The organism is Vogesella oryzagri, from assembly GCF_040148885.1.
Lineage (GTDB): Bacteria > Pseudomonadota > Gammaproteobacteria > Burkholderiales > Chromobacteriaceae > Vogesella > Vogesella oryzagri.
Map to the genome: position 1 here is coordinate 223,640 of NZ_JBEFLD010000005.1, position 54,977 is coordinate 278,616.

Annotated in this window: 53 protein-coding genes (1 of these 53 cut by a window edge); 27 read left to right on the forward strand and 26 right to left on the reverse strand. The window is 65.3% G+C overall.

Annotated features, from left to right (window positions below; all coding sequences use genetic code 11):
• The 3 genes from ABNW52_RS11230 to bioB form a co-directional block, all read right to left on the reverse strand.
• Window positions 1–2,669, reverse strand: partial view of a bifunctional diguanylate cyclase/phosphodiesterase gene (locus ABNW52_RS11230; RefSeq protein ID WP_349587663.1) — the 5' portion only. 184 nt of this gene lie to the left of the window's left edge; 2,669 of the gene's 2,853 nt are visible here — the first part of the coding sequence; it begins with the start codon at window positions 2,667–2,669; its stop codon lies off the left edge, out of view.
• 104 nt (window positions 2,670–2,773) lie between these two features.
• Window positions 2,774–3,925, reverse strand: coding sequence for an 8-amino-7-oxononanoate synthase (gene bioF, locus ABNW52_RS11235; RefSeq protein WP_349587666.1), 1,152 nt, complete (start codon window positions 3,923–3,925; stop codon window positions 2,774–2,776).
• Between the two features lie 101 nt (window positions 3,926–4,026).
• The gene (bioB, locus tag ABNW52_RS11240; RefSeq protein ID WP_349587669.1) at window positions 4,027–5,010 is read right to left on the reverse strand and encodes a biotin synthase BioB; all 984 of its coding nucleotides are present in this window, start codon (window positions 5,008–5,010) and stop codon (window positions 4,027–4,029) included.
• Window positions 5,011–5,230: 220 nt separating this feature from the next.
• On the opposite strand from bioB, the gene ABNW52_RS11245 reads away from it, so the two are divergent.
• Genes ABNW52_RS11245 through ABNW52_RS11255 form a run of 3 tightly spaced genes read left to right on the forward strand, consistent with a single transcriptional unit; the run spans window position 5,231 to window position 7,192 of the window.
• Window positions 5,231–5,788 (forward strand): ComF family protein, encoded by a 558-nt coding sequence (locus tag ABNW52_RS11245; protein ID WP_349587671.1) that lies wholly within the window; start codon window positions 5,231–5,233, stop codon window positions 5,786–5,788.
• A gap of 38 nt (window positions 5,789–5,826) precedes the next feature.
• Window positions 5,827–6,291 (forward strand): tRNA (uridine(34)/cytosine(34)/5-carboxymethylaminomethyluridine(34)-2'-O)-methyltransferase TrmL, encoded by a 465-nt coding sequence (gene trmL / locus ABNW52_RS11250; protein ID WP_349587672.1) that lies wholly within the window; start codon window positions 5,827–5,829, stop codon window positions 6,289–6,291.
• Window positions 6,292–6,334: 43 nt separating this feature from the next.
• Complete coding sequence (locus tag ABNW52_RS11255) at window positions 6,335–7,192, forward strand: septal ring lytic transglycosylase RlpA family protein (RefSeq protein ID WP_349587673.1); 858 nt, start codon at window positions 6,335–6,337, stop codon at window positions 7,190–7,192.
• 70 nt (window positions 7,193–7,262) lie between these two features.
• Here the strand turns inward: ABNW52_RS11255 and ABNW52_RS11260 are convergent, their stop codons facing one another.
• The gene (locus tag ABNW52_RS11260) at window positions 7,263–7,463 is read right to left on the reverse strand and encodes a YgaP family membrane protein (protein WP_349587675.1); all 201 of its coding nucleotides are present in this window, start codon (window positions 7,461–7,463) and stop codon (window positions 7,263–7,265) included.
• Window positions 7,464–7,691: 228 nt separating this feature from the next.
• On the opposite strand from ABNW52_RS11260, the gene ABNW52_RS11265 reads away from it, so the two are divergent.
• Window positions 7,692–7,997: a panthothenate synthetase gene (locus ABNW52_RS11265; RefSeq protein WP_349587678.1), complete on the forward strand. Its 306-nt coding sequence runs from the start codon at window positions 7,692–7,694 to the stop codon at window positions 7,995–7,997.
• Between the two features lie 88 nt (window positions 7,998–8,085).
• Here the strand turns inward: ABNW52_RS11265 and prfA are convergent, their stop codons facing one another.
• Complete coding sequence (gene prfA / locus ABNW52_RS11270) at window positions 8,086–9,162, reverse strand: peptide chain release factor 1 (RefSeq protein WP_349587681.1); 1,077 nt, start codon at window positions 9,160–9,162, stop codon at window positions 8,086–8,088.
• Window positions 9,162–10,415 (reverse strand): glutamyl-tRNA reductase, encoded by a 1,254-nt coding sequence (gene hemA, locus ABNW52_RS11275; RefSeq protein WP_349587684.1) that lies wholly within the window; start codon window positions 10,413–10,415, stop codon window positions 9,162–9,164. Before hemA ends, prfA begins: the two co-directional genes overlap by 1 nt.
• A 117-nt stretch (window positions 10,416–10,532) precedes the next feature.
• On the opposite strand from hemA, the gene pdxH reads away from it, so the two are divergent.
• The 8 genes from pdxH to ABNW52_RS11315 all read left to right on the forward strand — a co-directional run bounded on the left by pdxH (window position 10,533) and on the right by ABNW52_RS11315 (window position 16,821).
• On the forward strand, window positions 10,533–11,174 hold the full coding sequence (pdxH, locus tag ABNW52_RS11280) for a pyridoxamine 5'-phosphate oxidase (protein ID WP_349587686.1): 642 nt from the start codon (window positions 10,533–10,535) through the stop codon (window positions 11,172–11,174).
• A 402-nt stretch (window positions 11,175–11,576) separates the two neighbouring features.
• A complete protein-coding gene (locus ABNW52_RS11285) occupies window positions 11,577–12,056 on the forward strand; it encodes a YehS family protein (protein ID WP_349587689.1) in 480 nt (159 codons plus the stop codon).
• Window positions 12,056–12,382 carry a hypothetical protein gene (locus tag ABNW52_RS11290; RefSeq protein WP_349587691.1) on the forward strand — a complete coding sequence of 109 codons (327 nt, stop codon included), beginning with the start codon at window positions 12,056–12,058 and terminating at the stop codon, window positions 12,380–12,382. The genes ABNW52_RS11285 and ABNW52_RS11290 overlap by 1 nt, the downstream gene beginning before the upstream one ends.
• Window positions 12,383–12,481: 99 nt before the next feature.
• Window positions 12,482–13,294, forward strand: coding sequence for an AraC family transcriptional regulator (locus tag ABNW52_RS11295; protein ID WP_349587693.1), 813 nt, complete (start codon window positions 12,482–12,484; stop codon window positions 13,292–13,294).
• A gap of 91 nt (window positions 13,295–13,385) precedes the next feature.
• Entirely contained in the window at window positions 13,386–13,925 is a 540-nt protein-coding gene (locus ABNW52_RS11300; protein WP_349587695.1) for a YbhB/YbcL family Raf kinase inhibitor-like protein, read from the forward strand.
• A gap of 82 nt (window positions 13,926–14,007) precedes the next feature.
• Window positions 14,008–15,189 carry an aminotransferase class I/II-fold pyridoxal phosphate-dependent enzyme gene (locus ABNW52_RS11305; protein ID WP_349587697.1) on the forward strand — a complete coding sequence of 394 codons (1,182 nt, stop codon included), beginning with the start codon at window positions 14,008–14,010 and terminating at the stop codon, window positions 15,187–15,189.
• A 52-nt stretch (window positions 15,190–15,241) separates the two neighbouring features.
• Complete coding sequence (locus ABNW52_RS11310; protein ID WP_349587699.1) at window positions 15,242–15,505, forward strand: GIY-YIG nuclease family protein; 264 nt, start codon at window positions 15,242–15,244, stop codon at window positions 15,503–15,505.
• An 89-nt stretch (window positions 15,506–15,594) separates the two neighbouring features.
• Window positions 15,595–16,821: a D-serine ammonia-lyase gene (locus tag ABNW52_RS11315; RefSeq protein ID WP_349587702.1), complete on the forward strand. Its 1,227-nt coding sequence runs from the start codon at window positions 15,595–15,597 to the stop codon at window positions 16,819–16,821.
• A gap of 8 nt (window positions 16,822–16,829) precedes the next feature.
• Here the strand turns inward: ABNW52_RS11315 and ABNW52_RS11320 are convergent, their stop codons facing one another.
• The 3 genes from ABNW52_RS11320 to ABNW52_RS11330 all read right to left on the reverse strand — a co-directional run bounded on the left by ABNW52_RS11320 (window position 16,830) and on the right by ABNW52_RS11330 (window position 19,731).
• Window positions 16,830–17,882, reverse strand: a complete 1,053-nt coding sequence (locus ABNW52_RS11320; RefSeq protein WP_349587704.1) for a RelA/SpoT domain-containing protein — start codon at window positions 17,880–17,882, stop codon at window positions 16,830–16,832.
• A 121-nt stretch (window positions 17,883–18,003) separates the two neighbouring features.
• A complete protein-coding gene (locus ABNW52_RS11325; RefSeq protein ID WP_349587707.1) occupies window positions 18,004–18,888 on the reverse strand; it encodes a LysR family transcriptional regulator in 885 nt (294 codons plus the stop codon).
• Window positions 18,889–18,909: 21 nt separating this feature from the next.
• On the reverse strand, window positions 18,910–19,731 hold the full coding sequence (locus tag ABNW52_RS11330) for a class I SAM-dependent methyltransferase (protein ID WP_349587709.1): 822 nt from the start codon (window positions 19,729–19,731) through the stop codon (window positions 18,910–18,912).
• Window positions 19,732–19,830: 99 nt separating this feature from the next.
• Here ABNW52_RS11330 and ABNW52_RS11335 point away from each other — a divergent pair, with 99 nt between their 5' ends.
• The 4 genes from ABNW52_RS11335 to ABNW52_RS11350 all read left to right on the forward strand — a co-directional run bounded on the left by ABNW52_RS11335 (window position 19,831) and on the right by ABNW52_RS11350 (window position 22,744).
• Window positions 19,831–20,481 (forward strand): MBL fold metallo-hydrolase, encoded by a 651-nt coding sequence (locus tag ABNW52_RS11335; protein ID WP_349587711.1) that lies wholly within the window; start codon window positions 19,831–19,833, stop codon window positions 20,479–20,481.
• Window positions 20,481–20,804 carry an MGMT family protein gene (locus ABNW52_RS11340; RefSeq protein ID WP_349587714.1) on the forward strand — a complete coding sequence of 108 codons (324 nt, stop codon included), beginning with the start codon at window positions 20,481–20,483 and terminating at the stop codon, window positions 20,802–20,804. The genes ABNW52_RS11335 and ABNW52_RS11340 overlap by 1 nt, the downstream gene beginning before the upstream one ends.
• A 201-nt stretch (window positions 20,805–21,005) precedes the next feature.
• Entirely contained in the window at window positions 21,006–21,788 is a 783-nt protein-coding gene (locus ABNW52_RS11345; RefSeq protein WP_349587716.1) for an outer membrane protein OmpK, read from the forward strand.
• Between the two features lie 185 nt (window positions 21,789–21,973).
• Window positions 21,974–22,744: a DeoR/GlpR family DNA-binding transcription regulator gene (locus ABNW52_RS11350; RefSeq protein WP_349587719.1), complete on the forward strand. Its 771-nt coding sequence runs from the start codon at window positions 21,974–21,976 to the stop codon at window positions 22,742–22,744.
• A gap of 61 nt (window positions 22,745–22,805) precedes the next feature.
• On the opposite strand, the gene ABNW52_RS11355 is transcribed toward ABNW52_RS11350, so the two are convergent.
• On the reverse strand, window positions 22,806–24,368 hold the full coding sequence (locus ABNW52_RS11355) for a GGDEF domain-containing protein (RefSeq protein WP_349587722.1): 1,563 nt from the start codon (window positions 24,366–24,368) through the stop codon (window positions 22,806–22,808).
• A 134-nt stretch (window positions 24,369–24,502) separates the two neighbouring features.
• Between ABNW52_RS11355 and ABNW52_RS11360 the strand changes: the two genes are divergently transcribed.
• Window positions 24,503–26,389, forward strand: a complete 1,887-nt coding sequence (locus ABNW52_RS11360; RefSeq protein ID WP_349587724.1) for a ribonuclease catalytic domain-containing protein — start codon at window positions 24,503–24,505, stop codon at window positions 26,387–26,389.
• A gap of 82 nt (window positions 26,390–26,471) precedes the next feature.
• Here ABNW52_RS11360 and ABNW52_RS11365 read toward each other — a convergent pair whose 3' ends face one another.
• The 10 genes from ABNW52_RS11365 to edd form a co-directional block, all read right to left on the reverse strand.
• Window positions 26,472–27,296 carry an HDOD domain-containing protein gene (locus ABNW52_RS11365; RefSeq protein WP_349587727.1) on the reverse strand — a complete coding sequence of 275 codons (825 nt, stop codon included), beginning with the start codon at window positions 27,294–27,296 and terminating at the stop codon, window positions 26,472–26,474.
• Window positions 27,297–27,485: 189 nt separating this feature from the next.
• Window positions 27,486–28,382 (reverse strand): aldo/keto reductase, encoded by an 897-nt coding sequence (locus ABNW52_RS11370; protein ID WP_349587729.1) that lies wholly within the window; start codon window positions 28,380–28,382, stop codon window positions 27,486–27,488.
• Window positions 28,382–29,491 carry an ABC transporter ATP-binding protein gene (locus ABNW52_RS11375; RefSeq protein WP_349587732.1) on the reverse strand — a complete coding sequence of 370 codons (1,110 nt, stop codon included), beginning with the start codon at window positions 29,489–29,491 and terminating at the stop codon, window positions 28,382–28,384. Before ABNW52_RS11375 ends, ABNW52_RS11370 begins: the two co-directional genes overlap by 1 nt.
• 4 nt (window positions 29,492–29,495) lie before the next feature.
• Window positions 29,496–30,353, reverse strand: a complete 858-nt coding sequence (locus tag ABNW52_RS11380; protein ID WP_349587734.1) for a carbohydrate ABC transporter permease — start codon at window positions 30,351–30,353, stop codon at window positions 29,496–29,498.
• Window positions 30,346–31,245, reverse strand: coding sequence for a carbohydrate ABC transporter permease (locus tag ABNW52_RS11385; protein WP_349587737.1), 900 nt, complete (start codon window positions 31,243–31,245; stop codon window positions 30,346–30,348). The genes ABNW52_RS11380 and ABNW52_RS11385 overlap by 8 nt, the downstream gene beginning before the upstream one ends.
• 126 nt (window positions 31,246–31,371) lie before the next feature.
• Entirely contained in the window at window positions 31,372–32,616 is a 1,245-nt protein-coding gene (locus tag ABNW52_RS11390) for an ABC transporter substrate-binding protein (RefSeq protein WP_349587740.1), read from the reverse strand.
• 312 nt (window positions 32,617–32,928) lie between these two features.
• Window positions 32,929–34,353 carry a sensor histidine kinase gene (locus ABNW52_RS11395; RefSeq protein ID WP_349587742.1) on the reverse strand — a complete coding sequence of 475 codons (1,425 nt, stop codon included), beginning with the start codon at window positions 34,351–34,353 and terminating at the stop codon, window positions 32,929–32,931.
• A gap of 38 nt (window positions 34,354–34,391) precedes the next feature.
• Complete coding sequence (locus ABNW52_RS11400; protein WP_349587743.1) at window positions 34,392–35,069, reverse strand: response regulator transcription factor; 678 nt, start codon at window positions 35,067–35,069, stop codon at window positions 34,392–34,394.
• Between the two features lie 338 nt (window positions 35,070–35,407).
• Window positions 35,408–36,034, reverse strand: coding sequence for a bifunctional 4-hydroxy-2-oxoglutarate aldolase/2-dehydro-3-deoxy-phosphogluconate aldolase (locus tag ABNW52_RS11405; RefSeq protein ID WP_349587745.1), 627 nt, complete (start codon window positions 36,032–36,034; stop codon window positions 35,408–35,410).
• Window positions 36,035–36,165: 131 nt separating this feature from the next.
• Window positions 36,166–38,007 carry a phosphogluconate dehydratase gene (gene edd, locus ABNW52_RS11410; RefSeq protein ID WP_349587748.1) on the reverse strand — a complete coding sequence of 614 codons (1,842 nt, stop codon included), beginning with the start codon at window positions 38,005–38,007 and terminating at the stop codon, window positions 36,166–36,168.
• A gap of 250 nt (window positions 38,008–38,257) precedes the next feature.
• On the opposite strand from edd, the gene zwf reads away from it, so the two are divergent.
• From zwf to pgi, 5 genes are all read left to right on the forward strand, one after another.
• Window positions 38,258–39,727, forward strand: coding sequence for a glucose-6-phosphate dehydrogenase (zwf, locus tag ABNW52_RS11415; protein ID WP_349587751.1), 1,470 nt, complete (start codon window positions 38,258–38,260; stop codon window positions 39,725–39,727).
• A 271-nt stretch (window positions 39,728–39,998) separates the two neighbouring features.
• Complete coding sequence (gene pgl, locus ABNW52_RS11420) at window positions 39,999–40,676, forward strand: 6-phosphogluconolactonase (RefSeq protein ID WP_349587754.1); 678 nt, start codon at window positions 39,999–40,001, stop codon at window positions 40,674–40,676.
• 14 nt (window positions 40,677–40,690) lie between these two features.
• Entirely contained in the window at window positions 40,691–41,671 is a 981-nt protein-coding gene (locus ABNW52_RS11425) for a glucokinase (RefSeq protein WP_349587757.1), read from the forward strand.
• The gene (hexR, locus tag ABNW52_RS11430) at window positions 41,664–42,518 is read left to right on the forward strand and encodes a transcriptional regulator HexR (RefSeq protein ID WP_349587760.1); all 855 of its coding nucleotides are present in this window, start codon (window positions 41,664–41,666) and stop codon (window positions 42,516–42,518) included. The genes ABNW52_RS11425 and hexR overlap by 8 nt, the downstream gene beginning before the upstream one ends.
• Before the next feature lie 91 nt (window positions 42,519–42,609).
• Window positions 42,610–44,259 (forward strand): glucose-6-phosphate isomerase, encoded by a 1,650-nt coding sequence (gene pgi / locus ABNW52_RS11435; protein WP_349587763.1) that lies wholly within the window; start codon window positions 42,610–42,612, stop codon window positions 44,257–44,259.
• A 128-nt stretch (window positions 44,260–44,387) separates the two neighbouring features.
• On the opposite strand, the gene ccsB is transcribed toward pgi, so the two are convergent.
• The 3 genes from ccsB to ABNW52_RS11450 all read right to left on the reverse strand — a co-directional run bounded on the left by ccsB (window position 44,388) and on the right by ABNW52_RS11450 (window position 48,235).
• The gene (gene ccsB / locus ABNW52_RS11440) at window positions 44,388–45,524 is read right to left on the reverse strand and encodes a c-type cytochrome biogenesis protein CcsB (protein WP_386107743.1); all 1,137 of its coding nucleotides are present in this window, start codon (window positions 45,522–45,524) and stop codon (window positions 44,388–44,390) included.
• Window positions 45,521–47,539, reverse strand: a complete 2,019-nt coding sequence (locus ABNW52_RS11445; RefSeq protein WP_349587766.1) for a cytochrome c biogenesis protein ResB — start codon at window positions 47,537–47,539, stop codon at window positions 45,521–45,523. Before ABNW52_RS11445 ends, ccsB begins: the two co-directional genes overlap by 4 nt.
• 75 nt (window positions 47,540–47,614) lie before the next feature.
• The gene (locus ABNW52_RS11450) at window positions 47,615–48,235 is read right to left on the reverse strand and encodes a c-type cytochrome (protein ID WP_349587768.1); all 621 of its coding nucleotides are present in this window, start codon (window positions 48,233–48,235) and stop codon (window positions 47,615–47,617) included.
• A 91-nt stretch (window positions 48,236–48,326) separates the two neighbouring features.
• Here ABNW52_RS11450 and yihA point away from each other — a divergent pair, with 91 nt between their 5' ends.
• Together yihA and ABNW52_RS11460 are read left to right on the forward strand one after the other, a co-directional pair.
• Window positions 48,327–48,983, forward strand: coding sequence for a ribosome biogenesis GTP-binding protein YihA/YsxC (gene yihA / locus ABNW52_RS11455; protein ID WP_349587771.1), 657 nt, complete (start codon window positions 48,327–48,329; stop codon window positions 48,981–48,983).
• Between the two features lie 195 nt (window positions 48,984–49,178).
• Window positions 49,179–50,048: a DMT family transporter gene (locus ABNW52_RS11460; RefSeq protein ID WP_349587774.1), complete on the forward strand. Its 870-nt coding sequence runs from the start codon at window positions 49,179–49,181 to the stop codon at window positions 50,046–50,048.
• Here the strand turns inward: ABNW52_RS11460 and ABNW52_RS11465 are convergent, their stop codons facing one another.
• Window positions 50,049–51,350: an ATP-binding protein gene (locus ABNW52_RS11465; RefSeq protein ID WP_349587777.1), complete on the reverse strand. Its 1,302-nt coding sequence runs from the start codon at window positions 51,348–51,350 to the stop codon at window positions 50,049–50,051.
• Entirely contained in the window at window positions 51,347–52,078 is a 732-nt protein-coding gene (locus ABNW52_RS11470; RefSeq protein ID WP_349587779.1) for a response regulator, read from the reverse strand. Before ABNW52_RS11470 ends, ABNW52_RS11465 begins: the two co-directional genes overlap by 4 nt.
• A 208-nt stretch (window positions 52,079–52,286) precedes the next feature.
• Here ABNW52_RS11470 and ABNW52_RS11475 point away from each other — a divergent pair, with 208 nt between their 5' ends.
• The 3 genes from ABNW52_RS11475 (at window position 52,287) to ABNW52_RS11485 (ending at window position 53,873) form a co-directional block, all read left to right on the forward strand.
• The gene (locus tag ABNW52_RS11475) at window positions 52,287–52,886 is read left to right on the forward strand and encodes a hypothetical protein (protein WP_349587782.1); all 600 of its coding nucleotides are present in this window, start codon (window positions 52,287–52,289) and stop codon (window positions 52,884–52,886) included.
• A gap of 67 nt (window positions 52,887–52,953) precedes the next feature.
• Window positions 52,954–53,313 carry a hypothetical protein gene (locus ABNW52_RS11480; RefSeq protein ID WP_349587784.1) on the forward strand — a complete coding sequence of 120 codons (360 nt, stop codon included), beginning with the start codon at window positions 52,954–52,956 and terminating at the stop codon, window positions 53,311–53,313.
• A gap of 101 nt (window positions 53,314–53,414) precedes the next feature.
• The gene (locus tag ABNW52_RS11485) at window positions 53,415–53,873 is read left to right on the forward strand and encodes a hypothetical protein (RefSeq protein WP_349587786.1); all 459 of its coding nucleotides are present in this window, start codon (window positions 53,415–53,417) and stop codon (window positions 53,871–53,873) included.
• An 87-nt stretch (window positions 53,874–53,960) separates the two neighbouring features.
• On the opposite strand, the gene ABNW52_RS11490 is transcribed toward ABNW52_RS11485, so the two are convergent.
• On the reverse strand, window positions 53,961–54,935 hold the full coding sequence (locus tag ABNW52_RS11490) for a quinone oxidoreductase family protein (RefSeq protein WP_349587789.1): 975 nt from the start codon (window positions 54,933–54,935) through the stop codon (window positions 53,961–53,963).
• Window positions 54,936–54,977 lie beyond the last annotated feature (42 nt).

Here is a 54,977-nt window from a genome sequence, read left to right on the forward strand (position 1 = left end):
GCCAGCGCCAGGATGGCACGCACGATAGCGGCGGATTCTTCCTGACAGTGCACTTCGCGCACGAAGGATTGGTCGATTTTCAGCACGTCGAACTGGAAGCGGTGCAGGTAGGATAGCGCCGAGTAGCCGGTGCCGAAGTCGTCCAGCGCCAGGCACACGCCTTCTTCCTTCAGCTGCTTCATCACGCTGATGGCCAGATCGGGTACGTCAATCAGCGCGCTCTCGGTCACCTCCAGGTGCAGGGTGCCGGCCGGCAGCCCGTACTGGCGCAGCAGCGGCAGCAGCCAGTCCAGCAGGGTGCGGTCGTGGAAATGGGTGGACGACAGGTTGATATGCAGGCACACCTCGTTACTCAGCTGTCCCTCGGCATACCAGGCGGCCAACTGGGCGCAGGCGCGCTCGATCATGTAGCGGTCCAGCTTGAGGATCAGCCCGCTCTCTTCCGCCATCGGCATGAACACGCTGGGCGGGATCATGCCGCGTTGCGGATGGTGCCAGCGCACCAGGGTCTCGAAACCGGCCAGCCGGCCGGTCTGGCTATCGACGATGGCCTGGTAGTACGGCACCAGTTCGTAGTCGTTGGTCAGCGCATGGCGCAGCTCGGCTTCCAGCGCCAACTGGTCGGCCTGGTCACGGCGCAGCTCCTGGTTGAACAGGGTGTAGCCGTGGCGGCCGCGCTGCTTGCTGCGGTACATGGCGTGGTCGGCGTCGCGCAGCATGTCTTCGGCGCGGCTGTAATGGCTCTTGTCGGCCAGCACTACCCCCAGGCTGACGGTGGTGAACAGCTCGCGCCCGGACAGCACGATGGGACGCTCGAACGACCCTACCAGCTGACGGGCGATGTCCTCGCACTCGTCCATGGTGTCGACGCAGGACAGCAGCACCGCGAATTCGTCGCCGCCGAGGCGGGCGAGGAAGTCGGCAAAGCGCAGCGTGCCCTGGATGCGCTGCGCCGCTTCGATCAGCAGCAGGTCGCCGGCCAGGTGGCCGAGCGAATCGTTCACCAGCTTGAAGCGGTCGAGGTCGATGAACAGCACCGCGAAGCGCTGCTCCGGATCCAGCTGGAAGGCGTCCCAGCTGCGCTTGAGCACGCGGCCGAAATAGTTGCGGTTGGGCAGCTTGGTCAGCGGATCGTGCAGGCTGTCGTGCTGCAGCTGGGCATTGACCGCGTCCAGCTGGGTGGTGCGCTCGCGCACGCGCTGTTCCAGGTCGGCATAGGCGCGCTGCAGATCGTCCAGCGCCTGCACCCGCGCCAGCGCGCTGCCGATGTGGTTGGCGACGAACTCCAGGATTTCCTGTTCGCGCCAGCTGTAGCGGGCGTCGGGGGTATAGCTTTGCACCGACAGCACGCCGCGCAGCAGGGTGCCGCTGTACAGCGGCACACCCAGCCAGCTGCAGGGCGGCGCGTCCAGCGCCTCATCACCTTCCTGCTGCCAGCGGGCATCGGCCAGCAGCAGCGGCCGGCCGCTGTGCAGCACCTGCTCCACCGGTCCGCGCCCCGGCGCGCGCGGCGCCAGTTCCGACTGGTACAAGTCGGCGCAGTAGGGAAAGCTCAGCTCGTCGCGTTCCTGGTCGTACAACGCCACCTGGCAATTGCCGGCGTCGATCAGCTCCGCCAGCAGGCGGTGCAGGCCGGCGAAGAACGCTTCCATCGACAGGCTGGTATTGGACAGTTCGGCCATGCGGAACAGCATGGTCTGCAGCTGCTCGGTGCGCTGGCGCTCGGCCACTTCGGCGCGCAGCCGCGCGTTGATGGTTTCCAGCTCGTTGGTACGGCGCCATACCTGTTGTTCCAGGTCGGCGCGGTACAGCAGGCGGTCCAGCGCGGCGGAAATATGGTGGCCGACATACAAAAAGGCGGCCTCGGCATGCTGGTCCGGCCGTGGCTGGCCGTGATAGCCCTGCACCACCATGGCGCCCATCACCTTGCCGCTGCCATTGCTCAGCGGCATGCCCATCCACCAGTCGCAGGCGGCGCCGTGCTGCGGGATGCCTTCGCGCCGGCACAGGGTGATCAGGTCGTCCCCGCCGAGCATCAGGCACTGGTTCTCGCGGATCAGCCAGGCAGTCAGCGAGGCATCCGGGCCGCGTGCCGGAAAGGTCTGTTCCGGCTGTGGTTTTAATGCATCACTTTGGTCAACGAAGTAGGGAAAACGCAACACACCGGCGTTTTCGTCGTGCAGCGCGATGTAGAAATTGTCGGCCGGCATCAGGAAACGTACCGCCTGATGCAGCTGCGGCAGCACGGTATCCAGGTCGTCGGCCTCACTGGCGAGGCGGCTGATTTCCAGCAGGATGTGATGGGTGAGGCGGGCAGTGGACAGCGCTTCGCTGAGACCGGCGCCAAGCAGATGACCGGATAGCAGGTAGGCCAGGCGCGAGGTGAGTTCGTCGGCCACTTTCTGTCCATGCCAAAGCAACCAGCCCAGCGGGGCGCTTTCGCTGCCCAGCCGGTGCAGGCGGACGTGGTCCGGCAGGCTGGCAGCGGCGTACAGCTTGTCCGGTTTCGGCAAACAAGCGGTATCGCCCCGCCTGGCCAGACAATGCCAGACGGTGCCTATCTTCCCCCAGACTGTTGCACCATCAGGAGCCTGCAAGCGCGCCAGGAAATCCAGCGCCGCCTCGGCAGCTTCTTCCGGTGTAAACAGGAAATCAGCCGTACTGTTCATACAGTTCGTGTAGACCCACTCGTGAGCGCTTGCATGAGGCATCTCCCCATGCACAGTGGCTGTTTTTATCTTGGCATCTTTTTACAACAAATGAAGCAGCAGTTTTAACTAATTACCGATAGTAATGCGGCTAACAACTCTGCCACGTCGTCGCGTGTATGCCCGGCTGACAGCGACACACGCAAGCGCGCGCTGCCTGCCGGCACAGTGGGCGGTCTGATCGCCGGCACCCAGATTCCGCGCGCGCGCAGTTGTTCCGCCAGCTTCAAGACTTGCTTATTGCTGCCAATAATAATCGGTTGAATTGGCGAACGGGAAGAGCATAACGACAAAGAAGTTGCACGCAGCCCGGCATGTAATGCCGAAATATGCTCATTAATTAAATGACGACGCCATTTATCGGCATCAATCAGCTGCAAACTACGCAAAATCGCCGCTGCCTGCGCCGGCGGATGGGCGGTGGTAAAGATATAGGTGCGCGCGCTGTTGACCAGCCAGTCGATCAGCTGGCGGCTGCCGGCCACGAACGCCCCGGCCACCCCGGCGGCCTTGCCCAGCGTCGCCATGTACACCACCCGCGGGTGGTGCAGCGCGTACTCCAGCAGCGCGCCATGACCGTCGCCCAGCAGACCGAAGCCGTGGGCGTCATCCAGATACAGCCAGGCATCGTAGCGCTCGGCCAGCTGCAGCAATTCGCGCAGCGGCGCCTCGTCACCATCCATGCTGTACACCGCGTCCACCGCGATCAGCCGCGTGCGCGCCGGCGTGTCGCGCAGCAGTTGCTCCAGCTGTGCCAGATCGTTGTGGCGAAAGCGCTTGAAGGTTGCACGCGACAGCAGGCAGCCATCATTCAGCGACGCATGGTTGAGGCGGTCGGCAAACACCGCATCGCCGCGCCCCACCAGGCTGGTGATCACCCCCAGGTTGGCCGCATAGCCGGAGCCGAACAGCAGCGCCGCCTCGCAGCCGACGAATTCGGCCAGCGCCTCCTCGGCCTGCTGCTGGATGCCGAAATGGCCGGCCACCAGCGCCGAGGAGCCGCCGCCGACACCCCAGTCCCCGATCGCCTGCTGCATCGCCTGCCGCAACGCCGGATGATTGGCCAGCCCCAGATAGTCGTTGCTGGCGAAAGCCAGGTAGTCGCGGCCGTCGATCGTCACCCGCGGCCCCTGCGGCGATTGCAACGTGGCGCGCCGGCGCAGGCGGTGCTCGCCAGCCAGGGCGCTCAGGGCGGAATCGATTTCGTCGGGACGCATGCGGCCAACCTTTCAGGGCAATAGTCAAAAAAAAGCACCCGCCAACGGCAAGGTGCTTGTTCGGTGGCGCAGTGTAGCGCCTGTGGCGGCATTGCCGCCCGTTACAGTGGCTGCAGGCCCAGCTTGTCCATCAGCGCGCGGTCGGCGTCGACATCCGGGTTGCCGGTGGTCAGCAGCTTGTCGCCGTAGAAGATGGAGTTGGCGCCGGCCAGGAAGCACAGCGCCTGCATCGCTTCCGGCATCTCGCGACGGCCGGCGGACAGGCGGATATAGCTCTTCGGCAGCGTCAGTCGCGCCACGGCGATGGTACGCACGAACTCGGTCCAGTCCAGCGACTCGGCGCCGTCCAGCGGCGTGCCGGTCACCTTCACCAGATTATTCACCGGCACCGACTCCGGCTGCGGGTCGAGGTTGGCCAGCTGCAGGATCAGCCCGGCGCGCTGCTCGCGGGTCTCGTTCAGGCCGACGATACCGCCACAGCACACCGACAGCCCGGCGCCGCGCACCTTGCCCAGCGTGGCGAGGCGGTCTTCGTAGTCACGGGTCTGGATGATGTCGGCGTACTTGTCCGGCGCGGTATCCAGATTGTGGTTGTAGTAGTCGAGGCCGGCATCCTTCAGCTTCTCGGCCTGGCCATCCTTCAGCAGACCAAAGGTGGCACAGGTCTGCAGCCCCAGCGCCTTCACCTGCTGCACCATGTCCAGCGTCTTTTCCAGATCGGCATCTTTCGGACCGCGCCAGGCGGCGCCCATGCAGAAGCGGCCGGCACCGTTGGCCTTGGCGTGGCGCGCGGCTTCCACCACTTCGTCCACCGTCATCATCGGTTGGTTTTCCACCGGCGTGTCGTGATGCGCCGACTGCGGGCAATAGCCGCAGTCTTCCGGACAGCCGCCGGTCTTGATCGACACCAGCGTCGACAGCTGTACCCGGCTGGGATCGAAATGCTGGCGATGCACTTCGGCGGCGCGGAACACCAGCTCCATGAACGGCAGGTCGTACAGCGCTTCTACTTCCTGCTGGCTCCACAGAGCTTGTTCCGGGTGCAGTTTGGGCGGGCGCTGGAAAGCGATGGAGGCCTGGGTCATCTGTGCTACCGTCATAAATTAGAGTAAAAACTAGGCTGATCTTGCCGGGGGCTGCCGCATGCTGTCAAACCCACTTCGCCAGCTTCTTGACAACTGCTCATTATTTGAACAGCACTGTCTGCTCTGCGGCCAACGTCCCGCCCGCAGCGGCCTGTGCCCGCGCTGCCAACCCAGCCTGCCCTATCAAGCCAGCGCCCGTTGTCCGCAATGCCACGCACTGGTGCACAGCGGCCACGCCCCCTGCGGCGACTGCCAGCGCCTGCAACCGGCGTTCGAACGCTTGCTGGCGGCCTACGATTACGACTACCCGCTGGATGGCCTGATCAGCCGCTGCAAATACGGCCCGCAAGCGGCGCTGCAGGGGGCGCTGGCCAGCCTGATGCCCACCCTGCGGCAACGCCATCCCGAACTGCCCAGCCCGGACCTGATCGTGCCGGTGCCGCTGGCGGCGTCCAGGTTGGCCGCACGCGGCTTTAACCTGCCGGATGCGCTGGCTGCCAGCCTGGCTGTTACAATGCGCACTCCCTTGGCTCGCGAGCTGTGTTGGCGCAAACGCAACACCGTGCCGCAGGCAGGTCTGAACCGTGCCGAACGGCTGGCCAACCTGCGCGATGCCTTCGGCGTAAAACACCGCTGTGACGGCCTTTTCCTTGTCATCGTCGATGACGTGGCAAGCACCGGCGCCACCTTGCACGCCCTGTCCAAAACCCTGAAAAAAGCAGGGGCAAAACGGGTGGAAGCATGGGTGCTGGCCAAGGCGCATTTTCGTCACGCTTGACCAACCTGTTGATTTACTAGAATATTCGCCCCGCAACGATGTTTACCGTTGTTCTCTACCAGCCGGAAATACCGCCCAATACGGGCAATATTATTCGACTCTGTGCCAACACCGGCTGTGAATTGCACCTGGTCAAGCCACTGGGTTTTCCACTCGAAGACGCCAAACTGAAACGCGCCGGACTCGACTATCACGAGTACGCCCACATGGTGATTCACGAGAACTGGGAAGCCTGTCTGGCTCACCTTGGTGACCGCCGCATCTTTGCGGCCACCACCAAGGGTGCCACCCGGCATGACCGCATCGCCTTCCAAGCTGGCGATGTACTTTTGTTCGGTCCCGAATCCCGCGGCCTGCCCGCCGAGATTCTCGACACGCTCCCGTCTACGCGGCGGGTGCGACTGCCGATGCGGCCCGAATCGCGTAGCCTGAATCTCTCCAACGCCGTCGCCGTGCTCGTGTTCGAAGCCTGGCGCCAGCATGATTTTGCCGGAGGAAACTAGCGCGCACGCAACTCACCGTTGGCACAACAGCATAGGAGAGGTGATGAAACCTTTTTACCGATGGCTGTGGCTAGTGTTCATCAGTGCTTTGCTGGTGGCTTGTACCACCGTCAGACCGGCGACTGCCACGCAGACCGCCAAGGTCAGTTACAAAAAATCCGCCGTCAACACGGGAGCCTACTTCCAGAAAGACGGCCCGGCCCTGCAAACCCCGGTCAACTTGGACTTGATACCGGATGCCATCCCGCAGAACGAGCCGCTGATCGCCTCGGCGAACAAACCGTACTCCGCACTGGGCATGAGCTTCCGCCCGGACGCCTCGGAAAAGCCCTACCGCCAGTCCGGCAAGGCTTCCTGGTACGGCAAGCAGTTCCATGGCCGCAAGACCAGCTCCGGCGAACGTTACGACATGTTTGCGATGACCGCCGCGCACCCGACGCTGCCGATTCCAAGCTACGCCCGGGTCACCAACCTGAAGAACGGTGAATCGGTAATCGTGCGCATCAACGACCGTGGCCCGTTCCACAAGAGCCGCCTGATGGACCTGAGCTATGCCGCCGCGCACAAGCTGGGCATCGTCAACAGCGGTTTTGGCAAGGTGGTGGTGGAGCGCGTGTTCCCGGTGGAAGGCAGCGAGCGCATCGCCACCAAGCCGCCGGCGCAGCAGAAAATGGCCAGCGCCGACAACTTCTACCTGCAACTGGCTTCTTTCAGCCGCCTGGCCGCCGCCGAGGCCGAGCTGAAAACGCTACTGGCCGATCCGGCCAACGTGCATGACGAAAAACTGGGCATCGTGAATCAGGATGGTCTGTATCGCGTACGCATGGGCCCGTTCGGCGATGACCACGAAGCCCTGCAAGCCGCAGTGGCGCTCAACGTCTCACCCGTCATCACCCGCTAGGCCGGCTAGCGACACGGTAAACAACAACGCGAGGCAGCTGCCTCGCGTTTTTTATTACCCGTCGTCTGCGCTACGGCTTGCGCGCCGCCTGGCAGGTATTGATGCCGAAGATGGCGTATGGCGGACACCAGCCCAGCAGTCCGGTGGCCAGCGGCACCAGCCCCAGCAACGCCCACGGGCTTTGCGGCCCGACGACAGCCAGTGCGGTGATGGCCAGCCCGGCCACAATGCGGATCACCCGCTCGGTATTGCCAATATTGCGCTGGAACATGGTGCTGCCTCCGGTTGCATGCGAACGGTATCAATATATGCACAAATAAAATGTAAGGCAAAGCCGCCACCGCGCACAGTTGTCCCAGCGCAAACATTGCCGCGCCCGGCACCATCCGCACGACATGCATGCCGGCCCGTAATTACCCCGCCGCCAAGTCGTACATGGCCTATCTCTCAAGCACGGCCAGACAATCCGCCTGCGCCGCCCAGCAAGGAGCATGGCGCCATGAAAATGCTACTCACCGTGGACTTCCCCCACGAACCGTTCAACACCCTGGTACGCACCGGCCAGGCTGCGGCCGTCATCGACCGCATCATGGACAGCATCCGCCCGGAGGCGGCCTATTTCACCGAGCAGGATGGACACCGCTGCGGCATCTTCGTGGTGGAAGTAGCCAGCCAGGCCGCGGTACCCGCCATCGCCGAGCCGTTCTTCCTCAACTTCAACGCCAACTGCAAGTTCCGCATCGTGATGAGCCCGATCGATCTGCAGGAGGCCGGGCTGGATGAGCTGGGCAAACGCTGGGGCTAGCGCTGCCTTACCGGCAGCAGAAAACAACAAGGGCACGCCAGCTGGCGTGCCCTTGCGCTGTGCGGCCAACGTTGGCCGCAGGCGGTGCTTACTCCGCCAGCTGCGCCAGCAGCTCGGCCTGGCGCTCGGCCAGCAGCGCGTCGGTCAGCTCCACCATGTCGCCGTCCATCACGTAATCCAGCTTGTACAGCGTCAGGTTGATGCGGTGGTCGGTGACGCGGCCCTGCGGGTAGTTATAGGTGCGGATACGCTCGGAACGGTCGCCGGAGCCGATCAGGCTCTTGCGCTCGGCCGCTTCCTTCTGCTGCTGTGCGCGCAGCTGGATGTCGTAGATGCGCGCCGCCAGCACGCGCATGGCGCTGGCCTTGTTGGCATGCTGCGAGCGGCCGTCCTGGCACTCGGCCACGATGCCGGTGGGCAGGTGGGTGATGCGTACCGCGGAGTCGGTCTTGTTGATGTGCTGGCCACCGGCGCCGCTGGCGCGGTAGGTATCAATGCGCAGATCGGCCGGGTTCAGCACCACCTCGGCAATTTCATCCGCTTCCGGCATCACCGCCACGGTGCAGGCGGAGGTGTGGATACGACCCTGGGTTTCGGTAGCCGGCACGCGCTGCACGCGGTGGCCGCCGGATTCGAACTTCAGCCGCGAGTAGGCGCCGTCGCCGGCGATACGCACGATCACTTCCTTGTAGCCGCCAAGGTCGGATTCGCTGGAAGACAGGATCTCGGCCTGCCAGCGGTTGCGCTCGGCGTAGCGGGTGTACATGCGCAGCAGGTCGCCGGCAAACAGCGCCGCTTCGTCGCCGCCGGTACCGGCGCGGATTTCCAGCAGGATGTTCTTGTCGTCGTTGGGGTCCTTGGGCAGCAGCAGTTTCTGCAGCTCCACTTCCAGCGCCGCCATGCGCTCGCGCGCCTCGTCGATCTCGGCCTGGGCGAACTCCTTCATCTCCGGGTCGGCCAGCAGCTCGCCGGCAGTTTCGATATCGGCCTCGCACTGGCGGAAGGCAGTGAACGCCTCCGCCACCGGGGTGAGTTCGGCGTGCTCGCGGGTGAGCTTGCGGAACGCGTCCATGTCCGCGGTGGCGTTTTCGGCAGCCAGCAGATGGGTGACTTCTTCCAGCCGCTCGCAAAGGGTGGCCAGTTTCGCCGCAATCGACGGTTTCATTACTGCTCCGGGTGTAAGCGATACAGACGCGCGATCAGTTCGACCTGCGCATCGTGCGCCGCGCCGCTGCCGGTGGACAGCGCCTGCGTCGGCGGGTGCATCAGTTTGTTGGTGAGCTGCAGCGACAACGCTTCCAGCACTTTTTCGGGGGCGTCGCCACGCGCCAGCTGCTTCAGCGCAGCGTCCAGGGTGTGGCGGCGGATGCGTTCGGATTCATCGCGCAGCGCGCGGATCAGCGGCACCGATTCGCGGCGCTTGAGCCAGTCGACGAACTCCACCACGCGGTGGTTGATGATGGCCTCGGCCTCTTCCGCCGCCTGGTTGCGCGCCTGCTGGCCCACTTCCACGATGCTGGCGATGTCGTCCACGGTGTACAGGTAGACATCGTCCATGCGGCCAACTTCGGCCTCGATGTCGCGCGGCACCGCCAGATCGAGCATGAACATCGGCCGGTGGCGGCGAGCCTTGATGGCGCGCTCCACCATGCCCTTGCCGATGATGGGCAGCTGGCTGGCGGTGGAGCTCACCACCACGTCGTAGTGCTGCAGCTGCTCCGGCAGCTCGGACAGGGTGATGGCATTGCCGCCGAACTCGGCGGCCAGACGTTGGCCGCGTTCCAGCGTGCGGTTGGCCACGGTGACTTTCTGCGGCTGGCGGGCGGCAAAGTGGGTGGCCACCAGCTCGATCATCTCGCCGGCGCCGATGAACAGCACGTTCAGCTCGTTCACCGAGGCAAAGATCTGCTCCGCCAGTTTCACCCCGGCGGCGGCCATCGATACCGAGCTGGCGCCCACCGCGGTCTGGCTGCGCACATCCTTGGCCACGGCGAAGGTTTTCTGGAACAGGCCGTTGAGCAGGCTGCCCATGGTGCCGGCGCGCTCGGCATTGCGCACCGCGTCCTTGATCTGGCCCAGGATCTGCGTCTCGCCCAGTACCATGGAATCCAGCCCGGACGCCACGCGGAAGGCGTGACGCGCGGTTTCGGCGGCATCCAGCTGGTACAGATACGGCACCACCTCGTCCAGTGCCATACCGTGATAGCCCACCAGCCAGCGCAGCACCTGCTCCGGCTGCGCGGTGGCGCAGTACAGCTCGGTGCGGTTACAGGTGGACACGATGGTGGCCTCGCGCGCGGCATGCGACTCGACCAGCTGCGCCAGCGCTGCCGACAGCGTCTCGGCCGGAAAGGCCAGACGCTCGCGGATGGCAAGCGGAGCGGTGTGGTGATTGAGACCGATGGCAACCAGCTGCATGGGCAGGGGCAATGAACGCGCAGGGGGAAAACGGGCATTCTATACCAGCTAGCGCGCCGGGGCGACGTGCCGGCAAGCGGCGAGCCGAGTATCATGTCCGCAGTCAAGGAGAACCCGATGCCGCTGAATCTCGCCGATATCCGCCTGGAATACAGCAAGAAAGAACTTTCCCCCGATGACTGCCTGCCGGACGCGGTGGCGCAGTTCGAGCTGTGGCTGCACGAAGCCATCGCCGCCGAGGTGAACGAACCCACCGCCATGCACATCGCCACCGTGGACGACAGCGGTCGCCCGTCGGCGCGCATCGTGCTGCTGAAGGGGGTGGAAAACGGGCAACTGGTGTTCTACACCAACTACCTCAGCCGCAAGGGCCGCCAGCTCGCCGCCAACCCCTACATCGCCGTCACCTTCTTCTGGCCGGAGCTGGAGCGCCAGGTGCGCATCGAGGGCAAGGTGCAGCAGGTGGCGCCGGCAGTCTCCGACGAATACTTCGCCAGCCGCCCCTACACCAGCCGCATCGGCGCCTGGGCCAGCGAGCAAAGCAGCATCATCGACAGCAAGAGCGTGCTGGTGACCCGCGCCGCCACCTTCGGCCTCAAGCACCCGCTCAGCGTGCCGCGCCCGCCGCACTGGGGCGGCTACGCCATCGTGGCGGACCGCATCGAATTCTGGCAGGGCCGCCCCAGCCGCCTGCACGACCGCGTGCTGTACACGCTGCAGGCCAATGCCGGCTGGGAGCGCTGCCGCCTGGCGCCGTAAGCAGCCGCCCGTCATGCCGCAACGTTGGCCGCAGCGATGCGGCCAACCGGCTGACGAAAGCAAAGCGGTTGCCGACGGCAGACTGCCGTGCCGCGCCCTATCCCGTTGGGCCGTGCCGGTCAGAAAGCCTTGTGCCAGGTCTTAAGCCGCCGCTTTGTCTGAGCCATTTGCCGTTAGCAAATGGCGAGTTCGGCGGCGCCTGGCACAAGGCTTTATGGCCGGGGTTTCACGGACCGCCGGGTCGCCTTTTCTTTCGTTCCTTTCTTTTGGCGAAGCAAAAGAAAGGAACCCGTCCGCCGCGCGGAAGCGGCAAGTAAATACAGCGTCCGCGCAGCGGACACCACAATGGGCTATTTAGCCAGCAGGTAACGGCAGCACCGTTACGCATTCACCGGACACCCCATGCTCAACAACGACATCCTGCGCAGCGTGCGCTTCATCCTCAACATCAGCGATGCGCGCATGCTGGCCATCCTGCAGCACGTGGAGCCGTATGCCGACGACGACTTTGCCGCGCTGCTGAAAAAAGACGACGAGGCCGGCTTCCAGCCCTGCAGCGACGAGCTGCTGTCCGCCTTTCTCGATGGCCTGATCATCGAAAAGCGCGGCCGCCGCGACGATGCGCCGCCGCCGGCGCCGCTCTTGCGCCTGAACAACAACGACATCCTGAAAAAGCTGCGCGTGGCGTTCGAGCTGAAGCAGGAAGACATCGAGGCGCTGATCGGCCTGACCGGCTTCCAGGTATCCAGCGCCGAAGTGGGCGCGTTGTTCCGCAAGCCCGGCCACAAGAACTACCGCCTGTGCGGCGACCAGTTCCTGCGCTACCTGCTCAAGGGGCTGAGCATCAAGTTGCGCCCGGGCGCGCAGCCGAAAGGCAACTGATGCCGGCGCTGGCCTGCCTGTACGGCTTTAGCGGCGCGGGCGGCACGCTGCTGGAGGTGAAGCGGCGGGACCTGCCGGCCGGCAGCGCGCCGGACGCGGTGTACCACTGGCTGTGGCAGCCGGCGGGCAGCAGCGGTTGGCACAAGCTCACCTTCGTCGCCATGGCCAGCGCACCGCAGCAGTATCGCCGCTTCGCCGAGGGCGAGCTGTGGTTCGATGCCAACAGCGCCCGACTGCAGCTGGGTGCCGTCAGCCATAGCCTGCGCAGCGGCGTGGCCGACGGCTGGCAGCCAGCGGTAGCGGCCTGGCTGCAACCGCACGGCTGACGCGCGCCGCCGCGCAGCCACCCGCCCGAAACGCTCACGCCACTGGCCGCCAACCCGCGCCGTTGGCAACATGGGCGCCTGCCCATGCCGGAGTGCGCCATGCAACGCGATCTGCCCCTGTTCATCTTCCGCAGCCTGCAACGCCAGCGCCTGGCACAGGTGCCGGTACTGTCCACGCTGCTGATCGCGGTGGAGCACGGCGAGAAGCAGCTGATCACCGCCAGCGGCCGCTGGCACTGCCCGGCTGGTAGCTGGCTGGTGATCCCCGCCGGCCAGACGGTGGAAATCGTCAACCAGCCGGCCGCGCCCGGCGGCTACCACGCCTGGACACTGGCACAGCCGCAGGCCTGGCTGCAGCGCTTGCTGGCGCAGTACGGCCCGCAACTGCCGGCGCTGCCATGGCCGCAGGATACCCCGGTGTTCCGTCCCGCCCCGGCGGCGGTCGCCGAGCTGGCACGGCTGCAGGCACTGCTGCCGCAGGCGCAGGCCGGCAGCCTGGGTGCGGCACGGGCCGAGCATGCCTGGCAGGGGCTGATGCTGGCACTGGCCGAGGCGCGGCAGGGCGCCGACCTGTTCCGCCAGCCACGGCAGGACGTCAGCGCCCAGGTGCAGAGCCTGCTGGCGTTCGACCCGGCACGCGACTGGCAAGCCGGCGACATCGCCGCCGGTCTGGCCATGAGCAGCGCCACCCTGCGCCGCAGGTTGGCCGCCGAGGCCACCTCGTTTTCCACCCTGCTCAACGAAGTACGCATGGAACGCGCGCTGGGACTGGTGAATGCCAGCCAGCAAGCGCTGACCCAGGTGGCCGCCGCCTGTGGCTACCAGTCGCCGTCGCGCTTCTCCGCCGCCTTCCGCCAGCGTTTTGGCGTCAGCCCCAGCCAGCTGCGCCAGCAACGCGACCAGCCGGCCTGAGCATTTGCGCATAGCCACTGCACCGTTGCGGCGCGCCAGCACCGCGGCGGCCAACCATACTGTCCTTGTCCACCACTACAAGGAGCACACCATGCAACGCACCCTGATCACCGCCGCCCTGCTGCTGGCCGCCGTACCGGCGCTGGCGTTCGAAGTCAGCAGCCCGCAGCTGCAGGCCGGCCAGCGCATGGCCAAGGCCCAGGAATACAACGGCTTCGGCTGCAACGGCGGCAATGTATCGCCGGCGCTGGCCTGGCAGCACGCCCCGGCCGGCACCAAGAGCTTTGCCGTCACCGTGTACGACCCGGACGCGCCCACCGGCAGCGGCTGGTGGCACTGGTTGCTCTTCAACCTGCCGGCCACGGCTCAAGGCCTGGCCGCCGGCGCCGGCAATCCGGGCGGCGCACTGCCGGCCGGCAGCGTGCAAAGCCGCACCGACTACGGCGCGCCGGGCTTTGGCGGCGCCTGCCCGCCGGCTGGCGACAAGCCGCACCGCTACATCTTCACCGTGCACGCGCTGAAGGTGGACAAGCTGGAGCTGGGCGCCGACGCCATGCCGGCGCTGGTGGGCTACATGCTCAACGCCAACAGCCTGGGCAAGGCCAGCCTGACCGCCCTCTACGGCCGCTAACCGCCGGCCAAGGCTGCCGCCGGCTTGACAGCCCGGCGGCAGCCAACCAGCATGCGGCTCAGTCATTCCTGCCGGAGCCGTCATGCGCACACTTCCCCTGCACCCCGCCACGCTGGCCGTCCGCGCCGGCGAAGACGATTTCCGCCCGCACGCCGCGCTGGCGGTGCCGATCGAATTCGGCATCGCCCACGGCTACCCGGATGTGGACAGCTGGGAACAGGTGGCGCGCGGCGACGTACCCGGCCCGCTGTACGCGCGCAACAGCGCCCACCCCACCAGCCTGGCGCTGGAAGCCAAGCTGGCAGCGCTGGAAGGCGCGGCGGCGGCGGTGAGCTTCGGCAGCGGCATGGCGGCGATCAGCAGCACGCTCATGGCGCTGCTCAAGCCCGGCGCGCGGGTGGTGGCCGGCAAGGACACCTACGGCGGCAGCCACTATCTGTTGCAGCACACCCTGCCGCAGTGGGGGGTGCAGGTGACGCTGTGCGACACCACCGACGCCGCCGCCTTCGAGGCGGCGCTGGCCGGCGGTTGCGAGCTGCTGTATCTGGAATCGCCGACCAACCCGCTGCTGAAGGTGCAGGACATCCACCGCCTGGCCGCCGCCGGCCATGCCGCCGGCGCGCTGGTGGTGATCGACAACACCTTCGCCACCCCGGTGAACCAGAACCCGCTGGCGCTGGGCGCCGACCTGGTGCTGCACAGCGCCACCAAGTTCCTCGGCGGCCATGCCGATGCCATGGGCGGCATCGTCTGCGGCAGCCAGGCGCTGACCGACCGCATCCGCCACTACCGCGAAATCCACGGCGCCTGTCTCGACCCGATGAGCGCCTTCCTGATCCTGCGCGGCATCAAGACGCTGGCGCTGCGCATGCGCCAGCACAACGACAACGCGCTGGCGCTGGCGCAGTGGCTGCAGCAGCAGCCGGCGGTGGCGCAGGTGAACTACCCCGGCCTGCCGGATCACCCGCAGCACGCCATCGCCCGCGCGCAGATGCACGGCTTCGGCGGCGTGCTCAGCTTCGAGCTGGCCGGCGGTTTTGCCGCCGTGCGCCGGCTGCTGCCGCGCTGCCAGCTGCTGATCCGCGCCGCCACGCTGGGCACGGTGGATACGCTGCTGGGGGTGCCCAGCACCACCAGCCACGTGGAGTGCAGCGAACAGGAACGCATCGCGCTGGGTATTCCCGGCGGGCTGGTGCGCTGCTCGGTGGGCATCGAGGACATCCGCGACATCATCGCCGACCTGCAGCAGGCACTGGCGGAATGAGCCGCGTCGCACAAAACGTTGGCCGCAGGCCTTGCGGCCAACCTTACGCCTCATGAGCTGGTATCTGTACCTGCTGGAATGCCGCGGCGGCAGCCTGTACACCGGCATCAGCAATAACGTGGAAAAACGCTACGCCGCCCACCTCAAAGGCAAGGGCGCGCGCTACACCCGCAGCTTTCCGCCGGAGCGCATCGCGCTGGTGCTCGAATTTGCCGACAAGGGCGAGGCGCTGCGCGCCGAGCTGGCGGTGAAAGCGATGAGCGCGGTGCAGAAGCGGGCGTGGCTGGCGGCGCAGCGAACCACAACAACCGATTAGCCAAGCTAATCAAGCACAGCAGTAATGCTGGCTTGTCGCCGCCAGCGGCCACGCGCACACTGCCGGCCATGTTCTGACCGGAAAGCGCCATGTTCCCTCTCGATACCCTCCCCACCGCCCTGCGCCACGGCCAGCCGCTGCTGTGGCACAACCCTTCCCTGCTGCCCGCCGCGCAAGCGCTGGCCGCCAGCCGCCATGGCCGTGCCGAGATCGAAGCCGCCATCGCCCGCTGGCAACGCTTCGCGCCGCTGCTGGCACGGCTGTTTCCGGACAGCGTGGCGGCAGATGGCCGCATCGATTCGCCGCTGCTGCAGCAAACCGATGACAGCGGCCAACCCTTGTGGGTGAAGGCCGACCACGCGCTGCCGATCACCGCCTGCATCAAGGCGCGTGGCGGCGTGTACGAGGTACTGTGCCACGCCGAGCAACTGGCGCTGGCCGCCGGCCTGCTGCATGCCGGCGACAACTACGCAGTACTGGCCGACGCACCGGCACGACAACTGTTCGCGCAGCACTGCATCCTGGTGGGCAGCACCGGCAACCTCGGCTACAGCGTCGGCGTGATGGCGCGCGCGCTGGGGCTGGGGGTGGCAGTACACATGTCGCACGACGCCAAGGAATGGAAAAAGCAGCGCCTGCGCGCGCTGGGCGCCAGCGTGGTGGAGCATGCCGGCGACTACGCGCTGGCAGTAGCCGCCGCCCGCGACATTGCCGCCGCCGACCCGCACGCCTATTTCATCGACGATGAAAGCTCGCTACTGCTGTTCTTCGGCTACGCCGCCGCGGCCTGGGACCTAGCACCGCAGCTGGACGCCGCCGGCCTGCGGCCAACGCCCGAGCAACCGCTGCGGGTGTACCTGCCGTGCGGCGTCGGCGGCGCCCCCGGCGGCGTGGCCTTCGGCCTGAAGTGCCTGTTCGGCGACGCGGTGCAGTGCGTGCTGGTAGAGCCGGTGGCCTCGCCCTGCTTCCTGCTGCGCCTCGCCACTGGCGACGACGCGCTGTCGGTGTACGACATCGGCCTCGACAACCGCACCGTGGCCGACGGCCTGGCGGTGCCGCGCGCCTCCGCCACCGTGGCCGGCATCGTCGGCCCGCTGATCGACGCGGTGGTCACCGTCAGCGACGCCAGCCTGCTGGCCGAAGTGCGCCAGCAGTGGCAGCAGCACGGCCTGCGGCTGGAACCCTCCGCCGCCGCCGGCTTCGTCGCCCATCAGCTGGCCAGCGAACAATGGCCGGGCGAGGTGATCCCGGTAGTGTGGACCACCGGCGGCAACGGCCTGCCGGACGAGGTATTCCTGCCGCTGCTGACGGGGTAGGTTGGACCTTACCGCGTTTTTCCCTCAACAAGCCTTTTAATTTTTTGCAAATTGAAAGTAAATTGGCGCGTATCCAAAAAATAATTTGGATACGCTTTTCTTAATGCATCAATAGAGTTCGTAGCAACCAAAACAACTTGAAGGTTTCTACTGCTTTCCGCCGCAGCCTCTGCTTCAGCGTAAGCCAAATTGGCATCCACTAGCTTCTTTTTACCGAATGATCTAATTTTCACCATTCTTGTTTCTGAATCAAGAACAACCAAATGATAATGCCCTTGAGTCTGACGACTTTCGATTGCGTTAGCCGCAATCGCAAATGCACTAAGCTTTCTCTTAACTTCGAGACGCTCTGTTTCTTCGTGAGCGTTTCTATAAATATCGATCGGTTCCACACTAGAAAATGCTTCCGAAACAGGAGAATTTTCTAACAAAGCAAATGCAGCACCTACCAACTTGAAATAATCAAGCCACTCCTTCGACCCTTCACTAGATTTAAGCGCCTGATCTAAAAATGTTCCAATTGTTTCTACAGCAGTAGCCCAGGCATGTTGTAATTTTGTTCTAACCTGTAACTCTATACATAGTCCATCATAAATAGGGTTAATTGGGTTTTTGTATTTATAAATAAGATGTAACGATCTATATCCGGAATTTTTTGGATTGTTTATGTAATCATCAATACCGATAAGCTCATGGCTAAAATTACCTTCTCTATAAATTTTTTCAAGCTGTCGAACTTGATGTAGATTTTCCACAACAGCACGCAGACCACCAACATCTTGCATTCGAGCCATCTGCATACCGGGATTAAGCGTTAATTTCTTCAATATCGAAGGGGATCGCTTCAATCGCTGAGCCACCAATGCCGATTCGCATACCTTTTTCAATCTATTCCGTAATGTCGCCTGAAATGTATTTATTGGATAGGCATGACATGATCGCCAATGATTCAAAACATCAAATGCGGTACTTCTCTGCTCCAAAGTTGAATTTGGATCAATAAGCACATTGCCTGCCTTGCTAACCTGTTTGCGGGTGAAATTAGGTACTGTGAACGCCATAGCATTTCCTCAAACAAGTTAATTACCATTCAAATAATTTCAGCACCGTAGTCAGGATATGCGCAACGCATTCTAGGACCAAGCAGACACTTCGGCCCCGAATGCGCTGCGCTAATCCGGGCTACGGGGAATGCATTTCGGCACTCAACCACACCGCCAACGCCCCGACGGCTTCGCTGTCGCTCACCGCATACAGCGCGTAGTAGCCCAGCAGCAGCGGCGGATGTTCGTCCAGCCGGCGCAGGCTGCCGTCCTGCAGGTAGCGCGTCACCAGCAGCTGGCGGCCCAGCGCCACGCCATCACCGGCTTGCGCGCTGCGGTAGGCCAGTTGCGCCTGGTTGAAGTGGCGCTCGCCGGCATCGCAGCCGGATGGCCGGCCGTGGGCGGCCAGCCACAGCGCCCACTCGCTACCGGCCGGCGCGGGCGTGCTCCACGGCGCGTCGTCGTGCAGCAGGCGGCCGCTGTGACCGGCGGGGTCGAAAGCGGGAGCGGCGACCGGAAAGCCGTACTCCGGCAGCACGAAGGCGGCATCCTGCGGCGCTTGCGGCAGGTAGCGTAGCGCCAGGTCGATGCCGGCCTGACGTAGCGCCGCCGGGCTGTAGGATTGATTGTCGGCCAGCAGGTCGACGCTGATGGCCGGCTGCAGGCGGGCGAAGCGCCCCAGCCGCGGCAGCAGCCACTCCAGCGCCAGCGATGGCGGTGCCGCCAGCCGCACGCTGGCCGGCGCCGCCTCGCGCTGCAGTGCGGCCAAGGTGGTGGCCACGGTATCGAAGCCACTGTCACAGGCGGCAAACAGCTGCTGCCCGGCGGCGGTGAGCTGCAGGCTGCGGCCACCGCGCTGCAACAGCGGTAGCTGCAGCCGCGCTTCCAGCCGCTGTACGCGCTGGCTGACCGCGCCCTGCGTTACCGCCAGCTGTTCGGCGGCGCGGCGAAAGCCGCCGTACTGCGCCACGGCGTGGAAGAACCACAGGTCGGCCAGCAGGGTCGCGTCGAGGCGGCGGGTCATAGGCGGGTCATCGGGCGGAGCTTAGTAGGCGAAGCGCTGGCGCAGTTCTTCCAGGTTCAGCTCGCGCAGGATGCTTTCCTGGCGTTCGCGCGCGCTCTTTTTCGCACCGCCGACCTTCTTGGCGATGATCAGCTCGTTCTTCATCGAGTGCTCCCAGCCCACCAGCTCGGTGACGGTGACCTGGTAGCCGCGCGCCTCCAGCTGCAGGCAGCGCAGCACGTTGGTGAGCTGGCTGCCGAACTCGCGGGTATGAATCGGGTGGCGCCACAGCTCGGACAGTGCGGTCTTGCCGAAGGTCTCGTTCTTCTTCTGCCGCAGCACGGCGGCCACCTCGGCCTGGCAGCACGGCACCAGCACGATGTACTTGGCGTCCTTGGCCAGCGCGAAGCGGATGGCGTCGTCGGTGGCGGTGTTGCAGGCGTGCAGCGCGGTGATGATGTCCACCTGCGCCGGCAGCGCGTCGGAGGTGATCGACTGCTCGACGCTGAGATTGAGGAAGCTCATGCCGGCGAAGCCCAGCCGCTGCGCCAGCTCGACGGATTTATCCACCAGCTCCTGCCGCGTTTCCACGCCGTAGACGTGGGCGGCGGTCTTGTCCTTCAGGAACAGGTCGTAGAGGATGAAGCCGAGGTAGGACTTGCCAGCACCGTGGTCGGCCAGCGTCAGGCTGCCCTTGCTGGCCAGCACGTCGGCCATCAGCGGCTCGATGAACTGGTACAGGTGATAGACCTGCTTCAGCTTGCGGCGGGTGTCCTGGTTGATCTTGCCGTCGCGGGTGAGGATGTGCAGTTCTTTCAGCAGTTCGATCGACTGCTGCGGTTTGATTTCCGGGATCAGGCTCATGACGGCTCCACAATTTTCACTGCCGCTATTGTAGCGCCTTGGTCAAGTGGCCGGCCGGCTGGCTTACAATGCGCTATTCCCGTTTTCAGGTAGCAGATCATGGCCTTGCAGCTTCACGTCATTCCGGTCACCCCATTCCAGCAGAACTGTTCCGTACTGTGGTGCGATGTCAGCAACGAAGCGGCGGTGGTAGATGCCGGTGGCGATATCGCCCGCATCCGTGCCTTTGTCGAGGCCAAGGGGCTGAAGGTGACCAAGCTGCTGCTCACCCACGGCCATATCGACCATGCCGGTGGCGCGCGGGCGCTGGCCGATGCGCTGGCGGTGCAGATCGAAGGCCCGCAAAAGGCGGAAAGCTTCTGGCTGGACCAGCTGCCGCAGCAGGGGCAGATGTTCGGCTTTGCGCCCAGCCCGGCGCTGACGCCGGAGCGCTGGCTGGAAGAAGGCGACACGGTAAGCATCGGCAACGAAGTGCTGGAAGTGCTGCACTGCCCCGGCCACACCCCGGGCCACGTGGTGTTTGTCAGCCGTGCGGCCAACCTGTGCGTGGTGGGCGATGTGCTGTTCCAGGGCTCCATCGGCCGTACCGATTTTCCGATGGGCAACCACGAGCAGCTGATCGACGCCATCCGCAGCAAGCTGTTTGTGCTGCCGGACGACATGACGGTGGTACCCGGCCACGGCCCGTTCACCACCATCGGTGACGAACGCCGCAGCAACCCGTTCGTGGCCGACCGCCGCTACGGCTGATGGACGCCGCCTTCGAACGCGCGGTGCTGGCGCAGCTCATGGCGATTCCGCCGGGGCAGGTCAGTACCTACGGCACGCTGGCGGCGCTGGCCGGCTACCCGCGCCATGCCCGCCACGTGGGCAAGCTGCTGGGCAATGCGCCGGCAGGTGCCGGCTGGCCGTGGTTCCGCGTGGTCAGCGGCAGCGGCAAGGTGGCGCGGCCAGGCACGGCGGAGGCGGATTACCAGATCCTGCTGCTGGAAGAAGATGGCGTGGAGGTCGGCCCCGGCGGGCGGGTGAACCTGAGGCGCTACGGCTGGCCGGCACAATATTTCATCCCATAATCATGAAACATTGTCATTAAATGTCGACAAAACGACAGTAATGCGACAGTTTTTACGCAAAACCGGCCGCGCGTGCCGGTTTTTTGCTGGCTTCTGCTATGCTCCGCGCCCCGCGGCGCCAGGCAAACAAGTGTTTGCCCATCAAACATCCTGCTCTGGCGCCGCGTGTTTTCTCCAACACGCAAGCAATAGAAGCAGACCATGAACACTCGCACTACCCTGATCGCCCTGGCGCTGGCCTCCTGTGCCGGCTTCGCCCACGCCGACTATTCCTTCAGCAACATCAGCGCCAACTGGCTGGACTGGTCTGACGGCACTCAGGAACGTACGCAAAAAGGCCCGTTCGGCGGCAAGAACGATTTCGGCTACCTGGAAGCCGAAGGCGGCATGGGCGGCAACTGGGGTGAGCTGTACGGCTTCCTCGACGTCGAGAACCCGGACAAGAGCACCCACGAAGACGCCGGCCAGAACCGCCGCTACGCCTCCAAGCTGGTGGCGCGCGTCAACGTTGGCTGCATCGGCAACCTGCCACTGCAGGCTTACGCCCACGTATATGACTTCCGCGATGCCGATTTCTACGACCAGAACCGCGTGCTGGGCCTGGGCACCGCGCTGACCAGCGGCAATTTCTGGATCAAGCCGTTCCTCGGCGCGCACCAGGAGTTCAAGCAGGGCGTCGGCGCCCACCGCAACGGCATGATGGGTGGCTGGGTGCTGGGCTACAGCTTCAACCTGGCCGGCCAGTCGCTGATGCTGACCCAATGGCACGAGATCGAATTCGCACGCGAAGACGCCTACCTGGCCATGGCCAAGGATGGCGAAGTGGTGCGTGCGCGCAAGCTGGCCAACAACGGCGCGGTATCGCTGTGGTGGAACGCCAGCAAGGACATCACCGCCGGCGTGAGCTACCGCTACGCCGATCACAAGCTGGGTGCCGCCAGCTACCAGAACGCGCTGATCTCCACCCTGAAGTACAACTTCTAAGCGCCGACAGGCCGCGAAAACCACAACTGCTTGCTTTTATTTTGCAATGCAACAAAAACGCCAGTGCCTTGATGTACTGGCGTTTTTTGCGTTCTACGACTTTCGTTTATGACGCTGATAAGTTGCCTGATGCGCAATTAGTGTGATAAAGACTAGGGATAATTTTCGCTTTCGAACTCGCCGCCATGAGCCGATCACCCAGACACGACAAAATCCTGCAGTTGGTACGCGAAAACGGCTTCATGCCGATCGAAGAACTGGCACGCCTGCTGGACGTGACGCCGCAGACCATCCGCCGCGACATCAACCAGCTGTGCGAAGCCAACCTGTTGCGCCGCTATCACGGCGGCGCCGCGCTGGGCAACAGCGTGGAGAACGAGGACTACTTCTCGCGCAAGGGCAAGCTGCAGAGCGAGAAGGCGCACATCGCCGACATGATCGCGGAGAACATCCCGGACCATGCCTCGCTGTTCATGAGTATCGGCACCACCATCGAAGCGGTGGCGCAGGCACTAACCGCCACCCACAAGGGACTGCGGGTGATCACCAACAACATCCACGTGGCGTCGATCATGTCGGCTAACCCGGATTTCACGGTGATGATCACCTCCGGCGTGGTGCGCGCCTCCGACGGCGGCATCACCGGGGTGGCGACGCTGGACTTCATCAACCAGTTCAAGGTGGATTACGCGGTGATCGGCGTGTCCGGCATCGAGACCGACGGTTCGCTACTGGATTTCGACTACCGCGAAGTGCGCGTGGCGCAGGCGATGATGAACAACGCCCGCCACCGTTTCCTGGCCGCCGACCACAGCAAGTTCGGCCGCAACGCGCTGGTGCGTATGGGTCATATCAGCGAATTCAACGCCATCTTCACCGACGCGATGCCGCCGGAAAGCCTGAAGAAGCTGCTGGAAGATCACAGCGTGCGCATGTACCTGGCCGACCCGCTGTAAAGGTTGGCCGCAGCAACGACAAGGGCGCCGCTGGCGCCCTTGTGTTTTTTCCGCCCCGCCGCTATTCCCGCGGCGGCGACCAGCTCACCACGCAGTTGCGCCCGGCGGCCTTGGCCTGATACAGCATGCTGTCGGCACGCTGCACCAATGCCACCACGTCCCACACCCCGTCGCTGCTGCACAGCCCGGCGCTGAAGGTCTGACGGAAGCGGCCGCGCGGCGACACCTGCTCCAGCCGCGCGAACGCGTCGCGCAGATCGTCCAGCAGCCGGGTGGCCTGCTCGGCCCCCATGCCCGGCAACACGATGGCGAACTCCTCGCCGCCGTAGCGGCCGATCAGGTCGGAGCGGCGCAGCCGCTCACGCAGGAAGCGCGACAGGCTGACCAGCACCTCGTCGCCGGCCTGGTGGCCGTAGCTGTCGTTGACCTGCTTGAAGTGGTCCAGATCCAGCATCACCATGCTCAGCGGCCGGCGCTCACGCTGCGCGCGGGCGAATTCGTATTCCAGCCGCGCAAACAGATGGCTGTGGTTGAGCAGCCCGGTCAGGCTGTCGGTGGAGATATAGGAGCGCAACTGGCGGTAGCGACTGGCACGGGTGCTCACCGTCACCACCAGCTCCTCGCTGGACACCGGCTTGGTCAGATAGCCGTCCACCCCCAGCGCCAACGCGTCCAGCTGCATGTGCGGCCGCTTTTCCATGGTCAGGAAGATGATGGGAATGCCGTCCATCAGCCGCTGCTGGCGGATGATGCGCGCCAGTGCCTGGCCATCACATTCCGGCATGTACATGTCCATCAGGATCAGGTCGGGGCGGAAGCGCTCGATCGCCTCCAGTGTCTGGCTGGGGCGGGTGATTTCCTCGGTCACCATGCCGTGCCGGTTCAGCACCGCCGCATACAGCCCGGCCAGCGAGCTCATGTCCTCCACCAGCAGCACCCGCAGCGGGTTGCGCCGATCCGGCGTCAGCGGCAGTGTCAGCGTGTCCAGCAGTTCGCGCACCGACAGCGGCCACCCCAGAAAGCCCTGCCCGCCGGCACGCACCGCCTGCAGCCGGGCGGCAAAATCACGGCGCGGGCTGGTAAACAGCAGCGGGCAGGCCGGCATCGCCGCCAGTGGCGCGACGCTGTCGGTGTCGAACTCGTCGTAGACGATCAAGGCGCCCGGCTCGTGCAGGAACAGCGCCTGCTGCAGCGTCTGCGCATTGTCGAACACGTCCAGTACGTAGCCGAAGCAGGCCAGCTGCTCCAGCAGCGCCGGCGCCGGCAGCTGCGCCGGTGGCACCAGCAGGAACAGGCGATGGCTCTGCTGCACCGTGCCGACGCCCGGCGGGGTGAAGCTGGGCAGCGGCAGGCTGGCCAGCTGCGTCACCAGCGACAAATGCTGGCGCAGGGCCAGTACATCGTCGTTGCCGTGGCGGCGCTTGCTCCAGTTGCGCAGCATGGCGGCCAGCTCTTCGTTAGCGCGCTGCAGCGGCTCGGCGCCGGCCTGCTCCGCCAGCCCCTGCAGGCACTGGCTCAGCGCCGTGAAACGGCGCACCAGCTCCGGATCCCAGCGCAGCAACAGCTGCTGGCCGGTATGGTCCATTTCCTGGGCCAGGCTGACCAGGGTTTGCGAAACGGGCATCGACATGCGAGTAAGAAACTATTGCAACAGAATGTCCGGAGTATAGCGGGCGGACGCCGGGCGAAGGTGGGCAGCTGCTATAATTGCCCGTTTTCACCCTCGGACAGGGCAGAGCCTGGCTCTGCAACGGCAGCATGAACGTCTTTTACGAAGAAAGCGGCAGCTTCAAGGTCGGCAGCGTGGTTTCACGCGCCGAAGCCAGCCTGCAGATCGACACCCAGCATGGCAAACGCACCAAGCTGAAAGCGGCCAACGTATTCCTGGAGTTCAGCAGCCCGCTGCAGGATTTCCTGCCGGCCGCCGAAACCATCGCTGCCGATATCGACGTGGATTTCCTGTGGGAATGCTGCGGTGAAGACGAGTTCGGCTTCGAAGTGCTGGCCGCCGACTACTTCGGCCACGCCCCCAGCGCGCTGGAAAACGCCGCCATCCTGCTGCGGCTGTATGCCGCGCCGATGTACTTCTACAAGAAGGCCAAGGGCAGCTTCAAAGCGGCGCCGGAAGAGACGCTGAAGGCGGCGCTGGCCGCCATCGAGCGCAAGAAGCGCGAGCAGGAACAGATCGACGCACTGGCCGCCGAGCTGGCCGCCGGCAGCCTGCCGGCCATCATCCGCGACAAGCTGATGACCCTGCTGTACCGCCCGGACAAGAACACCCTGGAATTCAAGGCCTTCGACCAGGCCTGCAAGGCCACCGGCCTGCCGCCGCTGCGGCTGGCGGACAAGGTCGGCGGTATCGAATCGGTACCGGCCTACCTGATGGCCGGCTTCGAGCTGGAACACTTCCCCAAGGGCACCGGTTTTGGCAGCTACACGCCGCCCAGCATGCCGGACGAGCTGCCGCTGGCCGACGTGCGCGCCTTCTCCATCGACGATGCCGCCACCACCGAGATCGACGATGCACTGTCGGTGGTGTGGCTGGACAACGGCAACATCCGCGTCGGCATCCACATCGCCGCGCCGACGCTGGGTATCGAACAGGACTCCGAGCTGGAAAAGATCGTGCACCAGCGCCTGTCCACCGTGTACTTCCCCGGCGACAAGATCACCATGCTGCCGGACGACGTAGTGCAGCAGTTCACGCTGAAAGAAGGCCACGACTGCCCGGCGCTGAGCCTGTACGTGGAAGTGACGCCCGCGTTCGAGCTGGTGGACTTCGACAACCGCATCGAGCGCGTGCACATTGCCGCCAACCTGCGCCATGACCAGCTGGAGCAGGTGTTCAACGAGGAAACGTTGGCCGCACCGGGCTTCGGCCCGGACTACGCGTTCAAGCGCGAACTGGTGTGGCTGTGGCAGTTCGCCAATGCGCGCGAGGCGTTCCGCGGCAAGACACCGGACCCGAACCGCCCGCCGCAGGTGGATTACAACTTCAACGTGGTGGACGGCAAGGTGATCATCAGCATCCGCAAGCGCGGCTCGCCGATGGACAAACTGGTGTCCGAGCTGATGATCCTGGCCAACAGCGAGTGGGGCCGCATGCTGGCCGAGGCCGACATCCCGGCCATGTACCGTGCGCAGAGCATGGGCAAGGTGCGCATGACCACCCGCCCGGAACCGCACGTCGGCCTGGGGGTGCAGCAGTACGCGTGGAGCACCTCGCCGCTGCGCCGCGCCTCCGACTTCATCAACCAGCGCCAGCTCACCGCCATGATTCGCGGCGAGACCCCGCAGTACAAGCAGGGCGATGCCATGCTGTTTGCCATGCTGCGCGACTTCGACGCCGCCTACAGCGCCTACCTCGGCTTCCAGGACAAGATGGAGCACTTCTGGTGCCTGCGCTGGTTCAGCCAGCAGGGCATCAGCGAGCCGACCGCCAGCTACATCAAGGAAGACCTGGTGCGGGTGGACGGCGTACCGCTGCGCCTGCGTATCGGCGGCCTGCCGGAGCTATCCAATGGCGACCGCATCCAGTTGCAGATCGTGCGCATCGACGAGTTGCAGCAGGAGATCGAGTGCCGCTACCTGGCGGTGGTGGAACGCAAGCAGCCGCTACCGCAGGACGAAGCCGAACAGGCGTAAGCCATGCGGCCAACGTTGTCCGCAGTAGACATGACAAGGCCCCGCCATGGCGGGGCCTTGTCACATCGGCAGCCGGCGGCGGCTACAACAGGTTGTCCACCGTGGTGCTGACTTCATGCAGGTGCGGCAGCGCCTCTGCCAGCTTGTCGGCTGCCACCCCCAGCTCGGCCAGCAGCGGCTGCGGCAGCGTGGCCTGCATTTCTTCCTCGCTCATGCCGTGGTTGAAACCGGCCACGATGTAGGACGCCAGCCCGGTCAGCAGCGCGTAGTGCGATACCTGCGACGGCTCGGCCAGCTGATGCTGGTCGCGGATCGCCTGCTGGATGGCATCCGGGAAGTTCCAGCGCCGCGCCAGCTCGGCGCCGACTTCGGTCAGATCCATGCCCAGCACCATGCGCTCGGTGGCCAGCCGCTCGGCACCGCCTTCCACCACCCGGTCGATGCGCACCGCCTTTTCCGGCTCGGCCACGTGCAGCACCAGCTCGCCGATATTGGCCAGCAGGCCGCAGGTATACGCCAGCTGCGCATCCTGCGCCGCCAGCTTGGCCAGCACCTTGCAGGTATTGGCCATTTCGAAACTGCGGCCCCAGAAACCCTTCATGTCAAAGCCGGGAATCGCCATGCTGGCGCCGGCAATGCCGGAGGCAATCACCAGCATGCGCACATTGTCGAAGCCCAGCATCACCACCGCGTCGTGCAGCGAACCGATACTGCGGCTGCCGCCGAAGCGCGCGCTGTTGGCCAGCCGCAGCACGCGCGCGCTCAGCACCTGGTCGTGCACCACCTTGTCGGTGATGTCGTCGATATTGACGTTCTGATCCTGGAAGCTGGCAATCAGCTCCTGCACCACCTTGGGCACCATCGGCAGCCGCCCGGCGGCCTGGTCGAAAAGTTCTGCTACCTTCATGTCGCACTCCCCTTCCGTCACTTGTTGTTGGCATTACCAGATGAGCTTAGGCAATGGTGATGGGATGTACAGGGAAATCGCCCGCCGGAGGCCGGGCAGAAAAAAACGGCCCGCAGGCCGTTAAGGAGAGTCGCTCCTGCAGACAGGAGATACACGGAAATCGGGATTGGTGGGCGTCTGCGCGCCGGCTCAGGCCACCTCACCGCCACGCGCCGCCTGCAACAGCGCAAACCACTGCTGGCGCTCAAGCTGCAGCCGGCAAGCGGCGGCGGCCTCGTCCAGTGCGGCCAACTTGCGCGAACCGATGATGGGCAGCGGCCGGCACGGGTGACGCAGCAGCCAGGCCAGTGCCAGCGTCGCAGTGCTGACGCCCAGCTCGGCCGCCAGCAGATTCAGCGCCGCCGCCAGCACCGGCTTGGCCGCCGCGTCGAACAGGCGGCCGCCGGCCAGCGGCGACCACAGCATCGGGCGAATGCCCAGCTGCAAACACTGGTCGAAGCTGCCGTCGAACAGCGGCTCCAGATGCAGCAGCGAGGCCTCGATCTGGTTGGTCACCAGCGGTGTGCGCGAGGCCAGCAGCGCGTACTGGCTGGGGCTGAAGTTGGACACGCCGAAGTGGCGCACCTTGCCGGCCACGCGCAGTCGCTCGAAGGTTTCCGCCACCTCGTCCGGCTCCAGCAGCGGGTCCGGGCGATGGATCAACAGCAGGTCGAGGTGATCGGTGCCCAGCTGCTGCAGCGAGTTGTGCACGCTGGCGGTGATGTGCGCCGCCGAGCTGTCGTAGTGCTTTAGCCGCCAGCCGCGCGCCGCATCCGGCGGCTTGATGCCGCACTTGCTCACCAGCTGGATGGCGTCGCGCCGCGACGGGTGGGCCTTCAGCCAGCGGCCGAACAGCGCCTCGCAGCGAAAGCCGCCGTACAGATCAGCATGGTCGAAGGTGCTGATGCCGAGGCTGATGGCGTGTTCCACCCACGCCGCCAGCGCGGCGTCGGTTAAGCCCCACTCGTCCAGGCGCCACACGCCCGCCGCCACCGGTGACAGCAGCGGGCCGTTTGCGGCCAACCTTTGCAGGCTCAGCGCGCTCATCAGGCGATGCGTGCTTCGGTCTGCGGATCGAACAGCACCGCCTTGGACACGTCGAACACCAGGTCCATGCTTTCGCCCGGATGCTTGGCTTCGGTCGGGTGGGTGCGGCAGCACACCTTGGTGTTGTTCAGCGACACGAACACCAGCGTGTCCGGACCGGTCGGCTCGATCACGTCGATATGGCAGCTCATTTCCGGCAGGCCGTCGCGGTGCGCGGTGCGCGCGTCGGTGATCTGCTCCGGGCGGATACCGAAGATCACTTCCTTGCCCACCCACTGCGCGAGCTTGGCCTTGTCGTGCGGCAGCGGCAGCACCACGCAGCCCTTGTCGTCGCACACTTTCACGCCGATCTGCCCAGCGGATTCCACCACCGTGGCCGGGATGAAGTTCATCGACGGCGAGCCGATGAAGCTGGCCACGAACAGGTTGGCCGGGTTGTCGTAGATCTCCTGCGGGCTGCCGAACTGCTGCACGATGCCGTCCTTCATCACCGCGATCTTGTCGCCCAGCGTCATCGCCTCGATCTGGTCGTGGGTCACGTAGACGATGGTGGATTTCAGACGCTGGTGCATCAGCTTGATTTCGGTACGCATCTCCACCCGCAGCTTGGCGTCCAGGTTGGACAGCGGCTCGTCGAACAGGAAGATCGCCGGGTTGCGCGCCAGCGCCCGCCCCATCGCCACGCGCTGGCGCTGGCCGCCGGACATCTGCCCCGGCTTGCGCTCCAGCAGGTGCTTGATCTGCAGCATGTCGGCCACGCGGTTGACGGTAGCGTCGATCTCGGCCTTGGGCGTCTTGCGGATTTCCAGGCCGAAGCTGATGTTCTCGCGCACCGTCATCGACGGGTACAGCGCGTAGCTCTGGAACACCATGGCGATGTCGCGGTCCTTGGGCGACAGCTCGTTCACCCGCTTGTTGCCGATCACGATGTCGCCGCTGGTGATGTCGTCCAGACCGGCGATCATGTTCAAGAGCGTGGACTTGCCGCAGCCGGAGGGGCCGACCAGGATCAGGAACTGGCCGTCCTCGATAGCGATGTCGATGCCCTTGAGCACGTCGGTGCCGTTGGCGTAAGTCTTGTATACGTTGTTGATGGAAAGAGCGGCCATCGCATTAACCTTTCACAGCACCGGCAGTCAGACCGCGCACGAAATAGCGGCCGGCTACCATATAAACGAACAGGGTCGGCAGGGCGGCAATGATGGCCGCTGCCATGTCCACGTTGTATTCCTTCACCCCGGTGGAGGTATTCACCAGGTTGTTCAGCGCCACCGTGATCGGCTGCGACTCGCCGGAGGCGAACACCACCCCGAACAGGAAGTCGTTCCAGATCTGGGTGAACTGCCAGATGATGCAGACCACGAAGATCGGGCCGGAGATCGGCAGCAGGATGCGGCCGAAGATGGTCCAGAAACCGGCGCCATCGATGCGTGCCGCCTTTACCAGTTCATCCGGCACGGTGATGTAGAAGTTGCGGAAGAACAGCGTGGTAAACGCGGTGCCGTACACCACGTGGGTCAGCACCAGGCCGGTGGTGGTGTTGGCGATGCCGAGCATGCCCAGCAGTTGCGCCATCGGCAGCAGCACCACCTGGAACGGGATGAAGCAGCCGACCAGCAGCATGGTGAACAGCGCGTCGGAGCCACGGAAGCGCCACATCGACACCACGTAGCCGTTTACCGCCCCCAGCAGGGTGGAGATCAGCACGGCCGGCACGGTCATCTTCACCGAATTCCAGAAAAAGCCCTTCATGCCGCCGCACTCCACGCCGGTGCAGGCTTCGGCCCAGGCCTTGGCCCAGGCGCCGCCTTCCCACGCTTGCGGCAGCGACAGCATGTTGCCGGCGCGGATGTCGTCCAGGCTCTTGAACGAGGTGGTCAGCATCACGTACAGCGGCAGCAGGTAGTAGATGGCCATCAGGAGCAGCGCGGCATACACCAGCGCGCGGCCAACGGTAAGGTTCTTAAACACGTTTGGCACTCCTTGTTTCCATGTACATCAGCGGCACCAGCACGGCGACGATGGTGAACAGCATCATCATGGCCGAGGCGGCCCCCTGCCCCAGCTGGCCACGGGTAAAGGCGAACTGGTACATGAAGATGGCCGGCACGTCGGACGAGGTACCCGGGCCGCCGCCGGTCAGCGCCATCACCAGGTCGAAGCTCTTGATGGCGATGTGCGACAGGATCAGCAGCACGCTGAAGAACACCGGGCGCAGGCTGGGAATCAGGATGCGGCGGTAGATGGTGGGCAGGCTGGCGCCATCCACCTGCGCCGCCTTGATGATGGAATCATCGATACCGCGCAGGCCGGCCAGGAACAGCGCCATCACGAAGCCGGAGCTTTGCCACACGCCGGCAATCACCACGGTGTAGATGGACATGTCCGGGTTCACCAGCCAGTCGAAGGTGAAGTTGCTGAACCCCCAGTCGTTGACCACTTTCTGCAGGCCCATTTCCGGGTTCAGCATCCACTTCCAGGCGGTACCGGTGACCACGAAGGACAAGGCCATCGGGTACAGGTAGATGGTGCGCAGCGCGCCTTCGGCACGGATTTTCTGATCCAGCAGCACCGCCATCAGCAGGCCGACGATCAGGCAGCACAGGATGAACAGGCTGCCGAAAATGCCAAGGTTGGCCGCAGCGGTCCACCAGCGCTCGTTTTCAAACAGCGCCTGGTATTGCACGAAGCCGGCCCACTCGAAACGGGGCATCAGGCGGGATTCGGTAAAAGAGAGCCAGCCGGTAAAGGCGATAAAGCCGTAGACGAAGACCAGGCTGGCAGCCAGCGTCGGCGACAACACCAGCTTGGGCAGCCAGCGGTCGGCCAGCGCGCGCAGGCCTTGAGTAGCGGAGGCAGACATGTGAGTTCCTTGCTGTCTCGGATAAAGCGGCACCGTTCACGCTGCCGGGGCAGCGCGGGCGAACGGCGAGAGCAGGCAGCCGCCCCCGCCGGCTGGCGGGGGACAGGATGCGGTTACCGCGTCAGATCAGCGTACCGCGCTGGCCTTGGCCAGACGCTCGGTAGCCTGCTGCGGGGTCATGTTGGAGTTCATGAACTGCGAGATCACGTCCACCATGGCGCCTTCGGTGGCCGACGGCATCGCCATCTTGTGCGCGAAGCTCGGCACCAGCTTGTTGCTCTTGGCCGCGGCGTTCATGTCGAAGTTGGACTTCTTGGCGCAGGCGTCGAACTTGGTCAGCGGGGTATCCAGACGCGCCGGGATGGAGCCCTTGTTCAGGTTGAATACTTCCTGGAACTGCGGGCTCATGATGGTGGCAGCCAGATCCGCCTGCGCTTTCACTGCCGCCGGGGATTTCTGCTGGAACATCGCCATGGAGTCGATGTTGAAGGTGAAGGCATTCTGGGTGCCCGGGGCATCCAGACACAGGAAGTCCTTGCCCGGTACCTTGCCGGCAGCGGTGAACTCGCCCTTGGCCCAGTCGCCCATGAACTGCATGCCGGCCTTGCCGTTGATCACCATGGCAGTGGCCAGGTTCCAGTCACGGCCAGCGGCGCCCTTGTCGATATAGGTCTTGATCTTGGCCATGGTCTCGAACACCTTGACGGTGGTCGCGCCGCCGACGGTGGCCTTGTCCAGCTTCACGAATGCCTTCTGGTAGTAGTCGGCACCACCCACACCCAGCGCTACCGATTCAAACAGGGTGGCGTCCTGCCACGGCTGGCCGCCATGGGCGATCGGCTGGATACCGGCTTTCTGCAGCTTGTCGGCAGCCACGAAGAATTCCGGCCAGGTTTTCGGTACGGTGGCGCCGGCTTTCTTGAACGCTTCCGGGTTCACCCACATCCAGTTCACGCGGTGTACGTTGACCGGGGCGGCCACGTACTTGCCCTTGTACTTCATCACATTGCTGACCACTGCCGGCAGTTGCTTGTCCCAGTTGCCGGCCTTGGCCACGGCATCGATATCGGCCAGCACGCCTTCGGCACCCCATTCCTGGATCGCCGGGCCCTTGATCTGGGCGGCGGTCGGCGGGTTGCCGGATACCACGCGGGTCTTCAGCGCGGTCATGGCGTTGTCGCCACCGCCACCGGCCACGGCGAAGTCTTTCCAGGTGTGGCCCTTGGCGGTCATCATTTTTTTCAGTTCGGCGGCGGATTTGGCTTCGCCACCGGAGGTCCACCAGTGCAGTACTTCCACATCACCAGCCATCGCGGTTGCCGGCAGCAGGGTTGCGGCCAGTACGGCCACGGTCAGACGCTTCAATTCCATGTTCCATCTCCTGTCGTGTTGTGTCGTCGCCCGGCGGTGTTGGTTTATGTGCGGGCAGACTTCCGCCGCGGGGCAACTCTCCTTGCCGGTTCCGCGGTTGGGTGAACTATAGCCGTGAGATGTAAGTTTTACGTAAGTTTTTGACAGGATTGCCGTAAGGAAACATCACAGACCGAGTGCGCCGCACCATGACATCGGCGTTAATTGCGCCCGAATTGGGCATTGCCGCGATATTGCACCGCAGCAAAGGCACACGAAGTAGTGTCGCAACTACACACCTGCCGGCACTGCCGACAGCGTGACGACGACGGTTCAGCCTGCCGCGGTGGGGGACAGCGGCAGCAACAGACAGGCGCGCAAGCCGCCGCCAGGGTTGTCTTCCAGCCGGATGCTGGCGCCGTGGCGGCGGGCAATTTCCTGCACGATGGCCAGGCCGAGGCCGCAGCCCTTGCCCTTGCCCTCGGCGCTGCCGCGGTAGAAGCGCTCGAACACCCGCTCGCGCTCCTGCGGCGGAATGCCGGGGCCGTTGTCGCGCACTTCCAGCCGCGCCTGGCCGGCGTCGCGCGCCAGCCACAGCGTGATTTCACCGCCGTGCGGGGTGTAGCTGATGGCGTTGTCCAGCAGGTTGGCCACCAGTTCGCGCAACAGGCCGGCATGGCCGTGCACCGGCAGCGCTCCCTCCTCGCCTTCCACGCCCAGATCCTGCCCAGCCGCCAGCGCGCGCGGCACCGCCTCGGCTGCCACTTCACGCGCCAGCGCCGCCAGATCCAGCGGCGCCAGCTGCAGGCCGGCCTCCGGCTCGGCGCGCGCCAGCGCCAGCAGCTGGTTCACTACGCGAATAGAGCGCGCCACGCTGGTTTCCACCTGCCGCAGCTGCCGCAACGCCAGCGGTAGATCCGGCGCCGCTTCCGCCAGTTCCGCCTGCACCAGCTCGGTCTGCGATTTCAGCCCCGCCAGCGGGGTGCGCAGCTGGTGCGCGGCATCGGCGATGAAGCGGCGCTGCTGTGCCACCTGCGCGTGCACTTCGTCCAGCAGGGTGTTGATGGCGCTGGCCAGGGTACGCACCTCGGCCGGTGCGTTGTCGATCTCGATCGGCGCCAGATCGCGCGGACTGCGATCCTCCACCGTGCGGCGCAGGCTGCGCAGCGGCGACAGGCCACGGCTGACCCCGGCCCACACCAGCACGCTGGTGAGCGAGATCAGCAGCAGCAGCGGCAGCCCCATATCGAACAGGATGCGCCGCGCCAGCTCCGCCGACAGCGTGCGGCTCTTGGCCACCTGCACCAGCATCAGCTCCGGCTTGTCCGGCGTGCCGGCCGGCAGGTATTGCGCCGCCACGCGCACATCCAGCTTGCCGAGCTTGCCGTTGTAGAAAAAGGTTGCCCCGCTCGGGGCGCCCACCCCCAGCGGCGGGCGCGGCATCGCCGGCTCGCCCAGCAGAAAGGCTTCCGGCGGCGAGCTCACCATGTAGTAGACGCGGTCGTCCGGGTCCTGCTCCAGCACGTCGCGCGCCGCGCGCGGAAAGTCGACATAGAAGCCGTTGCCGAACGGCTTGACCTGCCGCGCCAGCGCGCTGCTGGACTTGGCCAGCGTGCGGTCGATCACCTCGTTGGCGTAGGCCAGCGTCAGCTGGTAGGCGAGAAAGGCCGCGCCCAGCCACAGCACCAACTGCGGCAGCAGCAGCCACAGCAGCAACTGCCGCCGCAGCGACAGCTGCCGCGGGCGGGCGGCGCTCATGCGGCCAACCTTGCGAGCCGCCACATTGCCGCTGCCATCTATTGCTCCGCCGCCAGCAGATAACCCAGGCCGCGCACCGCGCGCACCCCGACCCCGCTGCCATCCAGCTTCTTGCGCAGGCGGTGCACATACACCTCCACCGCATTGGCGCCCACCTCTTCGCCGTCGCCGGACAGCTCGGTGGCGATCTGCTCCTTGGTCACCACGCGGTCGGCGTTGCCCATCAGGATGTCCAGCAGCTGCAGCTCGCGCGCCGACAGCTCCAGCGGCTGGTTGTCGGCCCAGGCGCGCTGGCCACCGCGATCCAGCCGCAGGCGGCCAAAGCGCAGCTCGTCGCGCTGCTGGCTATCCACCACGCGGTGGCGGCGCAGCAGCGCGCGGATGCGCGCCTCCAGCTCCGGGAATTCGAACGGCTTCACCAGATAGTCGTCGGCGCCGGCATCCAGCCCGGCGACGCGGTCTTCCATGCTGTCCAGCGCGGTCAGGATCAGGATCGGCAGCGCCGGTTTGTGCACGCGCACATTGCGCAGCACCTGCAGGCCATTCAGCCCCGGCAGGCCGATGTCGAGGATCACCGCATCGAACGCGTCATCCAGCAGCCGCTGCTGCGCCGCGATGCCATCGGCGGCATGCTCAGTGTCGAACCCCAGCCGCGCCAGCCGGGTCAGCAGCGCGTCGGCCAGAACGGTGTCGTCTTCGGCAACAAACAGTTTCATGGTGATAACCGGCTAAGTGACAGTGGCAGATGGTATGTCAAAACGACGCTCGACGGCATGGCGCGCTGCAGCGGAGCTATTCGCGGCCCGCCAAGGTTGGCCGCAAGCTGTCCGCCCGCCTTGTCCGCGGCGGCGGACAAAAAAAACGGCGTGCCGGGGAGAGTCGGCACGCCTGCTAAAGAAACGAAAAGCAACAAAACACACCATCCCGCAGCGCGTGTCTGACGGAAAGGATAGGGTGGCTGCCACCAGCGCCGGCTGTCAGACGTCCAATCCGGGACAGCCCGGCCGGCAGCAACCGCCGGCACATGCCGGCAAAACCGTTGGCCCGCTACGCCTTAGCGTACGGCCAGTGCGCAGGCTTCCTTGGCCAGTGCGGTGATCTTGGCCCAGTCCTGGGCGGCGAGCGCCGCTTCCGGGGTCAGCCAGCTGCCGCCGACTGCCAGCACGTTCGGCAACGCCAGGTAGTTGGCCGCATTGGAGGCATCGATACCGCCGGTGGGGCAGAAGCGCAGTTCCGGCAGCGGGCCGGCCAGCGCCTTGAGCAGCTTGATGCCGCCGACGGCCTCGGCCGGGAACAGCTTGAGGATGTCGAAGCCTTCGTCCTGCGCGCGCATCGCCTCGGAAGCGGTGGCCACGCCCGGAATGAACGGCACGCCGGAAGCGCGCGCGGCGGCGGCCAGCTCCGGAGTCAGCCCCGGGCTGAGGCCGAACTGCGCGCCGGCATCCAGTGCCGCTTCCAGGTGGGCGCGGGTGCGCACGGTACCGGCGCCGACCAGCGCGTCCGGCACTTCGTCACGGATGCGGCGCATCGCCGCCAGTGCCGCCTTGGTGCGCAGGGTGATTTCCAGGGTGCGGATGCCACCGGCTACCAGCGCGCGGGCCAGATCAACCGCCACAGCGGCGTCGTTGACCACGATCACCGGCATTACCGGGCTTTGGCGAAGCAGATTCAAAGCGTCCATGTCTGTCCTTGTCCTTGTCGAGCCGCTGACAAAACCCCTGCGCAGCCTTGGCGCCGCTTGTTGGCGAGGTCTGTACGTGGCTCTGGTTGTGGCTGGCTGCGGCCAACCTTTGATTCAATGCTGGGTAACGATCAGCCCTGCTGCGTCCACAGCGGATGCGAGAACGTCATCGCGCCCTCTTCCGCCGCGGTGGCCAGCTGGCGCATGCCGGCGAACAGGTCGCGGCCGGTGCCGTACTGGTTGGCCGACAGATCGGCCTGCACGCGTTCGCGCGCCGCCCATTCCGCGGCCGGCACCAGCACCGTCAGTTCGCCCTTGTCGGCATCCAGCCGCACCAGGTCGCCGTTCTGCACCTTGCCGATATCGCCGCCGAGCAGCGCTTCCGGCGACACGTGAATCGCCGCCGGCACCTTGCCGGAAGCGCCGGACATGCGGCCGTCGGTGACCAGCGCCACCTTGAAGCCGCGTTCTTGCAGCACGCCCAGCGGCGGGGTGAGCTTGTGCAGTTCCGGCATGCCGTTGGCGCGCGGCCCCTGGAAGCGGATCACCGCCACGAAGTCTTTTTCCAGCTCGCCGCGCTTGAACGCCGCCAGCAGTTCGTTCTGATCGTGGAACACCACCGCCGGTGCCTGCACCACGCGGTGTTCCGGCTTCACCGCCGACACCTTGATCACCGCGCGGCCGATATTGCCGGCCAGTACTTTCAGGCCGCCATCGGCGGAGAACGGCTTGGCCGCGGTGCGCAGCACGTCGTCGTCGCCGCTGGTTTGCGGCGCCGGACGAAAGGCCGCCTCGCCATCGTTCAGCCAGGCTTCCTGGCTGTGGGCGCGCAGGCCCTTGCCCATGATGGTGGTGACGTCGTCGTGCAGCAGGCCGGCATCCAGCAGTTCGCGGATCACGAAACCCATGCCGCCGGCGGCGTGGAAGTGGTTCACGTCGGCCTTGCCGTTGGGGTAGGCGCGCACGATCAGCGGCACCACCGCGGATAGCTGGTCGAAATCGTCCCAGTTGATGCTGATGCCGGCGGCACGCGCCATCGCCACCAGGTGCATGGTGTGGTTGGTGGAGCCGCCGGTGGCCAGCAGGCCGACGATGCCGTTGACGATGGCTTTCTCGTCGATCACCTCGGCAATCGGGGTAAAGCGGCTGCCCTGGGCGCTGATCTCGGCGGCCACGCGGGTGGCCTTGCGGGTCAGCGCGTCGCGCAGCGGGGTATTCGGGTTGACGAAGGCGGCGCCCGGCAGGTGCAGGCCCATGATCTCCATCAGCATCTGGTTGCTGTTGGCGGTGCCGTAGAAGGTGCAGGTGCCCGGGCCGTGGTAGGAGGCCATTTCCGAGGCCAGCAGCGCCTCGCGGCCAACCTTGCCCTCGGCAAACAGCTGGCGCACCTTGGCTTTTTCGTCGTTGGCGATACCGGTGGTCATCGGGCCGGCCGGCACGAACACCGCCGGCAGGTGGCCAAAGGACAGCGCGCCGATCACCAGCCCCGGCACGATCTTGTCGCACACGCCCAGGTACAGTGCGGCGTCGAACATCTGGTGGCTCAAGGCGATGGCGGTGCTCATGGCGATCACGTCGCGCGAGAACAGCGACAGCTCCATGCCGGTAAAGCCCTGGGTGACGCCGTCGCACATCGCCGGCACGCCGCCGGCAAACTGCGCGGTGGCGCCCACGGTCAGCGCCTCTTCCTTGATCAGCGCCGGAAAGGTTTCCAGCGGCTGGTGCGCCGACAGCATATCGTTATAGGCAGACACGATGGCCAGATTGGGGCGCACGCTGTCCTGCAGGTGGATCTTGATGCCGGCCGGCATGGCGGCAAACGCATGCGCCTGATTGGTACAGGACAGCTGCGCCCGCTCGACTTTGCCCTGGCGCATGGCGGCGCGGGTGTGTTGCAGATAAGTGGCGCGGGTAGCACGGCTGCGTTCGATGATGCGGTCGGTAACGGCTTGAAGAACGGGATGCAGAGTCATGGTGGTGGCCCGTATTGCGGTAGTCGAATGGTAGTTTTACTACAGTCTGTTGGCAAGGCATTACGCCATTTTTAGCAGCAATTTTCGCGGCAAAAACCATCGTTTCTTATATATATCAATACATTGCAGCCGTGTTGGCCGATAGCAACACCCAACTTGGCTGCACAAAAAATGGTATTTGCCACGTAGACAAGCAAGCACCGTTTGGTAATATAACTACATCACAACCTTGTGCGAGAGAACAATCAGGATGGACAACGCTAATCTGCACACCCCCGCCTTCGACATGGTGCTGTTCGGGGGCACCGGCGACCTGGTGATGCGCAAACTGCTGCCGTCGCTGTACCAGGCGCACGCCGCCGGCCTGCTGAATGACGAGGGGCGCATCCTGGCGCTGGGCCGCCGCGACATGGCGCGCGACGACTACCTGGCAATGGTGGAAAAGAGCGCGCGTATCCATATCAAGGAATATTTCTCCGATGCTGCCTGGCAGGGTTTTCTCGCCCGCGTGGATTACCTCAAGGTAGACGCCGGCACCGCTGAACACTACCCGGCACTGGCCGACACCCTGCGCCAGCACGATCGCGTGGCGGTGTGTTACCTCGCCACCGCGCCGGACCTGTTCGAAGGCATCTGCGACAACCTGGCGGCGGTCGGTCTGAACCACGACAAGGTGCGCGTGGTGCTGGAAAAACCGCTGGGCCACGACCTGGAATCATCCAACGAGATCAACGAAGCCGTCGCCCGCCACTTCAAGGAAGAGCAGCTGTACCGCATCGACCACTACCTGGGTAAGGAGTCGGTGCAGAACCTGCTGTCGATCCGCTTTGCCAACGCGCTGTTCGAGCCGCTGTGGCGCCGCGAGTGGATCCACGATGTGCAGATCACCATTGCCGAAGAACTCGGCGTCGGCAGCCGTGGCGACTTCTACGACAGCACCGGCGCGCTGCGCGACATGGTGCAGAACCACCTGCTGCAGCTGCTGTGCATCGTGGCGATGGAGCCGCCGGCCAACCTGGGCGCCGATGCGGTGCGCGACGAGAAGCTGAAGGTACTGAAGGCGCTGCGCCCGTTTACCGAGCAGGACGTGGCCGGCAAGACCGTGCGCGCGCAGTACAAGGCCGGCGCGGTAGGCGGCCAGCCAGTGGTGGGCTACCTGCAGGAGCAGGGCATTCCCGCCGGCAGCCAGACCGAGACCTTCGTCGCCATCAAGGCCGAGATCGACAACTGGCGCTGGTCCGGCGTGCCGTTCTACCTGCGCACCGGCAAGCGCATGCAAGAGCGCGTGGCCGAGATCGTGATCAACTTCCGCGACGTGCCGCACCACCTGTTCCCCAGCCCGATGGGCCTGAACACCGCCAACCGCCTGGTGATCCGCCTGCAGCCGGAAGAAAGCATCCGCCTGTACTTCCTGTCCAAGGAGCCGGGCGATACCCAGCGCCTGCAGCCGGTACACCTGAACCTGGACTTCCACGAATCGTTCAAGGTGCGCCGCGCCGACGCCTACGAGCGCCTGCTGCTGGACGTGATCCGCGGCAAGCTGGCGCTGTTCATGCGCCGCGACGAGCTGGTGGAAGCCTGGCGCTGGGTGGAGCCGATCATGGACCACTGGCAGCACAGCACCACGCCGCCCAAACAGTACACCGCCGGCACTTGGGGCCCGGCCGCCTCCAGCGCACTGTTGTCGCGCGACGGGGTGTCGTGGCACGAGGAGTGCTGAGCCGTTTACGCCCCCGAGCGTAAACAGCCCCGCAGCAGCGCTGCCTGCGGCCAACCTTTCCCCCGCAAGGTTGGCCGCACCGAATAAAAACAAGGTGCCTCGCAAAACCCTGGTTTCCAATCGAGATAAGTCTCGGCGAGACAAGGCGCGAACGAAGAATCCCGACGCCGCATATGACTGATATGCAAGAAGGGGGTTTTCGTGAGCAACGCAGTATCGCGACGAAAGCAGGCGTTTTACGAGATGCCGAACAGAATCAACGGATACAGAGATGAAGTTACACGCATTTGCCGCGGCAGCGGATGCCAGCGCCGCGCTGGCGCAGGCAGTAGCCGCCGATCTGGCCGCAGCCATCGCCGCGCGCGGCCAGGCAGTACTGGCCGTTTCCGGTGGCCGCTCGCCGGTTCCCTTCCTGCAGGCGCTGGCCGCGCAGGACATCGCCTGGCAGCAGGTTAGCGTCACCCTGGTGGACGAGCGCGTGGTAGCGCCGGAACACGCCGACAGCAATGCCGGCCTGGTGCGCGAGCATCTGCTGCAGGGCAAGGCCGCGGCCGCCCGCTTCCTGCCGCTGGTACAGACCGGCGCCGACGCCCAGGCCGAACTGGCCGCCGCCGCCGTACTGTGGCGCACCCCGGACGTGGCAGTGCTGGGCATGGGCGAGGATGGCCACACCGCCTCGCTGTTCCCGGCCGCCAGCAATCTGGCCGAAGGCCTGGCTGCGGCCAACCCCGCCGCACTGCTGGTGGTGGTGCCGCCGGCCGCGCCGCACACCCGCATCAGCATGACGCTGGCCGAGCTGCAACGCAGCGGCAAGCTGTACCTGGCGATTGCCGGCGACAGCAAGCGCCGCGTGCTGGACAATGCCGCCGCCACGGTCAGCGACACGCTGCCGATCAGCCACCTGTTGACCGCCACTGCCCGTCCGCTGGACGTGTACTGGTCTGCCTGAGCAAGGGAGAGATGATGAGCACCCTGCACCCCTACCCGCGCCTGCTGGCCGACATCGGCGGCACCAATGCCCGCTTCGCGCTGGAAACCGCGCCCGACGTGATCGAAGACATCGACGTGCTGCCGTGCAACGATTACCCGACGCTGGCCGACGCCATGCGCGCCTACCTGCAACGCGCCGACACCCGCTCGGTCAGCCATGCCGCCATCGGCATCGCCAACCCGGTGACCGGCGACTTCGTGCAGATGACCAACCACCACTGGGCGTTCTCCATCGAGGCCACCAGGCAGGAACTGGGCTTTGCCACCCTGCTGGTGCTGAACGATTTCACCGCGCTGGCGCTGGCGCTGCCGCACCTGCCGGCGGCCGAACTGGCACAGGTGGGCGGCGGCGCGGCGCGCCACGGCGCCAAGGCGCTGATCGGCGCCGGCACCGGCCTTGGCGTCTCCGGCCTGCTGCCGCATGCCGGCAGCTGGGTGGCGATTGCCGGCGAAGGCGGCCACGTGTCGTTTGCGCCGGTGAACGATGAAGAAGCCGCCATCCTGCACTACGCGCAGGGCCGCTTCGGCCAGCATGTGTCCTGTGAGCGCTTCCTGTCCGGCCCCGGCCTGGAACTGATTCACGACGCGCTGGCGGTGGCGGACGGCGAAGCCGCCGGCCAGCTGTCGGCGGCGCAGATCAGCGAGCGCGGCCTGTCCGGCCGCGACGCGCGCTGCGTGCGGGTGCTGGAACACTTCTGCGCCATGCTCGGCACCGCCGCCGGCAACCTGGCGCTGACGCTGGGCGCCATTGGCGGGGTGTATATCGGCGGTGGTATCGTGCCGCGTTTCGGCGACATGTTCGCCCGCTCGGCATTTCGCGAGCGTTTCGAAGCCAAGGGCCGCTTCCGCGACTACCTGGCCGCACTGCCGGTGTACGTGATTCACAGCGCCTACCCGGCCCTGACCGGGGTGCAGGCCGCACTGGCCGACCACCTGGGGGATAACCATGCTTGAAAAAATCCGCGCAGACCTCGACAAGCTCTCCGGCGCCGAACGCCGGGTGGCGGAGCTGGTACTGGCGCAGCCGTACACCGTGATGCAGTCAGCGGTATCCGACATCGCCAGCAGCGCCGGCGTCAGCCAGCCGACGGTGATCCGCTTCTGCCGCAGCATGGGCTTTAGCGGCCTGTCGGATTTCAAGCTCAAGCTCGCCGGCATTCTGGTCGGCGGCGTGCCCTATGTGCACTCCAGCGTGCGACCGGAAGACCCGGTGTCGGAAATCACCGCCAAGGTGTTCGACAACACTGTCACCGCGCTGCTGAAGTGCCGCAACGACATCAACCCGCAGGCGGTGGACGCGGCGGTGGACCTGCTGGCCGCGGCGCGCCGCATCGAGTTCTATGGCCTGGGCAACTCCGGCATCATCGCTGCCGACGCGCAGCACAAGTTCTTCCGCTTCGGCATTCCCACCGTGGCCTATGCCGACAGCCACATCCAGATCATGGCCGCCGCGGTGCTGGGGGAAGGCGACGTGGTGGTGGCGATCTCCAGCTCCGGCCGCTCGCGCGAGCTGATGGACGCGGTGGACATGGCGCTGTCCACCGGCGCCAAGGTGATTGCCATCACCGTGCCGGACACGCCGCTGGCGGAAAAAGCCACCGTGACGCTGGCGGTGGATTCGCCGGAGGACAGCGAAACCTACAGCCCGATGCTGTCGCGCATCCTGCACCTGGTGCTGATCGACATCCTCACCGTGGGCGTGGCGCTCAAGCGCGGCCCCGGCGTGGTGACACAGCTGGAAAAAGCCAAGCGCAGCCTGAAGCAGAAGCGCCTGCGCGGCGACGAAGAACATGACTACTAAGCCGCCTGCCCGCGCCCCGCGCGGCAAGCGCAAACCAGCCAGCCCGCCAGAGGTTGGCCGCGACAACACGACAAAGAGACCCGGAGCCATCATGAGCAAACTGACGCAATTGCCCGCCTGGAACGCGCTGTGGCAACACTTCGCCGAGGCCAAACAGCTGCACATGCGCGAGCTGTTCGAAACCGACCCGCAACGCGCCGAGCGCTACTCGCTGGAAGTGGGCGGCCTGTTTCTCGACTATTCCAAGAACCGCCTCACCGACGACACCCTGAAGGGGCTGATGCAGCTGGCACGCGAAGCCGGCCTGCCGGCACGCATCAAGGCGATGTTCAAGGGCGAGAAGATCAACAGCACCGAGAACCGCGCCGTGCTGCACGTGGCACTGCGCAACCGCACCAATTCGCCGATTCTGGTGGATGGCGAGGACGTGATGCCGAAGGTGAACTCGGTACTGGCGCGCATGGGCAAGTTCGCCCACGCGGTGCGCAGCGGCGACTGGCTGGGCTACACCCACCAGCCGATCACCGACGTGGTGAACATCGGCATCGGCGGCTCCGACCTCGGCCCGCTGATGGTATGCAGCGCGCTCAAGCCCTACGGCCACCCGCGCATGAACATGCACTTCGTCTCCAACGTCGACGGCGCGCAGCTGAAGGAAACGCTGAAGAAGGTACACCCGGAAACCACGCTGTTCGTGGTGGAATCCAAGACCTTCACCACCCAGGAAACGCTGACCAACGCGCTAACCGCCCGCGAGTGGTTCGTGGCGCGCGCGCGCGACGAAAAGGCGGTGGCCAAGCACTTCGTGGCGGTATCCACCAACAAGAAAGCGGTGGCAGAGTTCGGCATCGACCCGGCCAATATGTTCGAATTCTGGGACTGGGTCGGCGGCCGCTACAGCCTGTGGTCGGCCATCGGCCTGCCGATCATGCTGTACCTGGGCGAGGAGAACTTCACCGAGCTCTTGAACGGCGCCCACATCATGGACCAGCACTTCTACAACGCCTCGTACGAAGAGAACATGCCGGTGCTGCTGGCCATGATCGGCATCTGGTACATCAACTACTACGGCGGCGGCAGCCATGTGATCGCGCCGTACGACCAGTACCTGCACCGCCTGCCGGCCTTCATCCAGCAGCTGGACATGGAGTCCAACGGCAAGAAGGTGTGCGTGGACGGCAGCACGGTGGACTTCGAGACCGCGCCGATCATCTGGGGTGAAACCGGCATCAACGGCCAGCACGCCTTCTTCCAGCTGTTGCACCAGGGCACCCACATCTCGCCGATCGACCTGATCTGCTCGCTGGAAAACCGCACCAGCCTGCCGGGCCACCACGAGATCCTGCTGGCCAACGTGTTCGCCCAGGCCGAAGCCTTCATGCGCGGCAAGACCGCCGACGAAGTGCGCGCCGAGCTGGCGGCGCAGGGGCTGGAAGGCGCCGCGCTGGAAGCGCTGGTGCCGCACAAGGTGTTCGACGGCAACCGCCCCACCAACACCCTGCTGATGGACCGCCTCGACCCGCGCAACCTCGGCAGCCTGATCGCGCTGTACGAGCACAAGATTTTCGTACAGGGCGTGATCTGGGGCATCAACAGCTTCGACCAGTGGGGGGTGGAACTGGGCAAGCAGCTGGCCAAGACCATTCACGCCGAACTGGCCGGCAAGCTGGCCTCGGCGCCGCACGACAGCTCCACCAAGCTGCTGATCGAACGCTACCGCCGCGCCAACCGCGACCAGTAAGCACCGCGCGGGCAAACAAAAACCGGACAGTCTGCACTGTCCGGTTTTTTTGCGGCCAACGTTGGCCGCATGGTGCATGCCATGAAAAATGGCAGGCCGCAGCCTGCCATTTTCCTGCCGCTACCGGCTTACAGCGAACCGTAGGAATGCAGGCCGGTGAGGAACATGTTGACGCCGATGAAGGCGAAGGTGGTCACCAGCAAGCCGATCACCGCCCACCATGCCAGCGGCTCGCCGCGCCAGCCTTTCACCAGCCGCACATGCAGCCAGGCGGCGTAGTTCAGCCACACGATCAGCGCCCAGGTCTCCTTCGGGTCCCAGCTCCAGTAGCCGCCCCAGGCATCCGCCGCCCACATGGCGCCGAGGATGGTGGCGATGGTGAAGAACAGGAAGCCGACCGAGATCGCCTTGTACATCATCTCGTCGATGATGTCCGGCGCCGGCAGCTTGCCGGCCAGGATACCGCGCCGCGCCAGCAGCTGCGCCACACCCAGCATCGCCGACAGCGAGAAGGCGCCGTAGCCGACGAAGTTGGCCGGCACGTGGATCTTCATCCACCACGATTGCAGCGCCGGGATCAGCGGCTGGATCTGGTGCGCCTGGCGGTCGAAGGTGTACCACAGGATGAAGCCCACCGCGGCGCTGATCACCAGCAGCACGAAGGCGCCCAGCTGGCGCGCGGCGAACTTGGCCTCGTAGTACAGGTACATCAGCGCGGTGATCAGGCAGAACAGGATGAACACTTCGTACAGGTTGGATACCGGGATGCGGCCAACGTCCGGCGCGATCAGGTAGCTCTCGTACCAGCGGGTGAACAGCCCGGACAGCGCGAACGCCGCCGCCGCCCAGGTCAGACCGCTGCCGATGCGGTTGAGCAGCGCCGAGCGCGACAGCAGCCCAGCCCAGTACACCGCGGTGGCGAGGAAGAACAGCGTGCACATCCACATGAACGACGACTGGCTGGACAGCAGGAACTTGAGGCCGAAGCTTTCCGCCGCGCGCGCCAGGTTGTGGTCATACAGCGCGATGGCCAGCTGCGACATGGCGCCGGCCAGCGGCAGGAACCAGCGCCAGCTTTTCCAGAACCAGCCCAGCGCGATCAGGCCGATGGCGCTGCCGCCCAGGATCAGCTGCTCGTAGTAGTCCATGGCGCTGCCGTACAGGCTGAAACTGTAGCCGGCCACGGCGACGATCAGCGCGGCGAACAGCCAGTCACCCAGCGCCAGACGCTTGTAGAACGGTTGTTGCAGAGTCAATTCCATCATGCTTCTCCAGTGCGGCCTTGCAGCGTGCCGACGACTTGCGCGAAATCGCGATCCAGATCTCGGTTGTGGCGGTTGCTGCTCATCGCCACCCGCACGCGCCCCGGTCGTAACACTAGCCACAAGCGCACTTCGCGGATATAGAACATTAGGATGATGCCGATCACCAGCAGCAGCGAACCGAGGTACACCAGGTTCTTGCCGGGCGAGCGCGTCATCTGCAGGCCGGACGCCTGCACCTGGTCAAAGCCGGACAATTCCAGGTATACCGGCGCGGCGTAGTCGTTCAGCGCGCTGATGGTCACCAGGCTGTCCAGCAGGAAGCGGTAGTGCTTCTCGTCCTGTGGCCATGGCTTGAGATTGGCCTTTTCCTGTGCCACCGCCATCACATCAATAATGGCACCCTGCAGGATCTTGATATAGGTCTGCGCGATGGCCTGGCGCTTGTCGGCCGGCACTTTCTGGTCCAGGAACTGCTCCAGTGCGGCAAAGCCGCCGGCGCTGAAGCGCCCCAATACCCAGCGCACGCTGTCGGCAAACTGCTGCTGCATCGCCGGGCTGATGGCCTTGCCCTGCAGTGCCTTGGCAGCGGTGCGCTGTACCATCTCCTCGTACCAGGCCGGGTTGTTCAGCGCCGCACGCAGACGCATGAAGCTGTCGATCTTCAGCTGGTCGTCCAGCGGGATGCGCAGGTACTGGAACGGCTGCGACACTTCGCTGCGCACGCCGGCCACCTGGTACATGGCGCCCTCCTGCTCCATCGGCACCATGTAGTGCTGGTACTCGCGCGCCTGGCCCTGGCTGTCGCGCAGCTTGAAGGTCACCGACGGGCCGACGTTCTTCAGCTGCTTGTTGTCCTGCTTCACTTCACGCGCGTCCTGCATGCGCTGGCCGAAGCTCTTGCTGCCATCCGGCACTTTGCCCATGTTCTCGACGTTGAACACACGCAGTTCGCCAAACTCCAGCTGGTAATCCTTGCCGTTGGCTTTCAGTGGCTGTGCGGCCAACGATACGCCCTTGATGTCCACCGGCGCCTGTTGCGGGGCGGCCAGGTTCCAGGCGCGCAGCTGCAGCGGCGAGCCGCCATCGCCAAAGCTGGCCTGGTAGATGGCGACGCCATCGATGATCAGCGGGTGGTTGACCTTGACGGTGGCCGGGGTTTCCTTGCCCGTTTTCTTGTCGGTGACCACGATGTCGCTGGCAAACAGCTTGGGCATGCCGTTGCTGTAGTAGTCGACGTGGAATTTCTTCAGCGTGACGATGAACGGCAGCTCCTGTACCAGGTAGCCATTGCCGCTGTTGAGGAAGATCACGTCGGCGCTCTTGTTCTCGGCCACGGTGACGTTGCCGCGGAACGATAGGTTGGCCGCGGTCAGCCGGCTCTGCAGCGGAATCTGGCTTTGCGGCATGTCGCGCGTTTCCGGCACGATCTTGCCCAGCAGTTCACCGATCTTCAGCGGCAGGTTGCCATCCAGCAGGCCGCCGATGCAGATCACCACCATGGCGATGTGGGCAAAGAAATAGCCCAGCTTGTTGGCGGCGCCCTTCTTGGCCGCCAGCACCACGCTGCCGTCTTCGCGCTCGCGGCGCTTGAAGCGCATGCCGCGCTGTTGCAGCAGCACGATGGCAGCCGGCTCGTCCAGGCTGATGTCCAGCTGCTGGCTGTGCTTCATCGCCGCCAGCGAGTTGTCGCTGGCTTTTTCCCGGTAGGCCCGCATCTCGTGCAGGAAGCCGGGACCGTTGCGCACGATGCACAGCGTGGTGGAAATCACCAGAAAGGCCAGAATGGTGAGGAACCAGGCCGAGTGATACACATCGTACAAGCCCAGCACTTCAAAGGCCTTGAACCAGAACGGGCCGAACTCGAAAGCGTAATTGGGATAGGGTTCGTTCTGTTTGAGCACGGTGCCGATCACCGAGGCGATGGCAAGAATGGTCAACAGGCCGATGGCGAAGCGCATCGAGCTGAACAGTTCGTACAGCTGGTAGCCGGGAGAAGTGCGTTTTTTGCTGGTCATTTTTCTAGTTTCGGACGCGACAAAGGGGGCGCGAAGCCCCCTTTGGAATACCGCCGCGCAAAAAAGTTGCGCCGATTAACGGAGGCCGGAAATGTATTCGGCAACCGCCTTCATTTCGGCATCGCTCATGCGCATGGCAACATCGGCCATGATCTGATTCTTGCGATCGGCACCCGCCTTGAACGCGTTCAGCTGCGCTACCACGTAACCGGCGTGCTGGCTGCCCAGTGCCGGGTACTGGTCCGGCAGACCGCGGCCGGCCGGGCCGTGGCAGGCCATACAGGCCGGCACCTTGGTGCTCGAGTTGCCAGCGGTGTAGATCTTCTTGCCCAGCGCCATCTGGCTCTTGTCCGCGGCTTCGCGCGGCTTCACTTTCTGGCTGCTGAAATAGGCGGCTACGTTGCGCATATCGTCGGCAGACAGCGGAGTGGCCATGCCCAGCATGATCGGGTTCTTGCGATCGCCCTTCTTGAAGGCAGCCAGCTGGGTTTCGATGTACTTGGCATGCTGCCCGGCCAGAGTCGGATTGGCAGAGGCCACGCTGTTGCCGTCCGCACCGTGACAGGCGGCGCACACCTGATCCACGATGACTTTGCCCTTGGCCGGATCGGCCTTGGCAGCCGGAGCCGGGGTGGCGGCCATCGCGCTGGCTGCAAAGCCTGCAGCGGCGATAGCCAACAGCATCTTACGTTTCATGGTCGCTCCTAGTGAGAGATAGCGTAAATATCTGTAAAGGTGGCAATTTCAAACCTGCTATTCTATATCAATTGACTTTGCCCTTACTACTATGTCGATTTTTCAGAAAGCGCAGTTTTTTACCACGGTAAATCATTTGCGGGACCTGCCGCCCACGCGCTGCGAGGTGGCCTTTGTCGGGCGTTCCAACGCCGGCAAGTCCAGCGCCATCAACACCCTGTGTAATCGCACCCGCTTGGCCTATGTTTCCAAGACCCCGGGACGTACCCAGCATATCAATTTCTTCGATCTGGGACAGGAGCGTTTTCTGGTCGACTTGCCGGGCTACGGCTATGCCGAAGTGCCGGAGGCGATTCGCACCCACTGGGTGGAACTGCTGGGCCGTTATCTACAGACCCGCGACAGCCTGGTCGGCCTGCTGCTGATCATGGATTCGCGTCATCCGCTGAAAGAGCTGGACTGGAAGATGATCGAATTCTTCCATGTCACCCAGCGTCCGGTGCACATCCTGTTGTCCAAAGCCGACAAATTGTCGCGCCAGGAGCAACAAAAGGTTCTGTCCTCGGTCAAGAAAGAGCTCGCCGACTACCCGAATATCAGCATTCAGCTGTTCTCCAGCTCGAAAAAGACCGGTACCGAAGAAGTCGCCCGCGTGGTGGAAGACTGGTTCGCCGCCTGCCCGCTGCCGGACGAAGAAAACTTCGATGCCCCGGAAAACTTCGACGACCCGGAAACTTTCGGCGGCTGAACCGTCAAAGCAAACAGGAGCAACGCGCTTCTTCCCGCTTCACCTCCCTGAGCGGGAGCCTGCAAAGGCATTCACCCCGGTTACCATAACCGGGGTTTTTTCTTGCCCGTCGCCTGGTTGCGGCGCAAGAAACGGATCGCACTGGCCGTTGTTGCCACCTACACTGCCGACATCTCCCTCTGTTCAACATTTGTCATGAAAACTGATCACTGGCTGCTGTTGCTGTTGGCCGCGCTGTGGGGCGGCTCTTTCCTGTTCATGCGCGTGGCGGTGCCGTCGCTGGGGCCGTTCCCGCTGATCGAACTGCGGCTGGCGCTGGCCGCGCTGGTCCTGCTGCCGATATTGTGCTGGCAGGGCGGACTGGCGCTGTGGCGCGCACACTGGTGGCAGATCGCCGTATCCGGGGTGTTTCTGTCGGCACTGCCTTTTTGCCTGATTGCCTGGGCCACGCTGACGCTGCCGGCGGGAGTGGCCTCGGTGCTGAATGCCACCACGCCGCTGATGACGGCGCTGTGGGCGATGCCGCTGGCCGGCGAGAGGCTGACCGCGCAACGCAGCGGCGGCCTGCTGCTGGGCCTGGCCGGGGTGACCGTGCTGATGCTGGGACGCGGCGCCGGCTTTGATGCCGGTACGCTGCTGCCGGTACTGGCGATGCTGGCGGCCACCGCCTGCTATGGCTGGTCCGGCCACATGACCAAACGCTGGCTGCACGGCGTGCCGCCGCTAGTGATCACAGCGGGCATGTTGAGCAGCGGTTCGCTCTTGCTGTTGCCGCTGGCGTGGTGGCAATGGCCGGCGGGCGAGATTGCGGCCAACGTGTGGGGCGCGGTACTGGCGCTGGCGCTGGCCAGCACCGCCTTTGCCTACCTGATCTTCTACCGGCTGATCGCCCGGCTGGGCGCTACCCGCGCCAGCGGCGTCACCTACCTGGTGCCGGTATTCGGCGTGCTGTGGGGAGCGTTGCTGCTGGGCGAGGCCATCAATGCCGGCATGCTGCTGGGTGCAGCGCTAATTCTGGCCGGGGTGGTACTGCTGGGCTGGCAGCCGGGCAAGCCGCGGCCGTAATCACAGCCGCAGCAGCGGCAGCGTCACCTGCACGGTGAAGCCGCCTGTCGGCGGATGCTCGAACTGCAGCCGGCCGCCGTGCTGCTTGACGATGCGCGACACGATGGCCAGCCCCAGCCCGCTGCCGCCATCGGTGCCGCGGTGTGCGGCCAACCTTTCGAACGGCGCCAGCGCCGCCTGCTGCAGTTCCGGCGCGATGCCGCTGCCGCTATCGTGCACCCGCAGCATGACCTGCTGCGCCGCGGTTTGCAGACTGACGGCAAACGGCGCCGCGCCGTAGCGGCGGGCATTCTGCAGCAGGTTGGACAACAGCCGCTGCAGGCCCAGCGCATCGCCATTCACCGTGGCGTCCTGGCGCTGGAAGCTCACCGTCATGCCGTCGCGGGCAAATTTGCCCAGCACGCTTTCCACCAGCTCATCCAGCGCCAGCGGCGACAACGCCCGCGGCTCCTCGCTGCGGGCAAAATCGATAAACTGGCCGACGATGCGCGACAGCTCGTCGATATCGGTAAGCATGCCCTCGCGCTCGGTATTGTCGTCCTGCAGTTCCACCGCCAGCTTCAGCCGCGTCAGCGGCGTGCGCAGGTCGTGCGACAGCCCGGCCAGCATCAAGCGGCGTTCGCTGGCGGCTTTTTCCAGCGCGCTGGCCATGCCGTTGAAGCGTTCGATCAGCAGCTGCACCTCGCGCGGGCCGCTGGGCGCCAGCGGCGGCGGGGTGCGCCCGGCTTCCAGCTCGCGGGTGGCCGCCACCAGTTTCGACAGCGGCCGCGTGGTGCGCCAGGCCAGCGCGAACGCTGCCAGCACCGACAGCAGCGCCACCAGCCCGGCCGCCTGCAAGGTTGGCCGCAACGACGGCGGCAGATAGCGCGCCAGCGGCATCACCAGCCAGTAGTGCTCCGCCAGCATCGGCACCTTCAGCCACAGCTCGTGCCGCTCGCCATTGGCAAAATAGACTTCCACCGGCTCGCCCAGCGCCGCGCGCAGCGAATCGGCCAGCTCGCGCCCCATGCCGGGCACGCGCGCATCGCGCGGGGTCTTGTCATCCAGCGGCAACAGCCGCGGCAGGCCGATATGGTCGTTGGCGCGTAGGAACGGCGCGCGCTGCGCCGACGGCAGGCTTTCCAGCACGCCTTCGTAATCGGCCAGCGTGTCCACCACCTGGGCGTACAACTGCCGCGACAGCAGGCGGTTTTTCTGCTGCACCCCCAGCCACAGGGTAAACACCTGGCTGGCCAGCACCGCCATCACCACCAGCACCGCCAGACGGGTGAACAGCGTGCCGCGCAAGGCCGGCCACTTCATCCCGCGTCCCTGCTGCTGCCATCCGGCACGAATACATAGCCGTAGCCCCACACCGTCTGCAGGTAGCGCGGCGGGCCTTCCGGCTCCTCGATCGCCTTGCGCAACCGCGACACGTGCACGTCGATGCTGCGGTCCTGCGATTCGCCGCCGCCCTTGCCCATCGCCAGCTCCATCAGCTGCTCGCGCGTCAGCGGCCGCCGCGGGTGGCTGGCCAGCGCCAGCAGCACCGCGTATTCCGCGGTGGTCAGCGCCACCACCGCTCCGTCACGGGTCAGCTCGCGCCGCGCCGGGTTCAGTACGCAGCGGCCGAAGCGCATCGGCTCGGCCTCGGCCAGTTGCGCCGCCACCACCGGGGTGTGCTCGTAGCGGCGCAGCACCGCGTTGATGCGCGCCAGCAGTTCGCGCGGGTTGAACGGCTTGGCCAGGTAATCGTCGGCGCCCATTTCCAGCCCCAGGATGCGGTCGACATCCTCGCCGCGCGCGGTCAGCATCACCACCGGGATCGGCTCGCCCTGCGCGCGCAGACGGCGCACCACCGCCAGGCCATCCTCGCCGGGCATCATCACGTCCAGCACCAGCAAGTCCGGGCGGTTGCGCGCCAGCTTGCGGTCCAGGTCGCGCGCATCCGGCAGCGTGTCCACGGTGTAGCCCTGCTGGCTGAGATAGCGCTGCAACAGTTCGCGCAGCCGCACATCGTCATCCACCACCAGTATTTTGCGTTGCTCCATAGGGTTTCCGTTACCAGCCTTGAGTTCAGTGCAAAGCGTACCCTGCGGCACCGCCCGCGTCAGCCCTGGCGTAAAGATTGATTAAGCCGGCGGCCAACCTTAACAGCCGTTAACACTCTGCCGCCGGCGGCACAAAGTTGGGCAACACCCGGCGCCTACAGTGCAGACATCCAAACGGCCCACGTGGCCACCTGCCAGGAGCTGCCCTATGAACACCCGCACCATGCTGACCGCTGCCGCGATTGCCACCCTCACCGCCCTGTCCGCCACCGCCATGGCCTTTGGCCCGGGCATGGACGCCGGCGGCAAACCGCCCCGCGCCGAGATGCAGGCCTTCCGCGATGCCGTGATGTCCGGCGCGCTAAGCGATGCCGAGCTGGCCACGCTGAAGAAGGATCGCGACGCGCTGCACGCGCAAATGGAAAAACTGCGTGCCGACGGCAACCTGAGTACGGCGGACCGCGACAGCCTGCAGAAGTTGCACCAGGCCATGCGCGACAAGGTGCAAACCCTGATCGCCAACAACGAGCGCAGCAAGCCGCGCAGCAGCTGGCCAAGCCAGCTGCTGCCGGAGCCGGGCCGTCACGGCAAGCATCATGCCGGTGGCCGCGACGGTGGCCAGGGACACTGGGGCAGCCGTGACGACATGCACGCGTTTCATGCCGCCGTACAGTCCGGCGCGCTGACCGACGCCGAGATCGCCACCCTGCGCCAGCAGCAGCAGGCACTGCACGCCAAGCTGCAGGAGTTGATCGACAACAACGACCGCGCCCAGCCGCGCCAGCAGCCGGCCGCACCCAAGCCGTAATGCCCATGACAGCGTGCCATGCACCCCCGGCATGGCACGCCGTCGTCACGCAAGATAGAATGTGCTTATGAATCGGCTTTTTCCGACGCTGTTGCTCTGCATCGCGGCCAACCTTGGCAACGCGGCCCTGGCCGCGCCGCCGTTCTTTGCCGGGCCGCCGCAATTCCGCGACCAGCAAGACGGCATGGACAGCCAGCGCCTGCGTGAGCTACGCCTCAGAGAGGCGATCGATCGCGGCGAGCTGAGCCGGGAAGAAGCCAAGCGCCTGCGCCAGTACTATCGCCGCCACGACGCGCTGCGGCCGTACCCGCCGCAATCCGGCATGGCCAGCCAGCCATACGGACGGCAACCGGCAGAAAAAGACTGGCGCCGCTGGCGTAAAAAACAGGATAGGCTGAACGCACTGCCGTTTGCCGCCCCGGACTAGCAACGCGCAGTATTGCCCCGCAGCGGCCAGCCAGCTGGCGCTGCCGGGCAGACGGCGTTGTCCGTTACGGCCGGCATCACATTTGAATCTGGGGGATGGGCATGAGATGGCAACGCTGGGCATGGCTGCTGGCCGCAGGGCTGGCCGCGTCACAAGCCTGGGGCGCGGCGCCGGCCGCCTGCCGCACCGCGGCGGACAGCCAGGCCTGCCAATACGCACAGGCCGGCGAAGCCAGCTGTAGCGACGTGGCCCTGCCCGACCGCCCCGCCTGCCGCCAGCAATTCACCCCACCCGCCAACTGCAAGCGCGAGCGCGACCACGCCGCCTGCGTCGCCCTGCAGCAGGCGCAATACCACTGCAGCCAGCAACTGGGGCTGGCGCGCCGCCAATGCCTGGCCGACGCGCTGCCGGCCCCCAGCTGCCGCCCCGGCACGCCGCCGGAGCGCTGCCGCGCGCTGCAGCTGGCCGCCAAGCGCTGCGGTACGCTGTTTGGCAGCCAGCGCCGGCAGTGCCAGCACCAGATCATCCAGCAACAGGACGACGGCTCGGCGCTGCGCTGACGCGCCCCGACTGACCGCAGCATGTGACAAGGCCGCCGCTCGCGAGAGCGGCGGCCTTGTCGTTGCGGCCAACGTTGGCCGCGGGCCTTACGGCAGCAGGATAATGGAGCCGGTGGTGAGCCGCGCTTCCAGGTCGGCATGGGCGCGGGCGGCATCGCTCAGCGCGTAGCGTGCCGACGGCTGCACCTTGACCGCGCCGGCGCGGATGCGCTCGAACAGCGCCTCGGCGCTGGTTTCCAGCTCGGCGCGGGTGGCCACGTAGTCGCCCAGCTTGGGACGGGTGAAATACAGCGAGCCCTTCTGCGCCAGCAGCAGCGGCGCGAACGGCGGCACCGCGCCGGAGGCGTTGCCGAAGCTGACCAGCATGCCGCGCGGCGCCAGGCAATCCAGCGAAATCTCGAACGTGTCCTTGCCCACCGAGTCGTACACCACCGGCACGCCCTTGCCGTCGGTGATGTCGTTCACCCGCGCCACCACGTCTTCCTCGCGGTAGTTGATCACGTGCTGGCAGCCCAGCCGCTGCGCGATGGCGGCCTTGTCGGCGCTACCGACGGTGCCGATCACCTGCACCCCCAGCGATTTGAGCCACTGCACCGCGATCTGCCCCACTCCGCCGGCGGCGGCATGCCACAGCACGGTCTGGCCGGCTTCCACCGCGAAGGTGCGGCGGATCAGGTACTCCACGGTCATGCCCTGCAGCATCACGCAGGCGGCGGTGTCGTCGGCGATGTCGTCCGGCAGCCGCACCAGCGGCGCGGCGTTCATCACCCGGCGCTGGCTGTAGGCGCCCTGCGCGCCGCCGGCGTAGGCGACGCGATCGCCCACCGCCACGTGGCCGACGCCCGCCCCCACCGCCTCCACCACCCCGGCGGCCTCGGAGCCGAGGCCGGACGGCAGCGTCAGCGGGTACAGCCCGCTACGGTGGTAGGTGTCGATGAAGTTGACGCCGATGGCGGTGTGGCGCAGCAGCACTTCGCCCGGGCCGGGGCGGCCAGGCTCGCTCTGCTCCAGCTGCAGCACGTCGGGGCCGCCGGTGGCGTGAAAACGGATGATCTGATTCATGCAAGCCTCCTGTCGATGGCGCGGGGTCTGTGCGCCTGATGC

Excerpts from the sequence above, each read along its gene's own strand:
- bioF (WP_349587666.1), bottom strand. The coding sequence starts at position 3,925 with ATGCGTCCCGACGAAATCGATTCCGCCCTGAGCGCCCTGGCTGGCGAG.
- bioB (WP_349587669.1), bottom strand. The coding sequence starts at position 5,010 with ATGACCCAGGCCTCCATCGCTTTCCAGCGCCCGCCCAAACTGCACCCG.
- trmL (WP_349587672.1), top strand. The coding sequence starts at position 5,827 with ATGTTTACCGTTGTTCTCTACCAGCCGGAAATACCGCCCAATACGGGC.
- ABNW52_RS11255 (WP_349587673.1), top strand. The coding sequence starts at position 6,335 with ATGAAACCTTTTTACCGATGGCTGTGGCTAGTGTTCATCAGTGCTTTG.
- ABNW52_RS11260 (WP_349587675.1), bottom strand. The coding sequence starts at position 7,463 with ATGTTCCAGCGCAATATTGGCAATACCGAGCGGGTGATCCGCATTGTG.
- ABNW52_RS11265 (WP_349587678.1), top strand. The coding sequence starts at position 7,692 with ATGAAAATGCTACTCACCGTGGACTTCCCCCACGAACCGTTCAACACC.
- prfA (WP_349587681.1), bottom strand. The coding sequence starts at position 9,162 with ATGAAACCGTCGATTGCGGCGAAACTGGCCACCCTTTGCGAGCGGCTG.
- hemA (WP_349587684.1), bottom strand. The coding sequence starts at position 10,415 with ATGCAGCTGGTTGCCATCGGTCTCAATCACCACACCGCTCCGCTTGCC.
- pdxH (WP_349587686.1), top strand. The coding sequence starts at position 10,533 with ATGCCGCTGAATCTCGCCGATATCCGCCTGGAATACAGCAAGAAAGAA.
- ABNW52_RS11285 (WP_349587689.1), top strand. The coding sequence starts at position 11,577 with ATGCTCAACAACGACATCCTGCGCAGCGTGCGCTTCATCCTCAACATC.
- ABNW52_RS11290 (WP_349587691.1), top strand. The coding sequence starts at position 12,056 with ATGCCGGCGCTGGCCTGCCTGTACGGCTTTAGCGGCGCGGGCGGCACG.
- ABNW52_RS11295 (WP_349587693.1), top strand. The coding sequence starts at position 12,482 with ATGCAACGCGATCTGCCCCTGTTCATCTTCCGCAGCCTGCAACGCCAG.
- ABNW52_RS11300 (WP_349587695.1), top strand. The coding sequence starts at position 13,386 with ATGCAACGCACCCTGATCACCGCCGCCCTGCTGCTGGCCGCCGTACCG.
- ABNW52_RS11305 (WP_349587697.1), top strand. The coding sequence starts at position 14,008 with ATGCGCACACTTCCCCTGCACCCCGCCACGCTGGCCGTCCGCGCCGGC.
- ABNW52_RS11310 (WP_349587699.1), top strand. The coding sequence starts at position 15,242 with ATGAGCTGGTATCTGTACCTGCTGGAATGCCGCGGCGGCAGCCTGTAC.
- ABNW52_RS11315 (WP_349587702.1), top strand. The coding sequence starts at position 15,595 with ATGTTCCCTCTCGATACCCTCCCCACCGCCCTGCGCCACGGCCAGCCG.
- ABNW52_RS11320 (WP_349587704.1), bottom strand. The coding sequence starts at position 17,882 with ATGGCGTTCACAGTACCTAATTTCACCCGCAAACAGGTTAGCAAGGCA.
- ABNW52_RS11325 (WP_349587707.1), bottom strand. The coding sequence starts at position 18,888 with ATGACCCGCCGCCTCGACGCGACCCTGCTGGCCGACCTGTGGTTCTTC.
- ABNW52_RS11330 (WP_349587709.1), bottom strand. The coding sequence starts at position 19,731 with ATGAGCCTGATCCCGGAAATCAAACCGCAGCAGTCGATCGAACTGCTG.
- ABNW52_RS11335 (WP_349587711.1), top strand. The coding sequence starts at position 19,831 with ATGGCCTTGCAGCTTCACGTCATTCCGGTCACCCCATTCCAGCAGAAC.
- ABNW52_RS11340 (WP_349587714.1), top strand. The coding sequence starts at position 20,481 with ATGGACGCCGCCTTCGAACGCGCGGTGCTGGCGCAGCTCATGGCGATT.
- ABNW52_RS11345 (WP_349587716.1), top strand. The coding sequence starts at position 21,006 with ATGAACACTCGCACTACCCTGATCGCCCTGGCGCTGGCCTCCTGTGCC.
- ABNW52_RS11350 (WP_349587719.1), top strand. The coding sequence starts at position 21,974 with ATGAGCCGATCACCCAGACACGACAAAATCCTGCAGTTGGTACGCGAA.
- ABNW52_RS11355 (WP_349587722.1), bottom strand. The coding sequence starts at position 24,368 with ATGCCCGTTTCGCAAACCCTGGTCAGCCTGGCCCAGGAAATGGACCAT.
- ABNW52_RS11360 (WP_349587724.1), top strand. The coding sequence starts at position 24,503 with ATGAACGTCTTTTACGAAGAAAGCGGCAGCTTCAAGGTCGGCAGCGTG.
- ABNW52_RS11365 (WP_349587727.1), bottom strand. The coding sequence starts at position 27,296 with ATGAAGGTAGCAGAACTTTTCGACCAGGCCGCCGGGCGGCTGCCGATG.
- ABNW52_RS11370 (WP_349587729.1), bottom strand. The coding sequence starts at position 28,382 with ATGAGCGCGCTGAGCCTGCAAAGGTTGGCCGCAAACGGCCCGCTGCTG.
- ABNW52_RS11375 (WP_349587732.1), bottom strand. The coding sequence starts at position 29,491 with ATGGCCGCTCTTTCCATCAACAACGTATACAAGACTTACGCCAACGGC.
- ABNW52_RS11385 (WP_349587737.1), bottom strand. The coding sequence starts at position 31,245 with ATGTCTGCCTCCGCTACTCAAGGCCTGCGCGCGCTGGCCGACCGCTGG.
- ABNW52_RS11390 (WP_349587740.1), bottom strand. The coding sequence starts at position 32,616 with ATGGAATTGAAGCGTCTGACCGTGGCCGTACTGGCCGCAACCCTGCTG.
- ABNW52_RS11395 (WP_349587742.1), bottom strand. The coding sequence starts at position 34,353 with ATGAGCGCCGCCCGCCCGCGGCAGCTGTCGCTGCGGCGGCAGTTGCTG.
- ABNW52_RS11400 (WP_349587743.1), bottom strand. The coding sequence starts at position 35,069 with ATGAAACTGTTTGTTGCCGAAGACGACACCGTTCTGGCCGACGCGCTG.
- ABNW52_RS11405 (WP_349587745.1), bottom strand. The coding sequence starts at position 36,034 with ATGGACGCTTTGAATCTGCTTCGCCAAAGCCCGGTAATGCCGGTGATC.
- edd (WP_349587748.1), bottom strand. The coding sequence starts at position 38,007 with ATGACTCTGCATCCCGTTCTTCAAGCCGTTACCGACCGCATCATCGAA.
- zwf (WP_349587751.1), top strand. The coding sequence starts at position 38,258 with ATGGACAACGCTAATCTGCACACCCCCGCCTTCGACATGGTGCTGTTC.
- pgl (WP_349587754.1), top strand. The coding sequence starts at position 39,999 with ATGAAGTTACACGCATTTGCCGCGGCAGCGGATGCCAGCGCCGCGCTG.
- ABNW52_RS11425 (WP_349587757.1), top strand. The coding sequence starts at position 40,691 with ATGAGCACCCTGCACCCCTACCCGCGCCTGCTGGCCGACATCGGCGGC.
- hexR (WP_349587760.1), top strand. The coding sequence starts at position 41,664 with ATGCTTGAAAAAATCCGCGCAGACCTCGACAAGCTCTCCGGCGCCGAA.
- pgi (WP_349587763.1), top strand. The coding sequence starts at position 42,610 with ATGAGCAAACTGACGCAATTGCCCGCCTGGAACGCGCTGTGGCAACAC.
- ccsB (WP_386107743.1), bottom strand. The coding sequence starts at position 45,524 with ATGATGGAATTGACTCTGCAACAACCGTTCTACAAGCGTCTGGCGCTG.
- ABNW52_RS11445 (WP_349587766.1), bottom strand. The coding sequence starts at position 47,539 with ATGACCAGCAAAAAACGCACTTCTCCCGGCTACCAGCTGTACGAACTG.
- ABNW52_RS11450 (WP_349587768.1), bottom strand. The coding sequence starts at position 48,235 with ATGAAACGTAAGATGCTGTTGGCTATCGCCGCTGCAGGCTTTGCAGCC.
- yihA (WP_349587771.1), top strand. The coding sequence starts at position 48,327 with ATGTCGATTTTTCAGAAAGCGCAGTTTTTTACCACGGTAAATCATTTG.
- ABNW52_RS11460 (WP_349587774.1), top strand. The coding sequence starts at position 49,179 with ATGAAAACTGATCACTGGCTGCTGTTGCTGTTGGCCGCGCTGTGGGGC.
- ABNW52_RS11465 (WP_349587777.1), bottom strand. The coding sequence starts at position 51,350 with ATGAAGTGGCCGGCCTTGCGCGGCACGCTGTTCACCCGTCTGGCGGTG.
- ABNW52_RS11470 (WP_349587779.1), bottom strand. The coding sequence starts at position 52,078 with ATGGAGCAACGCAAAATACTGGTGGTGGATGACGATGTGCGGCTGCGC.
- ABNW52_RS11475 (WP_349587782.1), top strand. The coding sequence starts at position 52,287 with ATGAACACCCGCACCATGCTGACCGCTGCCGCGATTGCCACCCTCACC.
- ABNW52_RS11480 (WP_349587784.1), top strand. The coding sequence starts at position 52,954 with ATGAATCGGCTTTTTCCGACGCTGTTGCTCTGCATCGCGGCCAACCTT.
- ABNW52_RS11485 (WP_349587786.1), top strand. The coding sequence starts at position 53,415 with ATGAGATGGCAACGCTGGGCATGGCTGCTGGCCGCAGGGCTGGCCGCG.
- ABNW52_RS11490 (WP_349587789.1), bottom strand. The coding sequence starts at position 54,935 with ATGAATCAGATCATCCGTTTTCACGCCACCGGCGGCCCCGACGTGCTG.